The organism is Candidatus Dadabacteria bacterium (genome assembly GCA_026706695.1).
In the GTDB taxonomy this organism is placed as follows: Bacteria; Desulfobacterota_D; UBA1144; order Nemesobacterales; family Nemesobacteraceae; genus Nemesobacter.
Genome location: JAPOYE010000097.1, coordinates 1 through 53861, shown reverse-complemented (window position 1 = coordinate 53861; position 53861 = coordinate 1). Strand labels below are relative to the sequence as shown.

Here is a 53861-nt window from a genome sequence, read left to right as displayed (position 1 = left end):
CTAATTATCGCTATAATTCCCAAATGAATCAGGCGTTTTTGCCTTTTAGAGAGGGGTGAATTAGAATTTCTGCATACCCAAATCCTAAAAAGGGAATTACACACCATGCTCGCTTCGGCTCTTACGCAAGAGCAGCGTTTAATTAAAAATCTCATACGTAATCGCCATTGAGGAGATATCACGGGCGTGCGCTTCAACCGGGGCGATAGTTATGGCTCATAATTCCCTTGCGTGCGCTCCGATTATTGATTTCGGCACCGAGGAGCAGAAGGAAGAATATCTGCCGCGGATGTGCCGGGGCGCCGTAGGGTGCTTCGCTCTTAGCGAACCCGAGTCGGGTTCGGATGCGGCAGGCATAAAGACAGGCGCCGTGAAAAAAGGCGGGGCCTACATCCTTAACGGGACGAAAAGCATGGGTTACCAACGGTCGCGAGGCGGAAGTCGCCGTGGTTTTCGCAAAGACCGACAAGACGAAACGAAGCGGCGGGGTCACGGCATTTATCATTGATCTTGACGCTCCCGGAATCTCTCTTGGAAAATCGGAAAGCAAGCTCGGAATAAAGGGGACGAGCACCTCGCAGATTGTCTTTGAGAACTGCGAGGTGCCGGCGAGCCGGGTTCTTGGCAAAGAGGGAGGGGGCTTTAAGGTCGCCATGAAAACGCTTGATGCGGGAAGAATAGGGGTCGCGGCTCAGGCCGTGGGGATAGCTCAAGCGGTCCTTGACTCCTCGACGCGGTATTCCCTGGAGAGGGAGGCTTTCGGCAGGAAGATCTCAGATTTTCAGGGGATACAGTTCATGCTTGCCGACATGGCGACTAGGATCGAGGCCTCGAGGCTGCTTACCCACAAGGCGGCCTTGATGAAAGATCGCGGAGAAAAATACGCCAAACACTCCTCCATGGCCAAGCTCTACGCTTCTGAGACAGCGATGTGGGTGGCGACCAAGGGCATTCAGGTACACGGAGGAAACGGATATACGACCGATTATCCGGTGGAACGGCATTTCCGCGACGCCAAGATAACGGAGATATATGAAGGAACCTCTGAGATACAGAGGATCATTATCGCCAGGCAGATTCTTTCCGAGTCGCTCTAAGCTGTTATAATTCAGGGTTCATAATCAGTTATGAGTCAGGAGAAAAGCATGTCCGAGTCAAACATAAACACTGTAGGTATCGTGGGGGCTGGCACTATGGGTTCAGGCATAGCCGAGCTTGTCGCCTCAGCGGGAAAAACCGTCGTTCTTTTGGATATTGAAAAGGATATTGCGGAGGATGCGGTCGCAAAAATAGGAAAAAGTCTTGGCAGACTGGCCCGAAGAGGCAAAATTGACAAGGAGCAGGTCACCTTGATCGTCTCAAGGATTCACCCGACCGAAGACTACGGTGATTTCAAGGGTGCGGATATCGTGATTGAGGCCGCAAGCGAGGATATGGATCTTAAAAAGGCGGTTTTTGCCAAGATCGAGGAGAACGCCGGAGAAGACACCATTATTGCCACTAACACATCAACTCTCTCGGTTACGGAGCTTGCCATGAACACCTCTAGGCCCCAAAAAGTTGTCGGAATGCACTTTTTTAACCCCGCACCGATAATGAAACTGGTTGAAGTGATCAATACTGCCAAAACATCGCCTGAGACCCTTGAGGAGACGATGGAATTTGCGCGGAGTCTTGATAAGTATCCGATTATGGCAAAAGACAGAGCTGGATTCGTTGTAAACAGGATTCTGCTGCCGATGATAAACGAAGCGATTTTCACCCTTGATGAGGGCATTGCCGCGGCGGCAGAGATTGATAACGCCATGAAACTCGGGGCAAATCATCCCATAGGGCCGCTTGCGCTTGCGGACCTTATAGGGCTTGACGTCACCCTGAGCGTACTTGACGTTCTCTACACGGAATATGGAGACCAGAAGTTCAGACCCGCTCCCCTGCTTAAGGAAATGGTGAGGGCGGGGAATCTGGGGAGAAAGACAGGAAAAGGCTTTTTTGAATACGGCAGAAAGTAAGGGAGGCATAAATGTACAAGGATCTTTTGTTTGAAAGCACTGATGACGGCGTGGGAGTGCTGACGATTAACAAAGAGAGGTCTATGAATGTCCTTAACGGCGACAGACTACGACAGCTCAAGGACTTCGTGACCGAAAAGCTGCCCGCTGAGAATCTTAAGGTGCTGGTTGTGACCGGAGCCGGAGGAAAGGCTTTTGTCGCCGGGGCCGACGTAAGGCAGATGAGTCAGATGACGACGGACGACTTCAAGGATTACTGTGCCCTGGGAAGAGGGGCTTTTGACTATCTGGAGCAGGCATCTTTTCCGGTTATAGCCGCGATAAACGGATATGCCCTGGGAGGGGGACTTGAACTTGCGCTTGCATGCGATATAAGAGTCGCCTCCGAAAATGCCCGCGTGGGTTTTCCCGAAACCAAGCTCGGTCTTTTTCCCTGCTGGGGAGGAACCCAGAGATCAACCAAGCTTATAGGACCTGGAAAAACCAAGAAACTGATTTTTACCGGAGAGATGGTCACCGCCGCTGAAGCGCTTGCCCTCGGGCTTGTGGATAAGGTAGTGGAGCGGGAAGAGCTTATGGGTGAGGTTATGAAAATAGCCCAGCAGATCGCCCGCAACAGTCCGCTTGCCGTCAGTTACGCCAAAAAAGCGATAAATCAGGGATCCGAGACGGGACTTTCCGAAGGACTTGCGTACGAGATGGAAACGGGGTTTCAGTGTTTTGATTCCTATGACAGGGTTGAGGGAATGAGTGCGTTTGTTGAGAAGAGAACAGCTGAGTTCAAAGGAGAGTAGCAATGGAAAAGGTTGTGCTTTCAGAGCCCCTTAGAACCGCGATAGGGACGTTCGGAGGAAGGCTTAAGGATGTCTCCGCGGTTGATCTCGGGACGGCGGTCGTAAAGGAGATTATAAACAGGGCGTCCCTGCCGCCCGAACAGGTGAATGACTGCATAATGGGCAACATACTGGGAGCGGGACAAGGGCAGAATCCGGCGAGGCAGGTATCGATTAATTCCGGATTAAAAGCTGAGACCCCCGCGATTACCGTTAACAGGGTCTGTGGTTCGGGCCTTCAGTCCGTCGTGAATGCCGCCCAGGCTATAAAGTCCGGCGACTGCGAATGCATTGTGGCGGGAGGGATGGAAAGCATGAGCGTGGCTCCCTTCTATCTTCGGAAAGCCAGGTGGGGATACAAGATGTCAACGCCTTCCGATGAGCTTGTGGACGGAATTCTGTGCGACGGGCTAATGGATGCGTTTAACGATTACCACATGGGAGTTACGGCGGAGAACCTTGCGGAGAGATATGAAATATCAAGGGAGCGCCAGGACGAGTTCGCTTACTCAAGCCAGATGAAAGCCAAAGCCGCGATGGAGGGCGGGAAATTCACCTCCCAGATAGTTTCGGTGTCTGTTCCCGGGCGAAGGGGCAGTTCCGTTCAGTTTGACACTGACGAGCATCCGAGGCCGGACGTTACGCTTGAGAATATCTCGAAGCTAAGACCGGTTTTCAAGAAAGACGGCACGGTGACCGCGGCAAACTCATCGGGCATTAACGACGGAGCCGCCGCCCTGATCGTCACGTCTGAGAGCAAGGCGGAAAAACTGGGTCTGAATCCGCTTGGGTCGATTAAGTCCTACGCAATTTCCGGTGTTGACCCTGCGATCATGGGGATCGGTCCGGTTCCCGCAATGCGCATGGCTCTTGACAAAGCCGGGCTCGGAATCGACGATATCGATCTGGTTGAACTCAACGAAGCCTTCGCGGCGCAGTCCCTTGCCGTATTGAGCGATTTTCCCATTGCGGAGGAGAAACTGAACATAAACGGCGGAGCCATAGCGCTCGGGCACCCGGTGGGGGCCACGGGGGCGGTGCTGCTCGTAAAACTTCTTCATGAATTTGAAAACATCCGCCCCGGCGGGTACGGAATGGTTTCTCTGTGCATGGGAGGTGGCATGGGTATAGCAATGATTGTCGAAAAAATGTAAACTCAGACATAAACGGCGGCTGTCCGAGTGGGCGAATTACCTTAACCAATAGGTCCGATATGAGTGAAAAAATCAAAATAGAGATCATGGATGACGGTCCCCTGATTGTAAGCGACCTCGAGTTGCTTGAAGACGGGGAAGGGAACGGACTTGCGATAAAAAGGAAAACCGCTCTTTGCCGCTGCGGGACCTCTGGAAACAAGCCGTTTTGCGACGGTTCGCACAGGAAAGAGGGGTTTAAGAGCAGCCTTACGTCTGGCGAATCTTCTGCTCCCGACAAGGAAGGGGACGCGGTTATAAGGTCGCTTAAAAACGGTCCCTACGAGGTTTGCGGAGATATTGAACTTTGCGTTGAGGATGATTCGGGGCTCTCGGGGGATGATCCTTATTATCTCTGCCGCTGTGGGGCTTCTGAGAACAAGCCGTTTTGCGACGGTTCGCACAAGCGGATCGGTTTCACTGACAAATAACCTAAGAACTTAGGAGAAGATAAAAATGGTTAAGACTCTATCGACGATGATTCCCTTGGGGAGCGAGGCTCCTGACTTCCGATTGCCGGATGTTGTAAGCGGCGGCGAACTGTCGCTTGGCGATCTCAAGTCGGATGTTGCCACGGTTCTTATGTTTATATGCAACCACTGTCCTTACGTAAAGCACCTGCAGGATGGGCTGGTGGAAGTTGCCGATGAGTACATTTCCAAGGGAGTTTCCTTCATAGCGATAAATTCAAACGACGTTGAGAACTATCCTGACGATTCTCCCGAGAGGATGAAGGAAGTCGCAGAGGAAAAGGGATACTCGTTTCCCTATCTGTTCGATGAGACGCAGGAAATCGCCAAGGCCTATGACGCCGCCTGCACCCCCGACTTTTTCGTTTACGACCGCGACCTGAAGTGCATATACAGGGGGCAGTTTGACGACTCAAGACCCGGGAACGGAAAACCGGTTACCGGAAAGGATATGCGTATGGCACTCGACTCCATTATAGCGGGCCAGGCAATTGAATGGGAGCAGATTCCGAGCATCGGGTGCAACATAAAATGGAAATAGTGCGGTTTCCTCTGCCGCGTGGGACCGCCCGGAAGGAAAAAGAGGGTCACCTAGGGTCCGCAACTTGGAACTTCATCCTCTTGTCCTGTGGGCATTATCGCGCATAACCATGAAATCGAAGACGGACAAAGACGGATCTCCGGAATCCGAGGATTTCATAAGAGCCAGGATAAGAAGCGATCTTCAGGCCGGTATCGCAAAGCCCGTCACCCGTTTCCCCCCCGAGCCCAACGGCTATCTCCATATAGGCCATGCGAAATCCATATGTCTTAATTTCGGTATAGCCGAGGAATTCGGCGGAACATGCAACCTGCGCTTTGACGATACAAACCCCTCAAAGGAAGACGTAAGATATGAGGAGGCTATCAAGGAAGACGTCAGGTGGCTCGGGTTTGACTGGGAAGACAGGACCTATTACGCCTCTGATTATTTCGAGCAGCTCTATGAATACGCCCTTAGGCTGATAAGCGAGGGGAAGGCCTACGTGGACGATCTGAGCGCTGAGGAAATAAGAGAATACCGGGGAACGCTTTCGGAACCCGGCAGGGAGAGCCCTTCAAGGGAGAGATCTGTTGAGGAGAACCTTAAGCTTTTCCGGGCTATGAGAGACGGGGATTTCGACGATGGACAGTACGTGCTTCGGGCGAAAATAGACATGGCTTCGGGCAATATTAACATGCGCGACCCGGTCATGTACCGGATAATGAAGGAGTCCCATGCCCGTACCGAGGATTACTGGTCCATTTATCCGATGTATGACTGGGCCCACGGACAGAGCGACTCCATTGAGGGCATCACACATTCGCTCTGCACTCTTGAGTTTGAGGACCACCGGCCTCTTTACGACTGGTTTATCGCCCAGCTAGGCATATATCATTCCCAGCAGATTGAGTTCGCGAGGCTCAACCTCAGCTACACGGTTCTCAGCAAGAGAAACCTCATGAAGCTGGTTTCCGAGGGATACGTAAGCGGGTGGGACGATCCCAGGATGCCCACGATCTCGGGGTTGCGCAGAAGAGGGTACACGCCTGAGTCGATAAGGGATTTCTGCCGGAAAATAGGCATCACGAAGCAGGACAGCCTAATAGACGTGGAGCTTCTTGAGCACAGCGTAAGGGAGGATCTTAACAAGAGGGCGCAGAGGGTTATGGCGGTGCTTGACCCGCTGAAAGTGGTGATAATCAATTATCCCGAAGACGCAGAAGAGGAGCTCGAAGCGGTAAACAATCCGGAAGATCCCTCCATGGGAAAAAGAAAAGTCCCTTTCTCAAAAGAGCTTTTCATTGAAAGGGATGATTTCATGGAGGATCCTCCGAAAAAGTTCTACAGGCTCTCCCCCGGTTCCGAAGTGCGCCTGCGCTACGCCTACATAGTGAGGTGCGTGGGTTTTGAGCGCGACCCGACGACCGGAGAGGTAACTGAGGTTCACTGTGAATACGACCCCGAAACAAGAGGCGGGAGCGCGCCTGACGGAAGGAAGGTAAGAGGCACCATACACTGGGTTTGTGCGAAAAACGCCTCGAGGGTGACCGTAAGGCTCTACGACAGACTTTTTACCGTTCCCAATCCTATGGCCGACAAACAGAGGGAATTCACCGAATTTCTAAATCCCGATTCACTGCAGGTCCTTGAAGACTGCGTGGCCGAACCGGCTCTTGTGAATGTGAACAATCCGCGGGGGATTAACTACCAGTTTGAGAGGAAGGGATATTTCATCCTTGATTCCGTGGATTCGGCTTCTGGCGCGCCCGTTTTTAACAGGACGGTTTCTCTTAGGGATTCATGGAGCCGCCGCTCGGAGGGCAAAAGGGTCTGATTTCGGTGCTCGGGCGAATTGAGAAACATTATGAGCTGGGAAATTGAAAGAATTGGTGACGTCGCGGTCGTGCGCATGAACTCAAACCCGATGAACGTCATGGGCGAAGGCTTCTTCAGCGATCTTGAAGAGGCTTTCACGACGCTTGAGAGCGATCACACGGAAAGCCCGGTGGTGCTTACCTCTTCTCAGAGGGCTTTTTCCGCCGGTCTTGATCTTAAGTACCATCTTTCGCTTTTTACCGCTGGGGACGAAGAGGAAATCTGGCAGTGGTACGAGCGTTTTCGCGGCGCTTTGCTCCGGGTCTTTACTTATGAAAGACCTGTTGTGGCTGCGGTAAACGGTCACGCGATAGCGGGTGGACTTATACTGGCTCTCTGCTGCGATTACAGGGTATGCGTTGATTCAGGAGCAAGATTCGGTCTTAATGAAATCACCATAGGTTTTCCCATTCCTTCGGCGATAGCCCAGATCGTGCTTTACGTGCTGGGTACGGCAATTGCGCAGCAGGTCATGACAACAGGTTTTCTTTACGAACCCCGCGACGCCGTCAGACTCGGTTTTTTCGATGAAAGCCACGAAGCGGACAAGCTTTTTTCTCACTGCGTTGAGTTCGCGGGGCAGTACGGCCCGTCGCTTATTCCCGGTTACGCCTTCTCTAAAAAGGCTCTTCGCCGCGAGGTCGTGGCGAATATAGAAGGAGCTTGTACCGAAGTTGACAGGGAACTCCCCAAAATTCTGCGCAGCCCGGGGGTTTTGGAGAGCCTCGGGGCTCTGGTTGAAGCCTTGGGAAAAAAGAAAAAATGATACTGTTGCAGGAAGAACCTTGAAAGAAGTCACCGTAAGAAAAGCCACGGGCGACGATGCGGAGGCGATGGCCCTGATACTGAGAGAGATCGGCTGGTCCGAGAGAAGGAACTCCCTTTCACTTGAGGAAGTGTCGTCTCCGATCCGGGATCTCATACTTCAAGCAGACGGAGATCCGGAAGGACACACCATGTACGTCGCATGTGATTCCGGGGGAAGGGTCCTCGGGTTCACCACCGTTCACTGGGTACCGTTCGTTATGCTCGGAAGCTACGAGGGCTACGTCTCGGATCTGTTCGTAAGTCCTTCGGCAAGCGGAATGGGGGCGGGGAGCCGCCTTATCGAGGCAGTTATGGAAGAGGGTAAAAAAAGGGATGTCTACCGTCTGATGGTGACCAACGGCAAGGACAAGCCATCGTATCTGCGGGGCTTTTACAGAAAAAAAGGGTGGACGGAACGGCCGAAGGTTGCTAACTTTACCTACTACTACAAGGAGCCTTGGTCTTAATCTTATAGACGGAAGCCACCAAAAACCAGGAAACGGACCTTAATCGAAAATGCCGAAAAAACAGGAAGAAGCAATTCTGCTAGTGCACTCCCCGGATCGCCCTGGTCTTGTTCACGCGGTCACCAACTTTATATTCGAATACGGGGGTAATATCCACGCGTTGCAGCATTGTGTTGACACGAACGACATGGTGACCTTTATCCGGGCCAAGTGGGGGATGGACGGCTTTACTCTCTCCCGCGAGGAGACGGAGGAGGTTTTCCGCGAGAAAGTGGCGAAGAAACTCGACATGAAATTTGAGGTTTTCTTTACGGGAGACATCCCGCGCATGGCGGTTTTCGTTTCCAAGCTTCCCCACTGCCTCTCGGACATAATTTACAGACTCCGCGCCAGGGAATGGGACGTTGAGATGCCCCTTGTGATAAGCAATCATCCGGATCTCAGGGATGTGGCGGGTCTTCATGGAGCAGATTTCTACGTGTTCGAAGACGTAAAGGACAACAAGGAAGCAGTGGAGGCAGAGCAGCTTGAGCTTCTTCACCGCTACGATGTGGATTTCATAGTGCTTGCAAGATATATGCAGATTTTTACCGAGAATTTCGTATCGCATTACCCCAACAGAATAATGAATATCCATCATTCGTTTCTTCCGGCCTTTCCCGGTGCGCGTCCTTATCACTCCGCGTATGAAAGGGGGGTTAAGGTGGTCGGAGCAACCTGTCATTACGTAACCGAGGAGCTCGATTCGGGACCCATAATAGAGCAGGATGTCATAAAGGTTAACTATGATGATTCAATAGACGACCTCAAGAGAAAGGGGCAGGATCTTGAGAAGCTTGTTCTTTCAAACGCGATCTGGTCCCATATAAACCGGGAGATTTTGATTTACAAAAACAGGACAATCGTATTCAATAAGTAGGGGGAGTTCTTGAGATTCCCTGCGGGTGGGTGAAAAATGAAGTTCAAAGGCACAAACGATTACATAGCTACAAACGACTTAGCCGTGGCCGTTAACGCGGCCATTACGCTTGAGCGTCCGCTACTTGTTAAGGGCGAACCGGGAACGGGCAAGACCATGCTCGCGTTTGAGGTCGCAAAAGCCCTTGGAAAGCAACTTATAACCTGGCACATAAAGTCCACCACAACTGCGCAGCAAGGCCTCTACGAATACGACGCCGTCGCCAGGTTTCGCGACTCGCAACTCGGAGACGAGAGGGTAAACGATATCTCGAACTACATAAAGAAAGGAAAGCTCTGGGAGGCTTTCGAGAGTCCTGAACAGGTAGTGCTTCTGATTGACGAGATAGACAAGGCGGACATAGAGTTTCCAAACGATCTTCTTTTGGAGCTCGACAGGATGGAGTTTTACTGCTACGAGCTCAAAAAAACCGTAAAGGCGGTTAAGAGAGTCATAGTGATAATTACCTCGAATAACGAAAAGGAACTTCCGGATGCCTTTTTGAGAAGGTGCTTTTTTCACTACATAGCTTTTCCCGACCGCAAGACTCTTGAGAAAATAGTTAAGGTGCATTACCCCGATCTCGAGCGAAAACTCATGAATAACGCGCTCACCCTCTTTTATTCCGTAAGGGAGATTGACGGTCTCAAGAAAAAGCCCTCCACGAGCGAACTTATAGACTGGATAAAACTGCTTGCGGCCGACCGCGTGGCCGCTGGTGAGCTCCCGGGAGTGGATATTGAAGAGAGCCTTCCTCCTTACTCGGGTGCGCTTATCAAGAACGAGGCGGACTACGAGATGCTCGAGGCGATTAGGCGAAGATTCAGAAGGTAGGGGGTAAGTTCATGTTTCTTGATTTCTTCCTGCTGCTTAAAAACGACGGATTTCCCGTCACCCTAAAAGAGTATCTTACTTTTCTCGAAGCCCTTGACCGCGACGTGATCGGTTACGACCCGACTGATTTCTACTATCTAAGCCGCTGCGTAATGGTGAAAGATGAGCGGCATCTGGACAGGTTCGACAGGCTTTTTGCCGCTTACTTCAGGGGGGCTCAGCTCGCCGATACCGAGCAGTTCATGCAGATTCCGCTTGAGTGGCTGCGCAAAAACTTTGAGAACGTCCTCTCCGAAGAGGATAAGCAGATGATCCGTTCCATGGGCGGGCTTGAAGAATTGATGGAGAGATTGAGGGAGATTTTCGAGAAGCAGAAAAAACGCCACCAAGGCGGGAACAGATGGATAGGCACGGGCGGCACTTCTCCCTATGGTGCATACGGTTACAATCCCGCCGGCGTTCGAATAGGGCAGGACGGAGGCAGGCAGAGGCGGGCCGTCAAGGTGTGGGACAAAAGAGAGTTTCGCGATCTTGACGATTCGGTGGAATTAAACGTGAGGAACATGAAAATGGCCCTTAGAAAGCTCAGGGTTCTTACGAGAGAGGGGGTGGGGGAGGAGCTTGACATTGAAAAGACGATCGACAGGACTTCGAAAAACGCGGGGCTGCTTGACCTTGAGTTTGTTCCCTCACGCAAGAACAACGTCAAGGTTCTTATGTTCTTCGACGTCGGAGGTTCAATGGAAGATCATGTCGAGCTTTGCTCAAGGCTTTTCTCTGCCGCCAAGCATGAGTTCAAGCACCTTGAATTCTACTACTTCCACAACTGCATATACGAAGCCGTATGGAAAAATAACGCAAGACGCTTCAGCGAGAAGATTCCCACCTTTTCGGTACTCAACAAATACAACGGCGACTACAAGTGCGTTATAGTCGGTGACGCCTCCATGTCCCCGTGGGAGCTTGTGTATCCCAACGGAAGCGTTGAACACAATAACGATGAGCCGGGCCTTCTGTGGCTTAACAGGATAAAGGCGAAATATCCTTTTACAGTGTGGCTTAACCCCGTGCCACAAGATGAGTGGAGGTGGACTGAAAGCATAGGCATGCTAAACGATTTTTACGAAGGCAACATGTTTCCCCTAACGCTCTCGGGTATAAAAGACGCTATTCTGGCTCTCAAGCGGCGCCCCGGCCACCACGGTGCGTCGAGACTCCCGGCGTGATGAGGATATATACCGTTGATGCTTTTACCGACGGGCCGAATTCCGGGAATCCGGCCGCTGTGTGCATTCTCGAAAAAGAAGTGCCCGACCGGACAAAACAGGAGATCGCTTCCCGGGTAAACCTCTCAGAGACTGCTTTTTTACTCAAGAGAAAAGGTGTTTTTGAACTCAGATGGTTTACTCCCAAGATGGAAGTTGACCTTTGCGGGCACGCCACCCTTGCAAGCGCCCATATTCTTTTCACTCTCGGTATCCTTCCCGATACGGAAGACGCCGTGTTTTCCACAAAAAGCGGGATTCTTACCGCGAAGAGAAAAAGCGGTCTCATAGAAATGGATTTTCCCTCGGAGGACCCTTGGGAAGTTGAGATGCCGGAGGACCTGCTTATGGCGATTTCCAAGAGGCCTCTTTACGTGGGCAGAAACCGCTTTGATTACATAGCTCTTTACGAGGGCGAAGAGACTGTGAGAAGCGCTGTCCCGGAACTCGCCCACATCAGGAGGCTTGATTCCAGGGGACTTATAATAACGAGCGTCTCAAGTTCTCACCGCTACGATTTCGTATCGCGTTTTTTCGCTCCTAACGCCGGGATAGAAGAGGATCCGGTTACGGGCTCTGCTCACTGCTGCCTTTGTCCTTTCTGGAGCCGCCGGCTCGGGAAAAAAGAACTCACGGGCTATCAGGCGTCAGAAAGAGGAGGGCTCGTTAATACAAGACTTTCTGAGAAAGGAGTCTTTCTGTCGGGAAAAGCGATTATTGATGGAAGCTTCGAAATCAATCCGGAGTTATAAGGGAACTTGGATTTGTCGCTTGCCAAGATTCACAAAACTTTTTTTTTCGGTAAAATTTAAAGTTCCGTGTTGCAGGGGCGGCGTAGCCAAGAGGTAAGGCAACGGTCTGCAAAACCGTCATACCCCGGTTCGATTCCGGGCGCCGCCTCCAGTTCTGAACTCCGTTCAGCGTAATGCCCGGGTGGCGGAATTGGTAGACGCAAGGGACTTAAAATCCCTCGGGAGTATCTCCCGTGCCGGTTCGAGTCCGGCCCTGGGCATTTTTTTCTACCAAATTCCAAAACGAATGTTAAAATGTGAAATATTATGTAATAATGTAGAACTAGTTGGGACAAAGGGCTGATTTCAAGGAGGTTTTGGAGATGAATTTTAGGACTCGGCTTAACGTAGCCATTTTTGCATTTGTTTTCTCGTTTGCGCTGGTTCTTTCGCTGAATGCTGTTGCCCAAGATGGGCAGAAAAGCCAGAATGAGCAGAAAGAAAATCTCAGTGCGGTGGAAGAGAGCAGTTACACGCTCCGGAAAATGCTTGTAACCGCCACCAAGCGTGTTCAGCTTGCTCAGGACGTGCCTTTCTCCCTGAATGTTCAGTCAGAAGAGGATATAGAGCGCCTTAACACTACTAACTTGGAGGATCTTTCGCGCAACGTTGCCGGACTCTCCATACAGAACCTCGGGCCGGGCCAAAGCGTAGTCACAATCCGCGGCGTTTCTTCCGGGCAGATAGTGCGGGACCAGCCTGGCGTAAAGGAACAGGTTGGCGTGTATCTCGACGAAACCCCTATATCACTGTCGCTTTTCACTCCTGATATCGATCTTTTCGACCTTAACCGTGTGGAAACCTTGAGGGGACCGCAGGGCACGCTCTTCGGATCAGGCTCAATCGGCGGTACCGTTCGCTATATAACCAACCAGCCGCTTTTGGGTGTAAACGAGGTTAAAGTCGAGATTGACGGAAATTATCTTGACGAAGGTTCTGTTGGAGGTCATCTGAAAACAGCCCTCAATGTTCCTTTAGGCGAAGATGCGGCCTTTCGCTTGGTTGCTTACGGTACTAGATACGGCGGTTTCATCGATGCGCAAAAGGAAGGGGGTGCTGTGGATGAGGATGTAAACGACGGCACCCGTCACGGTGGGCGTATTTCCCTTTTATGGGAGCCAACCGAAAACCTGTCCATTACTCCGCGAGTTATATATCAGAACATTGATCTTGGAGGTTTTAACCGCGACGAGGTATTTAACCTTTTTGCAAACCCCTATACCGATCCCCCGACTCCGCTTGGTGATAGAGAGCAGCATCTGCTGCTTGACGAGGCTTTTGAAGATGAAACTCTGATTTTCGACACCGTGGTAAATTGGAGCATTGAAGACTTCTTTGACGTTACATACTCGGCAAGCTATATAAACCGCGATCTTCTTGTAAGTCGTGATGCGAGTGCCCTTACCGGTAGCGTGAGCGTGGACCTTGGATTTGCGGAGGATCAAGTAGCAAACCCATCCAATCTGCGTGACACTACCGACCTTGAACAGATGACCCATGAACTTCGCTTGAGTTCAAATGATGACGGCGCGTTTCAGTGGCTTGCGGGTGTCTTCTACTCCGACGTGGAGCGTGACTATTCTCAGCGTTTACCGACTCCGGGTTATGATGCGTTATTTATACCTTCGGCTGATACTAACTTCCCCGATGCAGTGGATTCGCCTTATAGTTCCGATCTGACATATGATTTAAGGCAGATTGCGCTTTTCGGCGAGGCGACCTACGCGTTGCTCGAACGTCTGGACGTAACGGCCGGTCTGCGCTGGTATGACTGGGAAGAGGATAAGACTTTCAGATCCGGTGGAGGTTTCTCGAATGCTGATGCCCAGAATCAGGACATTACGGTTTCCTCCGACGGATTTACACCTCGGTTTATGGTGAGCTACGATGCTAACGATAACGTTACTGTGAATGCTCAGATTTCCCGGGGCTTTCGTCTCGGCGGAGTTAATGACCCGCTTAACCAGCTGCTTTGCGGAGATGCCTATGATACTTTCCGGGGGTATCAGGAGTTTGAGGATGAGACTCTCTGGAACTACGAGGTCGGGTTTAAGTCCTCCTTTGAGAGTGTTACATTCAACGGCTCGGTTTTTTATACCGATATTGAGAATCTGGGTGTAAACGTTGATGCGGGACCCTGCTCTTCCAGGGTTACGATCAGCGTACCTGAATCTCACACTGCGGGAGCGGAGCTTGAACTGTCTATTCAACCGACAAGATCTTTGCTGCTCGCTTTTGCCGGAAGCTATTTAGAAGCAGAGTTTGATTCCACTATCAGGACGGCAGGTGGGGATGTGGTTGAGGGAATAGAGGAGGGTAACCGCATACCTTCTGTTCCAGACTGGCAGCTCTCAGGATCCGCCACTTATACTTTGCCGGGTATTCTGAGTGCCGGGGAAAGCTTTCTCTCGGCTTCATGGCAGTTTGTAGGCAACAGCATCACGCAGTCAGGCGATCAGATTCCCGGCAGGGGAGTTTTTGGACATGGATTGCCCTACAGGGGTGCCTCTGCCGATGAGGCAACGGAAGTTGATTTGCTGCTTGATTCATACCACCTGTTTAACCTTTCCGCGGGCTTGGTATATGACAATATCGAGTTCACGGCTTACGTGAAGAATATTACGGATGAAAACGTTAAGCTTTCGTTTGACCGCGAGCGGGGAGGACGGGCCCGTCTTGCCTACAGAGTGGGTCAGCCCCGTACTTTTGGTGTGGTTACGCGCATGCGCTTCTGATGAGATAATGGGGAAGGTGTATTAAGACTCATTCTTCCTTGTTAAAAATGAGACTTGTACCTTGCAATTGCGGTATTTAATACCGTAGTTGCAAGGATGGTTGCTGAGAATATACAAGCAGGTTTAGACCAACTTCCATATTTCCGGTTTGGAAATGTCACGCGAAATCTTAAATCCAAGCGTGGATTAGTTCTTAGTGAATCAGATTTTAAGGTCCCGGTTCAGGGATCCCCCCTGCCGAGGCAAGTCAGTTTTACGTTGCAGGTTCGGCTTTCACTCAGTGAAGTACTCTTTTTCTTTTCTCTTCCCCTGTAATATCCTCGGAATCGTCATCGTAATAAAGGTAATTCATTTCTTCAAAGAGTTCGTCGAACTCATCTGCGAATTCATCCTCAAGCCCATCATCTTCGTCAAACATGTCGGAGATGTCTAACGGGTAGTGAGAGTCTTCATCGTCTTTTTTGATAAATTTGAGCATGATTACCTCCGGCGGGAAAAATCTTCAACCAAAAGCTACACCCCGGTTATCAAAAGTCAACATCCCGAGATTAAGTTTCGGTTAAGTGACACAATTACTTTTACTCATGACCTTTCCATCACAGCGGTTTTAAAAGAAAAAAGACGTTTTCAAGGATGAAATCGGGCTTTATTGCCTTGCCCTCAAGATCGGTTTTTTTAGTAACTCCGGTCATTACAAGTGCCGTGCTGTACCCCGCTTTTTCCCCTCCGGCAATGTCGGTTCGGAGACTGTCTCCGACCAGAAGAGTTTTTTTCGTGGGTGCCACTCCACTTTTCTCCAGAATATCGAACATGTATTTTTCGGGTTTTCCAGATGTAACCGCTTTCTTCCCCGATGCAGCTTCCACCGATGCGAGGAGGGCTCCTGTAGCGGGGGCCCGGCCGTGTTCGCAAGGGTAGAAGAAGTCTCCGTTTGTGCCGATGAAGTCTGCGCCGTTTCCGATTGCTATGGAAGCGGTCTTTATTTCCTCAAGATTAAATCCCGGGTGACTTCCTATCACCACGAGGTCTGCGCCGAGAGAGTCATTTCCTGAGACTTCAACCAGTCCCGTTTCCCTGACCTCGTTCTTTAGGTAATCGCTTCCGGCTATGAAGACCGTTTTCCATTTCTCTGATGAAAGTTTTTCCCTTATCATAGAAGCGGTTGCCATGGGGGAGGTTACGAACTCGCTATCGTGCGAGCGAATTCCGAGCCCTCTGAGTTTTTCGGCATAGTCAGAAGGAGACCGCGAGGGGTTGTTGGTTATAAAGCGTATCTCCTTTTTATTCTTTCTTAGTGTCTCTAGCACCTCGGGGGAGTTGCCGATGGCTTTTTCGCCGGAATATATAACCCCGTCTAGGTCAAAGACGAAATGATCAAACGAATTTTGAAAATCCATAACAGGGGCCGGGAATTTTACGAGGGAGGCTGTTCTATCCCCAGATATTCTTTTTAAGTTCTTCCTGAAGCTGGGAGTCGTAGTCTGACTTCATTATCCTGATCAGTTTGTTCTCCCTGTCTTCAAAAAACTCAACTCCCATGAAGGAAAGCACGTCAAACGCAGCCCTTTTATACCCTTCGTAGAACTCTTCTATTTCTCCGGAAGCCCTGACGGTCTTTGAATCAAGGTAAAGGGCTATTGCTGCGATTTCATCCTTTATCTCGGGGGCTATCTCGATCTGAAACCCCTCAAGGTCGCCCTGAAGAAGATGATTCGTGTACATCTCGATTACGGCGTCAAGTGTGTGTACGTCCATTTAAGTGTCCTCTCCGGCGTATTCTAACCGTTTTTACTAAGAAGTTCACTCGCCACTATTATGTTGTCTCTTCCCGCCTTGGCTGCGAGCTGCACCGCTTCTTTGAGGGTGGTTTTTTCCTCAATGGTGCCGAGTTTTAAAAGCATTGGAAGGTTTACTCCTGAAATCACTTCCATTTCGCCGCTCTCAAGAAACATCAGGCTTATGTTGGAAGGAGTTCCCCCGAACATGTCCGTTACAAGCAGTATTCCGTCTCCCTCGTCAACGGTATCGACTGAGGCCCTTACCTTTTTTTCAAAATCCTTGGAATCTTTTGAGGCGTCTATTGAGACCGCGGTCATCTTGACTCTGGGTTTCTCAGGAAGAATAAAGTTTACGGCTGATATGAGTTCCTTTGCGAGCTCTCCGTGCGTGACCACTACTATGGAAAACATAGGATTTTTATAGCTTATTTATGTCTCTGTGTCTAATAATGGCGGAATATTCGGAAAGGCTTTCGCCGAGAGCATCGGCCATGACTACGGAGCGGTGCTTCCCTCCGGTGCAGCCTATCCCCAGAGTAAGATATGATTTTCCTTCCTCTGAATATTTCGGGATTAAAAAGCGCAGAAAAGAGCACAGCTTCTCCAGAAACTCCCGCGAAGCTTTATCCGACATGACAAAGTCCACGACTTCACCGCTGGTTCCGTCAAGATCCCTCAGGGATTCTGTGAAGTGGGGATTTTTCAGAAACCGAACGTCGAAAACCAGATCTGCGTCTTCGGGAATTCCGTACCTGTAGCCGAAAGAGAGAAGGGTAATCAGAGGGGTCTGCTTGTCGGTTGTCCCGGCAATCTTTGCTATGATCGCTTTCAGGTCGTGAACGCTGAGGGTGCTTGTGTCTATGCGCTTGTCCGAGAGCTCTCGTATATTTGCCAGGATTTGCTTTTCCTCTGATATTCCTTCTGCAAGCGTCTTCTCGCTTCCAAGCGGATGAATTCTCCTTGTCTCCTTGTATCTTTTAACGATTGTTTCTTCAGAGCATTCAAGAAACACAAGATCGACCCTTTCAGCTGACCCTCTTATCTTTTCCAGCACTTTTTCGAAATCGTAAAGCGTATCTTTTACCGGTATCCGTATATCAATGACTGCGACCGCTTTTTTTATCTGCGTAAGAGATTTCCCGCAAAGGTCGATAAAAGAGAAAAGAAGCTCGGGGGGCATGTTGTCGACGCAGAAGAAGCCCAGATCTTCAAGTGCTTTCGCCGCCGTACTTTTTCCCGAACCGGAAAGTCCGCTCAGTATTATTATCCGTTCCATTATTCTCGAGTGCCGGATGGAATCTCGATCTTCTTGCCAGTTTCCTTAAGTATCTGGTTTCGCACTGCCACGTCTATTACGGACGCCATGTTTCTTCCCGGACTCACTGGCAGCACCATGTACGGCAGTTCTATGTCGAGTATGGAGTAAGTTTTCGTGTCCAAGCCAAGGCGATCGTATTCCGTTTCGGAATTCCACTGGTGAAGTTCTATAACCATGTCAATTTCTCTTTTTTCCATAACGCAGGTGGTTCCGAAAAGGTCCTTTATGTTCACTATGCCTATTCCCCTTACTTCCACAAGGTACCTTATGTTCTCGGGACCCACTCCGACGAGTGTCTGGGAGCCTATCTTCCTTATTTCGACCACGTCGTCCGCGATAAGTTTGGAGCCCTGTATTATAAGGTCGATTGCGCATTCGCTTTTTCCGATTCCGCTTTTCCCGAGAATCAGGACTCCCGTATGATGCACGTCAAGAAGCACTCCGTGAACTGTTATACGGGTTGCGAATTCCTCGGCGAGCAGTTCATTGAGAATGGTTATGAATTTCCCCGTGCCTAGGGTTGTTGTAAAAAGCGGTATCCCTTTTTTCTCAAAATGCTCGATAAAGGATTTTTCTGGGCTAGCTCCCTTTGAGAGTATGAAGCAGGGAATATCGTTTGACAGAAGATTTGATATTATTTTTTTTTGGGTTCTGCCGGGAAACCCGTTTATATAGGAGATTTCCGTTCTGCCGAGCACTTGTATGTTTCCGTGCTCGAGTTCTATTTTCTTTTCTATCATCCTTAATCCCGGCTTCTTGGCACTTGGTGAAATAATGCGTCTTTCAAGCCCGTTCTCTCCGGAAATGGATTCAAGACCGAGCTTTTCTCCGAATTTTCCGTAAAAGTCTCCGACTGAGATAGAGTAGCTGTTTTCAGAGTTTTTCATCTTCTTCAATCAGCAGGTTGTAAATATCCGAAGCCCCCTTTGACGCAATTTTTGTCCGAATATCTTGGATATCCGCGCAAGCAGGGTTATCCGGGTTTCCGTGGGACAGTTCTCAGGAGTTATCAAGACGGCGAAAAGATAGGTTTTTTCTCCGTCTAGCGAGTCGAAGTCAACCCCTGTCTCGCTTCTGGCAAAAGCTATGGTTATATCCGGAATATCGAGGAGTTTTACGTGTGGAATCGCCACTCCGGAATCAATCGCTGTGCTGCACAGTCCCTCTCGTTCAACTAGGGTTTCGCTTAGCCTCTGCACGTTAAGCCTGGGCACGGCGTCTGCGACTTTTTCCGAAAGCTCCCGCAGCACGTCCGGTTTTGTTGTCGAAACGAGTTCGGGAAATACGGAATTCTTCTCCAGGCATTCAGAGATTTTCACTTTTCTTTTTCCGTGTTCAGGGTGTAAGAAGTCCTACCTTTTTCGAATCGGCTTTTTTGTAAACGACATTCATTTCAAGCGTTTCGCTGTTTCTGAAAGCCACGAAATCCTCTTCGGACGCGTCAAGCTGCAGCAGTGCTTCCCCAACGCTCATGGGCTTGGGACTTAGGTGCTGGTGATCTACTCTCAGGTTGTTTTCCGTCTCGGCCCTCTGCACACGTGCGGCGGAAGGAGTCTTCGAGACGTTTCTTCTTCTCAGGCTCAGCTGCTTATCTGTTCTTCTCCGCAGTTGTTTTATGATCGTGTCGAAAAGCTTGTCTATGGCTGAGTGCATTTCCTCCGTTTCTACCGAAGCGGCTGCTTTTAGGGGCCCCGAGCTGATTGTTATTTCCGCATTGTTTCTGAGTTTCTCCGCTGAAAGAATTATTTTCGCCTCTGACGGATGTCTATCTGGGTCTATGTACCTCTGGAGTTTTGGCATCTTCTTCATCGCGTAACGTTTGAAATGTTCCGACCTTCTTTTGTCGGGAATGTTTTTCGTGATGATATCGGTTTTCATGGTTCAAACCTCCTTTGAGAGTCTTTTTGATGAACTGGGTATGCCGAGTATTTTTCTGTATTTTGCAACCGTTCTTCTCGCAACCTTTACGTTTTTCATAGAAAGTATTCTGGATATATCTTCGTCCGAGAACGCACACTGAGCCGGTTCTTCATTAACTATTTCCCTGATCATTGATTTTATTTTCTCAAGCGAAATCTTTTGTCCGTTGGATGAGCGGACTCCTCTTGAGAAAAGCTTTTTAAGTTCTACGATTCCTTGGGGGCATTGTATGTATTTTCTGCTTGTTATACGGCTCACGGTTGATTCATGAATGCCCACGGTGTCAGCCACGTCCTTTAGCTTTAGTGGTTTTATGTGAGCACTGCCGTGATCGAAAAACTCCCTTTGCTCATCGACGATTTTCTCCATAACTTTGCGTATTGTAGTCTCGCGCTCTTCGATGCAGCGGACGATTCTCTGGGCCACTTCGATTTTTTCCCGCAGATAGTCCGTGGTTTCTCCCGTTAGGTTCGCACGGTCGGAGAGAATCTTTTTGCAGTAGGAACTTATTCTGAGTTTCGGAAAACTCCTATTTGACTGCATCTGCAAGTCATCTCCCACCTTGTACACGTAGAAGTCGGGAACGATGTTTCTAGTCGCATCTTTAATGTAATAAGGTCGTCCGGGTTTTGGCTCAAGGGAGGTTATTACGGTTTCAATTTCCAGTACCTCTTCCTTGTTTATGTCAAGTTCGGCGCAGATCTTCTCGTAGTCTTTTCTGCCGAGATCGTCGATATGGTTTTCTACCACCCGCACAAGAGCGCTTTCCCTTTCATAACCGAGATCCAGAGCCTGTGCGGCGAGACACTCGGAGAGGGAGCGGGAACCGACTCCGATGGGATCAAACGTGGTGCGTATCTTCTCTGCTACCCGTATTATCTCCCCCGCATGGTTACCGCCTGCCTCGGATGAGCCTTCTACGTCAAGCAGCCTTGCTATTTCTTCAAGTTCAATATCAAGGTATCCATCCTCGTTTATGTTACCGATGATAAGCGAAGCTATCTGCTTTTGCCGCTCGCTAAAATCGGTCATTGACAGCTGCCAGTGAAGGTGCTCAAACAAAGAATCCTGATTTGGAATCTGGTTCTCCCAGGTGGTCTCCTCGCTTATTTCCGCAGAAAACTCTTCGGGTGCCGGATAGTCGGTTTCCGTCGGGCCGAGTTCATTTAGAAGAGATTCTCCCGGATCTTCTTTTTCCGTTTCCAGAGATGAATCTGGATCTTCTTCCAAGGCGGGGTTTTCTATGAGCTGTTCCTCTAGGTACTCCCTGAGCTCAACCGTGTTCATCTGTACCAGGCTTAGAAAAAGCCTGAGATGCTGGGTGAGTATGAGCTTTTGCTTCTGTGCTACGTTGGGGGTCTGCGCAAGACCGAATCCGCTCATTTAAATGATTTTTCTCCTTTTCCTGTTTCCCAAACCCTGTAAAATCAACCCATTTAAATTATAACACCATTTGACCCGTTATTTAATTTTAAGCCTGTATGGTATTAGCTGGGAACAGTAGCGTCAGGGGTAATTGCTTAGAGCAGGCTGCCGACGGGGTACAGAAAATAGCAGGGGATTGGCAGCGGAGAACCCGGTTTATATGTAGAATCTAAATTCCGAGCCCGCTGTGTGACAGCGGATCGTGTTACTCCCGGTACCACTCGTGGATATTCCACAGTTCGGAGTCCCATCCGTTTACCCGTACTCCTTTTAGGCTGTTGCTGAAAGCCGAGACGAAAGCGCGGTCAACCAAGGGAATCACTACATGGTTCTGAATCAACATGTCATTCATTCGAATGACCAGGTTTTCACGGTCCGGGCCGATAGGGGTCCGCGTCAGTTCCTGATAGAGATCATCGTACTCCTGGTTGGACCAGCGAGATATGTTGCCGCCCAACCAGTCATTTTCGGAGCCGGGAATCTCAGTAGTTAGCCAGTTTGACAAATAGTTCTGCGGATCAATGGATGATGTTCCGTTGCCATACATTTCAACATCGGCATAAAATCTCCAGAGGTTGTCGGGGTTATCCGGATCACTGCTAAAGAAAACACCTGCGTTAATGCTCTTCAACTCGGCTTCCACCCCTATATCCCTCCACCATCCCTGAATCAGTTCCTGAGTACCTTGGCGAACCGAGTTAGTAGAGGTCTGGTAAAGAATTTCCAGGCGGACTCCGTCTTTTTCCCGGATACCGTCGGCGCCGGGTGTCCATCCGGCCTCTTCAAGCAGGGTTCTTGCTTGCTCGATATCCTGGGTCAGGCAGTCCTGGTTATTCGGTGAAACGTACTGGAGGGGTGCTGGAATAATGTTGCAGGCTGCCCTGCCCGCGGCACCGTAAAGTTGCTCGGCGATATGTCCGCGGTCAATGGCTAAGGACAAGGCCCTGCGCACTGCCGGGTCGGTCAGGAAGGGATGAGGATTATTGCCTTCTGACCACTCGGAGCGTCGGTTTCCCAGATCTGGGTCGGGATTGGAGAAGTTTACTACCAATTGTTCAACAAGTGAGGCAAAGGCCGGTCGAACTGTTCCCTCGCCGACTTCCTGCAAAGCCCCGAGAGTTTGAGGGTCTATTTGCAGATTCCAAGCGTAGTCAGCTTCACCCCTTTCCAGGACGGCCTGTGCAGCAGTGACGGCATCCCCGCCACCTTTTATTACCACTTTGGGGAATAGCCGGTCGGTTACGCGGAAATGTTCGTTGATTTCATAAGTAAGAATTGAGTTAGTTTCTGTATCTGATTCACTGATTGAGAAATCGGTGATTTTATAGGCCCCTGTCCCAACTGGATATAGATTTTCCGTAACACATTCCTGAGCTGCCTCACCGACGCAGTTTGCAAACTGCGCCTTTTGCAGAATAGGGGAAGAGGCTCCCACAAAGAGGGCATATGGATAGATTACAGGGGCAGTGAAGGTAATTTTGATGCTAAGCGGGGAATCCTCGACAGGGTCCACATTCCCTATGGGTACGAGCTCACACATATCTTCTGTTCCTGGCAGAGAACACAAGTACCTGTGGGTAAATATAATATCTTCGACCGTTAGGGGAGTGCCGTCGGACCAAAGGATTCCTTCTTTAAGCTTCCAGGTAATCGTGGTCATATCTTCTGATACGCCGCCACTATCCACGGTCGGAATTTCCTCGGCTAGTCGAGGTACTAGCCTTCCTTCCTCATCATAGTTCGCCAGGGGCTCTAGGATCAAAGCGCTAGCATCAACATCCTTAGTCCCGCCGGCAAGATAGGGATTGGCTATAGTAGGGGCCTGCCAGTAAAGTATGGTCAGGGTCTCATCATCATCGTCATCTCCACAGGAAGCTATGAAGAGTCCCGCAACTATCATTGCCAAGACTAAAAAGGTTTTTTTGTATTTCATCTGAATTTCTCCTGAGAAGTTATTAATACTAAGGTTTTAGAATTTTCCTATTATTACCAAGAAACATTTGGAACGCAATCGTTGTCGGAGACCATCAATTGCGAGTGCTCGGAAAAACTTTAAAACCGCGGAGAATTTTCTCAATTTTTTTTGTACGGGTATCTTTTTTTGCGTGAACGTAAGCGAAGCCGCAAGAATCATAATCATTCTCGGTGCGATGCTAATAGCGCTCGGAGTCATACTGCCTTATGCGGCGAAACTTGATTTCTTCGGGAAACTTCCTGGAGATATAAGAATCAAAAGAGAAAATTTCAGTTTTTATTTTCCGATCGCAACCTGCATAGTGCTGAGCATCCTGCTCACGCTTCTGGGCAATCTTTTCTTCAGAAAATAAAAACGGGGAGGATGGACGGGGATTAAGAGCTTTTCCGCTCGTCAGGAAGAACCCAATCTCTTTCGTTCATGAAAAGCTTTTCATACTTTTCTATGCTGTTTTCTAACTCAAGGGTCTGCGATATGTCATCAAGCCCTTCAAGAAGCACTTTTCTTTTGAAATCGTCTATCTCGAATGAAAAGCTTATCCCTTCCCCCGTTACGGATTTCTCAACCAGATCAACCTCAAGGGAATAACCTTCATTCTCCAATACAATGCGGAACAACTCATCCGTTCTGTCCTTGGAGAGGGCTATGGGGAGTATCGAGTTCTTAAAACAGTTGTTATAGAAAATATCCGCAAAGGATGGAGCCAGAATTACCCTGAACCCCGCTTCCCTTATCGCCCAAGGAGCATGTTCCCTGGAGCTTCCGCTTCCGAAATTTTCCCGGGTCAGAAGTATGCACGCATCCGCGTACCTCGTCTGGTTGAGTTCGAAATCCTCGTTTAAGGTCCCGTCGTCGTTATATTTCCAGTCGAAAAACAGAAAGTCTCCGAATCCCGTTCTCTCGATGCGTTTTAGGAACTGCTTGGGGATTATCTGGTCGGTGTCGACGTTCATTCTGTCAAGAGCCGCTACTTTTCCCGATACCTTTTGAAGTTTCTCCATGTTTCAAGTCCCCTTCTCTATTTCCCAGCCGCGCACGTCCACAAAATGTCCCGTGATTGCTGCTGCGGCAGCCATTATGGGGCTTACCAGATGGGTTCTTCCCCCTTTTCCCTGGCGACCCTCGAAATTTCTGTTGGATGTACTGGCGCATCTTTCCCCTGGGGCCAATATGTCTGGGTTCATTCCAAGACACATGCTGCATCCCGACTCGCGCCACTCAAATCCGGCCTCGGTAAATATCCTGTGAAGTTCCATTTCCTCTGCCTTTTTCTTTACAAGCTGGGAACCTGGAACCACCATTGCGTTTACTCCATCGGCTACTTTCCTGCCTTTTACGAGCTTCGCAACCGCCAGCAGATCTTCCATTCTGGAATTCGTGCAGGAACCTATAAACACCCTGTCAACGTGTATGTCCGTTATCGGGGTGTTTGCCTTGAGGTCCATGTATTCAAGGGCCTGTTCCATTGATTTTCTCTTGCTTGAGTCTTCGCACTCCCTTGGATCGGGTACTTTTGAAGTTATGTCCGTTACCATCCCTGGGTTGGTTCCCCAGCTTACCTGTGGAGCTATCTTGCGGGCGTCAAGGGTGACTGATTTGTCGAAAACGGCGTCGGGGTCCGTGCGGAGAGTCTGCCAGTGTTCGAGGGCCTTTTCGTAATTGCCATCTTTCGGTGCGTACCGGCGGCCCTCTACGTACTCGAAGGTCTTTTGATCGGGCGCTATCATTCCGGCTCTTGCTCCTCCCTCTATCGACATGTTGCATACCGTCATCCTCTCTTCCATGGAAAGTGCCTCTATCGCTTCTCCTCGGTATTCGACCACGGTCCCGGTGGCCCCCGCGGTTCCTATATGTCCGATTATGCCCAGGATTATGTCCTTTGCGGTAACCCCGTACTGGCGTTCGCCCTCGACCCTTATTTCAAACACCTTCGGGCGGTTCTGTCTTAAGCACTGCGTCGCCAGAACATGCTCCACTTCGCTTGTTCCTATACCGAAGGCGAGTGCTCCGAACGCTCCGTGGGTGGAAGTGTGGCTGTCTCCGCACACTATGGTCATCCCGGGTTTTGTAAGGCCGAGTTCGGGCCCGATAACGTGCACTATGCCTTGGGAGTGGTTGTTTATTCTTATTCCGAAGAGCGTTATTTCGAAATCCTTGCAGTTTTGCCGCAGGGCTTCTATCTGTTTTGCGGATATGGGATCCGAAATTGGTCCGCTACGGTCGGTGGTCGGTACGTTATGATCCATGGTGGCGAAAGTAAGGTCCGGTCTCCTTACTTCTCGTCCCGTAATTCTCAGCCCTTCAAACGCCTGGGGAGAGGTAACTTCGTGAACTAGGTGAAGATCTATGTAGAGAAGGGACGGTTTACCTTCCTCTTCGTGCACGAGGTGGGATTCCCAGATTTTGTCAAAAAGAGTTTTTCCTGCCATCGTTAACTGCTCCAGAGCGCCGTCTTTTCGTTCCCGAACCGCGCTTTTTCCCCAAGCTCCTCCTCTATGCGCAGAAGCTGGTTGTATTTTGCTATTCTGTCGCTTCGGGATGCCGACCCGGTTTTTATCTGACCGGCGTTTGTGGCAACTGCAATATCCGCTATCGTCGAGTCTTCTGTTTCTCCCGAGCGATGGGATATTATGTAACTATAACCCGCCTGCTTGGCCATCTCAATAGCTTCGAGGGTTTCGGTAAGCGTTCCTATTTGGTTTACCTTTATGAGTATGGAGTTTGCCAAGCCCGAATCTATTCCGTCTGAGAGTCTCTTTGTGTTCGTTACAAAAAGATCGTCTCCGACAAGCTGTACGTCGGAGCCTATTTTTTTCGTAAGCGTCTTCCAGCCTTCCCAATCGTTTTCATCCAGGGGATCTTCTATCGAAACGATAGGGTATTTTTTTATCCACTTCTCGTATATTTCCATTAAACCGGCGACCGGTACGGTTTTTCGCTCCACATGGTAACTTCCCTCGCGGAAGAACTCGCTTGAAGCTACGTCAAGCGCTATTGATATCTGCTCCGAGGGGCTGTATCCGGCTTTCCATATGGCTTCTATTATGCATTCGAGCGCCTCTTCGTTCGATCCCAGGGAAGGTGCAAAACCTCCTTCGTCTCCGACGGCTGTCGAGAGGTTCTTGGCGCTGAGTATGGATTTGAGTGTGTGGAAGGTTTCCACTCCCGCCCGAAGGGCTTCCCGGAAAGTGGAGAAACCATGGGGAACTATCATGAATTCCTGAAAATCAAGGTTGTTGTCCGCATGAGCGCCGCCGTTGATTATGTTCATAAGCGGTACGGGGAGGGTATCGGCATTTTCACCTCCTAGATAGCTGAAAAAAGAGGTTCCCCTGGAATTCGCAGCCGCCCTCGCCGAGGCAAGTGACACGCCCAGAATGGAGTTCGCTCCGAGACGGGACTTTGTTTCCGTCGAGTCAAGCTCTATCATGGTGCTGTCTATCAGCTCTTGGTTGTGCACCTCAAGGCCCTCAAGGCGCGGAGCTATTATGTCGTGGACATTCTCTACTGCCTTCAAAACCCCCTTTCCCATATACCTGTGCTTCTCCCCGTCCCGAAGCTCAAGTGCTTCGTGCTCTCCGGTCGATGCTCCCGAGGGAACCATCGCCCGACCGAAGGCTCCGTCTGAGCAGTTCACCTCCACCTCTATCGTTGGATTTCCCCTTGAATCCAGTATTTCTCTTGCTCTTATTTCGTTTATCTTTGACATTTTGATTTCCTCTTGAGTTGCCTGTTCAACTATGAAGCGCAAACCCTGATTTGGGTTTGATTGTACGGAATTGGAAGTATTTTTCAAACATGTCGTAGAACCAGCATCACAAAGGTGACAATTTCCAACACGGAACAAGGACCTTCTGTTACGTCTGGAAGTTGCAGGCATCTGGATTTCATAATAAAACCGGCAGAATTGCTTGTTCACTGCGGTGTAGAATCAGCTTGGGGTCCTTACATGGTTTCGAGTCATTATGATTTGACAGTTCCGCTGTTTTCTATTGAGGTGCTACTCAAAGCGTGTTTTAATAGGAGGTAGAAAAATATTTTTTCGGCGATCGCGCAATCAGGCATTATTTTAAGTTTGATCTCAACACGAACACCGGAAAGCACTATGCTCTCTACTAAAACCGCGTCTTTGTCTTGTCGCTCGTTGTGTGATCGCTGTCCATCGTAGAAGGAGGTAGAAACCAGCTATGATCATCCAGGACTTTCGGTTATTTAAGGGCTGTCGGAATTCTGCCACTTGGGTTGTGACTAGATTCGGCATTGTCGCGATGCTAGTGGTCTTGGTCTTGTCGCCCGTGTCCGCATGGGCCGCCATCGAGGGCGAGGCGCAGTTCGTCTTCAACACGTTTGGGTTTCTTGTGTGGGGTGCCCTCGTGATGTGGATGGCAGCAGGCTTTACAATGCTCGAGGCGGGTTCGGTACGGACGAAGAACGCTTCGGTCATTTGCCTGAAGAACATTGGTCTCTACTCCATTGCCGGACTGGCGTACTACCTGATCGGTTTCAACATCATGTATGTTGGTGTCGAGCCGGGCGGATGGTTTGGTTCGTTCGAATTCCTGTACGGCACGACCGCAGATGAAGTGGCGTTGCTGGGTGGCGAGGAAACAGCCACCGCGGCCGTCGTCGAGAGCGGTTACTCGGCGATGTCGTACTGGTTCTTCCAGATGGTGTTCGTGGCGACCACGGCTTCGATTGTCTCGGGCACTCTGGCCGAGCGCGTGAAGCTGTGGCCTTTCTTTGTCTTCATCGCTGTACTGACCTCGATCATCTACCCAATCGTTGGCGCATGGACTTGGGCCGGGGGCTGGTTGGCTGAATTGGGGTTCAAGGACTTCGCCGGTTCCACCGTGGTCCACTCCACGGGAGGCTGGGCAGCACTCGCGGGGGCCATAATGCTTGGGCCGCGCTCGGGCAAGTTCCGGGCTGATGGCAGTGTCAAACCGACCCCTCCATCCAATGTTCCGGTCGTCACTCTTGGCGTCTTTATCCTGTGGTTGGGCTGGTTCGGCTTCAACGGCGGTTCGCAGCTGGCTCTTAGCGGCGCACTCGATGCCGTGGCGGTGAGCAACATCTTCTCCAACACTAACCTAGCGGCGGGGGCTGGGGTTTTGGCAGCTCTGAGCCTCTCCCGGCCCGTACTGGGCCGTGTCGACCTGTTCGCCGGACTTAATGGCGCTCTGGCCGGTCTCGTCGCGATCACAGCGGCGCCGGATATCGTCCAGCATCACTGGGCAGTAGTGATCGGAGCAATCGGGGGCATGGTTTGCCTGTTGTCCATGAAGTCTTTGGAAATAATAAAGATCGACGACGTCGTGGGTGCTGTCCCCGTTCATCTCTGCACTGGCATCTGGGGGACGTTGGCGGTCTGCATTGCCGCCGGTGGAAGTCTTTTTGCTCAGATCATCGGCATTTTGGCCATCGGCGTGTTCGTGTTTGGGTCATCAATGCTGTTGTGGTTTGTCATCGACCGCACCTTGGGGTTACGGGTCTCAAAGGATGTCGAGGCCATCGGCCAGGATGTGGGCAATCTGGGCATCGAAGCTTATCCAGAATTCGTGATAATGCCGGAAGAGGACTGATTAGAGCACTAGGGCAATCCTCCAGTTCCAGAGACAGGTTGCAACCCAGTTGCGTTCTCAATCGGGACCCCTCGAGCCTTGGAATCACGGTTTGTGAGGGTCGACAGAGTTAAATCGGGCCGCTCGGTCTGTCCTCGATGATCTCCCCGTCCTTCAGGCTTATTATTCTCTTTGAGCGGGAAGCTATGTCTTCTTCGTGCGTTATCATTACTATCGTTTTTCCCTGTTCGTTCAGTTCTTTGAATATCTTCATTATTTCGTAACTCGTTGCCGTATCCAGGTTTCCGGTTGGTTCATCTGCCAGTATCATCCTCGGGTTGTTTACGACCGCCCTGGCTATTGCCACCCTCTGCTGCTGTCCCCCAGAGAGTTGGTTGGGAAGATGATCCGCTCTGTCTGCGAGTCCCACGAGAGAAAGTGCGGCCGAGGCAAGATTTTTTCTCTGGGTTCCCGGCATGCCTGAGTAGACCAGCGGCAGTTCCACGTTTTCAAGTGCAGTGGTTCGCGGCAGCAGGTTAAAGCTCTGGAAGACAAAGCCAATCTTCGTGCTCCGTATTTCCGCCTTCTCATCGCTTTCGAGTTCCATTATGTCGGCACCGTCAAGCATGTAGTCTCCGCTGCTCTGCGTGTCGAGGCAGCCGAGAATGTTCATAAGGGTGCTTTTGCCGGATCCCGAAGATCCCATGACGGCGACGAATTCTCCTTGTGCTATCTCAAGGTTTATGGATCGAAGTGCTTCAACCTCGACCTTTCCGTTCGAGTAGGTTTTACCGATGTTCTTGAGCTTGATTACGGGCGGTGTCATCAGAATCTTTTCGGCTGGGGAAGCGCAAAGCCCGGTCCTTTGTTGTTTCCGCCGGAAACCGTGTACTCAACCACTATCGGGTCTCCTTCGGAAAGCGGACCGCTTAGAATTTCTGTGTGGAAGTCGTCGCTAATCCCGGTCTCTATTACTACTGGAGAGAGTTTTCCCTGCTTGAGGACCCAGACGTTTTCGCCTGCCTCAGTAGCGACGGCTGAAGATTTCGGGGGAATGAAGCGAAGTGCGGCGGTGGGAACTTTAAGCACGTCTTTTTTGGTTGATATGACTTTCTTTACTTCGGCGGTCATCCCGGGTTTAAGCTCGAGTTCCGGGTTCTCTACAAGACACGTTACGTCGTAGGTGACGACATCGTTTTTTATGCTCGGAGAGTTTGCCACCTGTTTTATCTTCGCGCTGAAATTCTTGCCCGGAAATGCGTCAACCCTGAAGAGGACGTCCTGACCCTCTTTTATCTTTCCTATGTCTGCTTCGCTTACGTTTGAGACTAGGTGAAGGGTTCGAGGATTTTCAGCCAGTACGTACAGGGGTTCGGATTTGTTCGGGTGTATCTGTTCGCCGATTATAATGTTCTTTTCAAGCACCATGCCGTCGAGCATGGAAGTGATTCGGGTCGCGTCAAGTTTTCTCTGCGCCGTTTCTAGGTCGGCTTGGGCTTTCTCACGTGCGGCAACTGCCGCGCTGTGTTCAGAGAGAGATAAGTTGAACTCCTCCCGGGAAATAAGCTCTTTTTCGTAGAGTCTCTCGTTTGCCCCGTGCGAGTTGGTTGAAATCTCAAGGTCGGTTGTGGTCTTCTTAAGTATCTCCTTGAAGTATTCGACGTCTCCTGAGAGCCCTTCCGGTTCTTCCATAAGGGCCAGCACTTGGCCCTTTTTGACCTCGTCGTTCACCTCGGAGCGGACTTCCTTTATCGTTCCGTTTATTTGTGAATATATTCTTGCTTCTTTAGTCGGTTTTAAGGTTCCCGAAGCTCTTACGAGGGAAGTTATGTCTCCTCTCTCGATTTTCTGCGTTACGTACTCTACCTTGCCTTCCTTTCCTCCGAAAAAGATGAAGTATCCTGCGATGACTACTACGGCGGCGACGGCGTAGAGAAGGTTTGAGCGGGGGAAATTTTTCATTGTATCTCTTTTCCGCAGAGGCTTAACAGCCTTAACCTTACCATTTTATAGCCGTATATGGAGTTTTTGTAGTCCGCTACCGCCTCCTCATAAAGCGCCTGCGCTTGGGCAAATTCTATTTTCGAAGCGCTTCGCGACTTGTACCTTTCCTTGACCAGAAGCAGGTTTTTCTCCGATATCGATTCCGAGTCCTCAAGTATTTTTATTTTTTTCTCGAGGTGCTTGAGTTCGAGATAGAGTTCCCCAACCGAGAGGATTATTCTGTTCTTGAGCAGCTCGGTCTGCGCCTCGTTTCTTGTGAGTTCAGCCTTTGACTGCGCCATCTGGCCAAACCTTGAGAATCCCTCAAAGATGGGAATCTTAACGCCGAGTCCGGCTATAAAAGCTGGCGTCTCGGCGCCTTCTCCTTCAAATCTGTACGCTGCCCTGCCGAATATCGACGGAAGAAATTTCCCCCTGTTCTCCGCAATCGAGGCCCTTATTCCATCATGGTCCGCCAGAAGACTCTTTATCTCTGCGTTTTCAGAAAGGGCGAAGCTTACAAGATCTTCTCTGGTTTCGTATACCTTCTCATAGGCAAGATCCTCACGGATGTCGAACTGTCCGAGCGAGGGGTCATTCATCAGGTGCCTTAGACTAAGCATGGCGAGTTCGTAGGAGTTTTCTCTTGAGACCAGTTCGAGTTTTGCCTGCTGCAGGTCGATTTCCGCCTGGCTTAGCTGCTGGGCGGACTTTTTCCCGACGGCGAAAAGCTCTTCTGTTTTCTCAAGGAGCCATTCCCTGCGTTTGGTCTCTGTAGCTGCTCCATCGAGCCGGTTTTTCTCGGAGAGCGCCTGATAGTAGGCGATGCGCGTGTCGCGCACGAGCATCGTTTCTGAGCCCGTAAGCAAGTATCTTGCGGATTCCACATGATGTTCTCTTGCCCTTATCCTGGCTTTTGTCTTTCCGAAGTCCCATATCATCTGGTCGACGTAAAAACCGGACTCTCTTCCCACAAACGGTACTACGAGTTTTCCGCTGAGCTGGGGATAAAGGGGAGCTTTTGCCTGCCTGAGTATTGACTTCGAGATGTCGACCTCGGAACGGGAAATCCGGAGTTCCGGGCTGTTAAGCAGTGCTATCTCGACGGCCCGTTCAATTGGGATTACTTGCTGCGCCCACGCGGTCTGGGAAAGCAGCAGTAGTGAACTGAGAAGAAGGAGGAAATTTTTCGGTATACTCATCATGTGGCAACCGCGGTGTGTCGCTTGAGTGCGGATGAAAGAGAATATCGATAAATACCAAGTGCCCCTTGGCGTATATGTCCATATTCCGTATTGTCTTACCAAATGTCCTTATTGTGATTTTAACTCTTATGGGACTAATGGCAACTTTCCGGAAGGTGATTACGTCCGTGCTCTGGAACGAGAAATTGAAAACTTCCGGGGCATTATTGAAGGCAGAGAGATAAGCACGGTGTTTTTCGGGGGAGGGACCCCGTCGCTTTTAAAGCCCAGAAGCATAGGGATGGTAATGGAGAAACTCGCCTCGATTGCTTCCTTTTCGCCCAAGGTAGAAGTGAGCCTTGAGGTAAACCCGAGAACTGCCGACAGGGAAAAGCTCGTTTCACTGATGCGCGTCGGGGTAAACAGAATAAGCGTCGGCGTGCAGTCTTTTTCGCAGAGAAAGCTTGATTTCTACGGGAGATTCACCACTCCAGATGATTGTGTCCGCGCGCTTGTTGACGTCCGGGACGCCGGTTTTCATAACTATAACCTTGATCTTATATACGGAAGCTCTCGAGAAAGCCGGGAAGAGTTTGAAGAAGATATCCGCACTGCCCTGAGATTCTCTCCGACCCATATATCCGCCTACTGCCTTACAATTGAGCCCGGAACCGAGTTTGCGACGCTTTGGCGCAAAGGGAAACTCTCTCTTCCCGATGACTCAGTTCTGGTCGAGTTCATGCGGAGCGCGCGGGAGATTCTCGAGGCAGAGGGGTACGGAAATTACGAAGTATCGAATTTTGCCCGGCCCGGCTACGAGTGCAGGCATAACCTTATTTACTGGAACTGTCATGATTACCTAGGCGTGGGTGCCGGAGCCCATTCCCACATTAGCTGCGGTGGAGAAGAGGGCTGGGGAATAAGATGGTCAAACGTAAGGAATCCCGAGCTTTACATGAAGCGAGTTACGGGCGACGGAAATGCCGTCTGTGCCTCTTATGATCTCTCGCGGACTACAGCCCTTGAAGATAAGCTTCTTATGGGACTTCGGCTAAGCGACGGGGTAGGAATTGAAGGTCTAAAGAAGCGCTTCGGCTGCGAACCTGATGCCTCTGGCCTCGAATACCTTGAATCTGACGGTTTTATTCTCACCGACGGCGACCGTCTCAGGCTCACCGCCAAGGGAAGGGTATTCACCGATGAGTTGGTTGCAAGGGTGTGCGGGGTTTTTCACTGAAGCTACGAAGATACAATCAGCAGACGGTCGTTGCACTTTTGTAACGGACGTGCATTGTGTCCGAACATCCGCTCAAAGTTTGCGACCTGTTCTGCACTCACCTCAATTGCGTCCGGAAAAATGAACCAGTGTACTCCCTCACTGCAGGGAGGAGTGGTGAGTGACCCCTTGTAATGGAAGTATCCGGTGGTTGCCGTCGGCAGTATCGAAGATGCATCCACTGTCGCGCCCGCAACATCAATTTCTATTCCTGCCTCGGTCGGTACGTTGTCAAACACCGCAGCCAGAGCATGGTTTCGTGTGCCTATTTCCATCATAACACCAACCACTGCCAGTACGCCTGCTGGGTTTTTGTGTACGAAATGTGCCTCCATCGCCGCGTGCGAACCATCAAAGGCGTGCTCGCTCGGAACGTGAAAGTGAAACTGCAACAGTTCGTAAATTTCACCTGCTGCAGTCAGTGTGCTGCCGGGTGCGTAATTTACCTGGAGGGTGTGTCCGGTGTTTAGAATCTTCAGAGAAGAGGGCCTGTAATCAAATTTCAGTGCCGATCCCTTAACGGGAAAGGCGCCGGTGATGTCAATCGGTGACTGCATGCGTCCGATAGCGCAGGTCGCGTAATCCGGCGAGAGCGAGCCCCAGTTATCGGGACCCTCGGCCCCGGTATAACCCCAGCAAGTCAACTCAGTCCTCCATGACGCATTCCCGTATGGGTTTTCGTGAGTGCGGATATCACTAGCATAATACGCATAGCCGTTGCCGAGACTGCAGGCCGTAAAGACCTCGATTGTCTCGATTGCGACGAAACCGTAATAATTTCAATTTGCGGCATTTTTCCTCCAATCGCATTGCCAAGGCTGATGGCGATTTCAATACACGGTTTTATGACCTGCACTGCAAAATCTGTTTTCTGAGCAGATGAAGCCGATAATTTGCAAAGACAGTGTAACCTATGCCCCAACAGGTTTCACACAAATCTAGTTAGACGGTTCTTAGATCTGGTTCAAAAAAAGTCCCTGAAGTCTATAAGTTTATAAAAAATGTTTCCGCAATAAACTTACTTGTAGTTTTTTACGGTTCTTGAGTTGTGGTGCAGATAGGATCTGCTCCGTCCGGATTCCAGGTAAAAGCCTTTCTCGTCTTTTCCTGCGTATTTCATTAGTTCGTAGTAGGCCGCGCTAAGCAGCCTGGCCTCGAATTTCCCGTTCTTTACTCTTACGTAAGGTATGTTCTGCTCGGCTATGGTGAGAGTCGTCAAATCCAGTTCTTCCCCGGATTCGTCGTTTAACCTTATGGAAAAACCGTTCTCCGTTTTGGTGACCATAGTAACAACAAAAGGGGTGTCCTCGCACTCGACGTAAACCCTGCTCCCTTGTTCTTGAACAAAAAGCTTTCCGTCTGTGTCTATGTCGAGGTTTTTGTTGTTCTCAAGGTATGTCCACCTGTGGGTTATTCTGATCCCGTCGTGAAACCACCTGCCACGGCTGTCTATGAATATTCTGGGCTCTTTGCTCTCTCGTCGGTTTTTCATATCCCGGTAGCCTTCACGACCACCCTTTTTCTTCTCTTGCCGTCAAACTCCCCGTAGAAGATTTCTTGCCAGGGGCCGAGATCAAGTTCTCCTTCTGTCACGGGAACCACCACTTGGTGGTGCATGAGGAGATTTTTCAGGTGAGCATCGCCGTTATCTTCCCCCGTGCGGTGATGTTTGTAATCTTCCCTGAAGGGGGAGAGGCCTTCAAGCCATTCCCATATGTCCTCGAAAAGCCCCTGCTCGAGATCGTTTACGAAGACAGAAGCCGTTATGTGCATTGCGGACACGAGGACAAAACCCTCGGTTATGCCGCTTTGCTGCACGGTCTGTCTTACCGTCGGAGTTATATGAACGAACTCTCTTTTTTTGTCCGTGTTAAACCAAAGATACTCGGTATGAGATTTCAAGATGCGCCTCCTTAGCTTTTTCCCTGTAACTATACTTTTGTCCATCGCGGATTTTCCTCTGCGGGAACTGTATACGCAAGTAGCCTGACTGTAATCGGACGGTTGTCATTAAAGATATCACCTTCAAGGTTCTCGGATTTTACAATGGCAAGGAGAAAGAATGGAGTGCTGCAACGTTGGAAACGGATGTTTGAGGACGCGGCGAGGCTCTTCAAGAGGTTTATAATGCAGGTTAGAAATTTTATGAAATCTGGATTATAATCTATACACTATAAGAGTGTTTGGTAATCATGTCAGTTCCTATGGTTATCTTAAATAATTTCGCGGGGAAAAAGCTGTCAGTTTATCACGAAGATTGTGTTCGTAAAAGAGCACAGACGAGGCAGGTTGAGTTAGCCTACAAGACTCTGTTTATAAGTTTCGGAGTATGCGAAGTTGTTCAGATTATTTAATTAGACAAGTATGGGAAAAAGCACTGGACAGTCTTTCAAACGGAAAACTGATTTAGATGAGTTTTTTGGCCAGAAGCAGCTCAGAGGTAAGATTCTAGAGTTGCCCCAACAAGAAACTTTCTCACCCCAAGTTTACTACATTCACCCGAATGGAAAGTTTTATTTAGGGGACTGCGTGAATGTAATGAAAGACCTTGACGACGAATCTGTTGATCTGGTTTTTGCCGACCCGCCATATAATATCAAGAAAGCTGACTGGGACTACTTCAATTCACAGAAAGAGTACATTGACTGGTCATGCGTCTGGATAGAACAGGCGGCCCGAATCCTCAAGCCAACAGGTTCACTCTACATTTGTGGTTTTTCGGAAATAGTGGCTGATATTAAATCTCCGGCGATGGACTTTTTTCACAAATGCCGTTGGATAATCTGGCATTATAAAAACAAAGCGAGCCTGGCGAATGACTGGGGGAGGTCACATGAGAGCATTTTGCATTTTCGAAAAACAAAAAAGCATAAGATCAATGTTGATGCTGTGAGAATACCTTACTCGGAGCACACATTGAAGTATCCCTCGCACCCACAGGCAGCTACAAGTCAATACGGAAACGGCAAACAGCACCACTGGGAACCCAATCCTGAAGGAGCCAAACCGAAAGATGTTCTGGAAATCCCGACGACTTGCAACGGAATGCACGAAAAAACCCCGCATCCTACGCAAAAGCCGGAGGAACTTCTACGTAAAATCATTCTTGCTTCGTCTAAAGAAGACGATGTAATATTCGACCCGTTCCTCGGTTCTGGAACTACAACCGTTTGTGCGGAGCAACTCAAACGGAAATGGATAGGATGTGATTTGTCTCAGGAATATCTCGATTGGGCAGTAAAACGTATTGAACTGATTGAAGATTGGCCTATACAAAAATGGAGGCAATATGATTTCGAGAATCTTAAACGCAGAAATTCAATACGATGAAAATTACCCAACTCGCTGATATCGCAACAGACAAAACAAAATTTAGCTCGATTTCTGATTTCTTGGACTTCACGGAAAGATATCTAGAATATGTCGCTACTAAACTGCAAGCAGTCATAGTTTCCCAGAACGAGAATCACTACCAGTTTTATCAATACGGTTCAGACGGCGACTATCAGATTACTCGTCCCATAAATTCAAAACTTATGTACGATGCCTCTGATTTCCCTGTTGCCAAAGAGTCTTTTGCTAAAATACTGAACAATGCTAAAGATATAAGATCCAAGAAAAAAAGAGAGTCTATCAATAAGACAGTTTATACTTTGCAAATGGCTATCGGTTCAACCCTTGACGCTTTACCGGCAGGAGCTTCTAATAAAGCAAGAAAGATCAACGGAGACCTTTTTGAACGCTTAATTCATCTCGTCATCAAGGAGGTCGGTGTTGAGTGTAAGTCTGGTGTAGTAAAAATCCCATTTATGCTTCAGGGAGAAAAGCAGTTCCAAATGAGCTACCAGCACGATTTGATTATTGAACGTGATGAAGAGGTAAAACTTATTGGTTCAATAAAAACTTCCAGCAAAGATAGAATAGACAAAATTTTCATCGATAAGTTTTTGTACAGCAAGTTAACCGATACGAATGTTCCACACGTTGCTGTGTTTCTAAATGATGTTCAGCGAAAGAAAACCAATAAGAAGAACAAGTACGGTATCAGTTCAACTTTCCTGCCAGGACATTTCCGCGGTTACTCGGTCAAGCTTAACCCCCTTGATGGTGTTTATTACTGCGATATTCGCCCAAATATGCTCACAGAAGACATATTGAAAGACCACATCCAGAGTTTAGACCACCTGCTCTGCAAGGATATTTGGGAATTTATATGATATGGCAATGCCAGAATCACAATTAGAAACATGGGCAAATCTGGGAAATATTATTGAAGCCAAATCAACGGCGGACTCTGTTAAAAACAAACTTAAATCATCTTTTTTATCCGGCTTACTCATCTTTATTTTTATAGTGACTGATAATATCAACTACCTGCTCAGTCTGTTTATTTTTTGAGGATTTGTTGTACCCTATCTTGTCTTTTAATTGGTCAACGGGCGGGTTGAAGATTCCAGCGCGGGATTGTCCGCGTATTTATCTGAGGAAACTTATCAGATGAAAATAGCAGTTATAGGAACGGGTTACGTGGGGCTTGTAACGGGGGCGTGTTTAGCGGGAAGCGGGAACAGCGTTGTGTGCGTTGACATAGATGAAAGCAAAATCGAGAGCCTTCGGCGCGCTGAAGTTCCCTTTTTCGAGCCGGGTCTTGATGAGATGGTGCGCACCAATATAGATGAGAGAAGGCTCTCATTTACAACCGATATAGCTTCGGCCGTCAGGGAATCCTTTCTTGTATTTATTGCGGTTGGAACTCCTCAGGCGCAAGACGGCGAGGCGGATATCTCTTCTGTTCTCGAAGTTGCGCGGTCGATAGGGAGCAACCTTAACGGATACAAGATAGTGGTAACCAAAAGTACGGTTCCCGTTGGCACTACCGAGAGGGTGCGCGACACTATAAAATCCCTCACGGATCAGGAATTCGGTGTGGCGTCGAATCCTGAATTTCTCAAGGAAGGAGCAGCGATTGAGGACTTCCTTAAGCCCGACAGGGTGGTAATAGGAGTTGAGAATGAATCGGTAGGCTCGGTTCTAAGGGAGCTTTACTCTCCCTTTATGCGGTCTGCCGACAGGACGATAGTGGTTTCCATCCGATCTTCCGAAATGTCAAAGTATGCTTCAAACGCAATGCTTGCCACCAGGATATCGTTTATGAACGATATAGCCAATCTGTGCGAACTTCTGGGTGCGAACGTGTCCGAGGTGCGCTCGGTGGTAGGTTCTGATGCGAGGATAGGCAGATATTATCTCTATCCGGGAATCGGATACGGAGGGTCGTGTTTCCCGAAGGACGTAAAAGCTCTTGAGAAAATGGCGCACGGTGTAGGTTATGAACCTAGGGTTGTAGCCGCGATTGACCGCGTGAATGCCGCTCAGAGGGAGAGATTCTTCGATAAAATAGCCGGGTTTTTCTCTGATCTTGGAGGAAAAAGAGTTGCCGTGTGGGGAATTTCGTTTAAGCCCAACACGGATGATATAAGAGAGGCCCCATCGCTGTACGTGATAGAGAGGCTTCTTGATGCGGGATGTTCTGTTGCCGTCCACGACCCCGCCGCCATGGAAAACGCGAGAACCGTATTAGGAGACAGAGTGGATTACTTCGAATCCTACTACGATGCCTGCAGGGGGGCGGACGCCCTTGTGATTCACACCGAGTGGAGTCAGTACAGACAGCCCAATTTCGAGATGATAAAGGAGCTGATGAAGACCCCTGTGATATTTGATGGAAGGAATATCTATGACCACATGAAACTTGAGGCCATGGGTATCAAGTATTTCGGAATCGGCAGGTGATGAGATGGACTGGGAGTTGTCTTTACTGTCATGAATGTAATTGTTTCGGGTTGCGCGGGATTTATAGGCGCCAAAGTCTGCGAGCTTCTTCTTGAGCGTGGAGATATGGTTTTCGGGCTCGACAACATGTCCGACGCTTATGACGTGAGGCTCAAGCATCACAGGCTTGAGACTCTCAGAGGGTTTGAGAGATTCAGTTTTTTCGAATGCGACATATCGGACAATCCCAAACTTCTTTCTGTGTGCGAGGAAATAAAGGCTTTTTGCGGGGACGGCCGAATTGGCTGCGTTATTAACCTCGCGGCCCGTGCAGGGGTTCGCCAGAGCATTGAGAATCCCTGGATATATTATTCTACCAACGTGACTGGGACCCTTAATCTCCTTGAGTTCTGCCGCTCAGAAGGAATAGGCAAGTTCGTGCTCGCTTCGACTTCGAGCGTTTACGGGGAAAACGAAATCCCCTTCAGGGAGGATATGAAGACCGATTATCAGCTTTCTCAATACGCATCCTCGAAGAAATCGGCCGAAGGCCTTTGCTCGGTTTACAACTCTCTTTACGGAATAGATATCTCGGTGCTTCGCTACTTTACGGTTTACGGTCCCGCAGGAAGGCCAGACATGAGCGTTTTTCGGTTCATAAAGTGGATAAATGAGGGAGAGGAAATAGTAATACTCGGCGACGGAGAACAGAAAAGGGACTTTACCTACGTTGACGATATCGCGGCGGGCACTGTCCTGGCGATAAAGAATCTGGGCTTTGAGGTAATAAATCTCGGAAGCGCAGCCTCCGTATCCCTAAACGAAATCATAGACGTGATAGAACGCGGAACCGGCAAAAGAGCTAAAGTTACTTGCAGCGCCCCGCATCCTTCCGATATCAGGGTTACCTTGGCAAGTATAGACAAGGCGAAAAAGATTTTGGACTGGGAGCCTTGCTTTGATATCGAGACCGGTATTGAAAACTCGCTTAGGTGGTATAATGCCAACGAGGCCCTTGTACGGAGTATAGAAGTTTGATACGCTGTGGATGCTTTGGGGAATGGTTTACATCGGTATTGACAGATTCCGTGGGTTTTTTATAAGATTTAGACAGATTTTGCGGAACAACTATTCTTATGGCTAAATCCCTTGTCATAGTCGAATCTCCTTCAAAGGCGAGAACAATAAAGAAATATCTCGGTCGGGATTTCCGCGTGGAAGCCTCTTCAGGACATCTCGTAGATCTTCCGAGCAGCAGTCTCGGGGTGGATATCCAAAACGATTTCAAGCCCAAATATACCGTTATAAAGGGCAAAACCAAGTATCTTGAGAATCTGAAAAAAGCGTCGCGGGACGCGGAAAAAGTCTATCTTGCCTCCGACCCGGACAGAGAAGGGGAAGCGATCGCGTGGCACATCGCAAACCGCCTTAATCTCTGGGACAAGGTCCACAGGGTTCTTATACACGAAATAACAGAAGCGGGCGTCAGGGAATCAATGAGCAGACCCCTTGCTATTAACACAGACCGCTTCGAATCTCAGCAGGCAAGAAGAATTCTTGACAGGATCGTCGGCTACAAAGTGAGTCCTGTTCTCTGGAAGAAGGTTAAAAAGGGGCTGAGCGCCGGAAGGGTGCAGAGCGTTGCTCTCAGATTCGTCGTTGACAGGGAAAGGGAGATTCAGAATTTCAAGCCGCGGGAATACTGGACCCTTGACGCGCTTGTTAAGAAGACCGTGGATCCCGATGCGGATGCTTTCACGGCTTCGCTCCACATGTTCCGGGGGAAAAAAGCCAAAATTGAAAATGCTCAGCAGTCAGAAGAAATAGTTTCTGCGCTTTCAGGAAGGGATTTTGTCGTAGGGAAGATCGAAAAGAAAGAACGTAAAAGAAACCCTCTTCCCCCTTTCATAACAAGCACCCTTCAGCAGGATTCCTCGAAGAAATACCGCTTCTCCGTGAAAAAAACTATGCTGGTTGCCCAAGGGCTCTACGAGGGGGTTGAACTTGGAAGTAAGGGGCCCGTAGGACTTATAACTTACATGAGGACCGATTCGGTGAGGGCTTCTGATAACGCCATAGCAGAAGCAAGGGGATTCATATCCGAGAACTACGGAGGGGATTACGTGCCAAGGCGTCCAAACACCTTTAAGGTAAAAAAATCTGCGCAGGACGCCCACGAATGCATAAGGCCCACTTTTCCTTCAAGGCGTCCCGAAGACCTCAAGAAGTTTCTCACCGAAGACCAGTATAAGCTTTATTCCCTTATATGGAAAAGGTTCATTGCTTCGCAGATGTCTCCGGCTGTATACGACCAGACTCGTGTTGACATCACAGCGGGTGAAGCCGTTTTTAGGGCCACTGGCAACGTGATGAAGTTTCCGGGTTTTACAGCCGCCTACGAGGAGGCAACTGAAAAAGAAGAAACCAGCGATACTGATAAGAACTCGAAAAGAGACCAGAACAAACGGCTTCCCGAGCTTTCTGAAAAAGATATTCTTTCTCTTCTGAAGCTTGACCCCAAGCAGCATTTCACTCAGCCGCCGCCCAGGTATTCGGAGAGTTCGCTCGTGAAAGAGCTTGAGGAAAAAGGTATCGGACGACCCTCGACCTACGCTTCCATCCTTTCGACAATACAGGACAGGGGATACGCCGAACGGCAGAAGGCAAGGTTCGTTCCGACTCCCTTGGGCTTCTCCGTGAACGATTTTCTGGTGGAGGGTTTCCCGGGAATAATGAACGAGGAGTTTACGGCCCGGATGGAAAGCGATCTTGACAGGGTGGAAGAAGGCGAAGTTCACTGGGTTGAACTCCTACGGGGTTTTTACGACGGGTTTTCAAAGAGCGTGACCAGGGCCGAGGAGGAAATCGAGGGGCGCAAGTTGGAGATTCCGACCGATATAGAATGCGACAAGTGCGGAGCCCCCATGGTTATCAGGGAGGGGCGCTACGGGCAGTTTCTTTCCTGCTCCGCGTATCCTGAATGCAAGAACGCGAAGGACTTCACAAGAGCGGAAGACGGCGAGATCGTCGTGGGCAAGAAAACCGACCCCGAGATCTGCGATGATATAGAATGCGACAAGTGCGGAGCCCCCATGGTTATAAGGGAGGGGCGCTACGGGCAGTTTCTTTCCTGCTCAAGGTACCCCGATTGTAAAAACCCCAAGGAATTCACTAGGCAGGACGGCAAGATCGTCATAAAGCAGAAGGAACCTCCCGAGGTCCGTGAAGATATAAAATGCGAGAAATGTGGTAAACCCATGGTTGTTCGCCGCAGCCGCCGCGGGCGCTTTCTCGGCTGCAGCGGTTATCCAAAGTGCAAAAGCACCCTTAATCTCGATAAAGACGGCAATATAGTCGGAAAAGCCGCTAAAGCGGAAAAAGCCTGATTCATTATGCGGGGCGAGCTGGAAAAAATCCTGCGTTCTCTGGAGACTCCACTTCTTTTTGCCTCAAGGAATAATTTTTCGAATCTTGACAAGGTTCCGGAACTCGGAGAGGACGTGAGAAAAATCTCGACGAGGTTCCTCACGGGGAATTTCCCCGGCCAGATAAAAAGCCAGATAATGGCACTCAGGAATTCCTTTTCTGATTTCAATGACCTTGAGCGTCGTGACAAGATCAAAAGGATATCTTCAGCCCTCGCAGTCATCCGCGGGATAAAAGGCACTTCGGTCCGGCTGCCGGAACCGGATGTCCCCGCGCGTCCTGCCGTCACGCGCCGCCGTTCTGAAAAAAAGCCCGGAGGAGTTCTTGAGGACGTAGCGGATATTCCCGGCGTCGGGCGCAGGGCCGCCGCCTTGCTTGAGAAAAGATCCGTCCGTACGGTCTATGATCTTCTGTTCTACTGCCCGAAAAAATATGATGACAGAAGAAACATAACCGAGATGTGCGAGCTGCTTCCCGGAGGAGAATACACGGTGCGCGGCCGCGTCGTTTCCCTGGGAGAGATAAGAAACAGGAAGAGAAGTTTTTTCCGGGTCACGCTCTCCGACGGAACGCAGAGACTCGGACTGCTGTGGTTTAACTACAACCCCCGCTACCTGAGGGGGCTTTTCCGCCAGGGAAGGCATTTTATAGTTCACGGCAAGGCCTCATCTGCTTCCGGCAAAAAGTCTCTTCAGATAATCCATCCTCTTCCTCAGGACATAGAGATAATAGAGAATGAAGATGATATAGGAAACCCTCTTCAGTTCGGAAGGATAGTGCCCGTCTACCCGCTTACAGAAGGCCTCACTCAGAAAAAACTGAGAGAGATCGTGAGAAAAGCTCTTGACAGCTGCGCCCGGAATTTCGAGGGACTTATTCCACAGGAGATACGCGGGAAACACGATCTTATGGATCTTCCCAACGCGCTTGAACAGGTGCATTTTCCCCCCGGCGACCTCCCTCCGGTTGATTTTGACGATCCGGGGTCCGTTACTGGCTCGCCTGCACACAGGACCGTCGTGTTTTTCGAGTTCTTCGTGCTTCAGCTGGGGCTTCTGCTTAAAAAACGTAACGTTGAGGCAAGCCGCGGCATATCCTTTGATTCTGACTCCCCCCTTGCGCGCAGGCTCCTTGATTCGCTTCCTTTCAGCCTTACGGGGGCGCAGGAGACGGTAATTTCCCAGATTGCCGACGACATGATCTCACCCCGCCCGATGAACAGGCTTCTTCAAGGTGATGTGGGAAGCGGCAAGACCCTTGTAGCCCTTGTCTCCATGCTGCGCGCCGTTTCTTCCGGCTACCAGGCGGCCATAATGGTCCCGACCGAGATACTGGCCGAGCAGCATTCCAGAAACATAAGAAGGATGACCGGGGCAATGGGAGTCAGGACGGTGCTTCTCAAAAGCAAACTTTCGAGGACCGATAGGGCTGCCATAGAGAAAGACATAAGCTCCGGGCGCGCCGATATAGTGGTGGGAACCCACGCGCTTATATCCGAAGCGGTGGATTTCAAGGCGCTTGGGTTTGTGGTGATAGACGAGCAGCACCGCTTCGGAGTGCTTCAGAGGGCGAGGCTCATGCGCAAGGCCGCGGCTCCCGACGTGCTCGTAATGACGGCTACGCCCATTCCAAGGAGTCTGGCTATCACTGTCTACGGAGACCTCGAACTCTCGGTGATAGATGAGCTTCCTCCTTCAAGAAAAAGAGTAACCACTTTTGTTCTCAGCGATACGCAGAAAAACAGAAAGTGGCTTTACGAGAGGGTAAAAAAAGAGCTGGCCGAAGGGTTTCAGGCCTATTTTATCTACCCGTTCATAGAAGAATCGGAAAACGAGGATTTCAAGTGGGTAAGGGATGTGAACAGGATGGTGGAGGAACTTCGCGAGGAGTTCTCGGAGTTCTGTGTTTCGTTAATACACGGCAGAATGAAAAGCGGGGAAAGGGAGACCGTGATGAACGATTTTCTCGCGGGGCGCTCCGACATTCTTGTTTCCACAACCGTTATAGAGGTTGGGGTTGACGTTCCAAACGCGACTGTGATCGTTATAGAAAACGCCGAGCGCTTCGGACTTTCCCAGCTTCATCAGATGAGAGGCAGGGTGGGCCGGGGGGAGCGCGAGTCAACCTGTTGCGTGGTATATTCATTTGCCTCGGGAGAGGATTCCGCGCAGAGGCTTGAAATAATGGGTCGTACGTCCGACGGGTTCAGAATTTCCGAGTTTGATCTTTCCCGAAGAGGTCCCGGGGAATTTATGGGCACAAAACAGTCGGGAGTTCCAGGTTTCAGCTTCGCGAGTCTGATCAGGGATTCCGCCGTGCTCAATGAATCAAGAGAATCTGCCCGTGAATTGATGCTTGAAGGGAGAAGTCTCGGAGATTACGAAAAACTCCTTAAGCATGTGAGGATGAAGTGGGGAGAGATGCTTGAACTTGACACAAGTTCGTAGTCATGCTGTCCGCTAGAACGTGGCAGGTGTGACAGTTTTACCCTTCAACAAGAAGAGCTTCTGGATCTTCTATGAGTTCTTTTACTCTGACCAGAAACTGCACCGCATCTCTTCCGTCAACTATCCTGTGATCGTAGCTAAGAGCCGTGTACATCATCGGCCTTATCACTATGTCCCCGTTAACTGCCACGGGTCTTTTCTCTATCTTGTGAAGTCCAAGTATTGCGACCTGAGGCGGATTCAGTATAGGGGTACTCATGAGGGAACCGTACACTCCTCCGTTTGTTATGGTGAAAGTCCCGCCGAAAATTTCATCAAGTGAGAGTGTATTCGCGTTTGCCTTCTCGGCGAGTTCCCTGACTTCTTTCTCTATCTGCGCGAAGGTTTTTCTGTCGGCCTCCCTTATGACGGGAACGACAAGTCCTCCCTCGGCTCCTACGGCCACTCCGATGTCGTAGTAGTCCTTGTAGACTATCTCGTCGTCCTGGATCTCGGCGTTTATCTCTGGAAACTGCTTTAGCGCTCCGATGGCGGCTTTTATGAAAAAGGAGGAAAACCCGAGTTTCACTCCGTATTTTTCTTGGAAGGCGTCTTTTTTTCTGGATCGAAGCTCCATTACGTTTGACATGTCGGTCTCGTTGAAAGTGGAGAGTATGGCGGCTGTCTGCTGAGCTTCCACGAGACGTCTTGCAATGGTCCTGCGACGTCTCGACATTTTCATCCTCCTCTCCCTGTTAGTGGTAAGCTGCGAGAGGGACGGGAAGACATCCGGCGACACCGGGGTTTCGGAAACTTTCTCCCCCGGGGGGACCCCTTGCGGGATTTCTTTTCCGGTTCTTTGTGACTCAAGATGCTTTTCCACATCATCTTTTGTGATTCTGTTTCCCTCGGGTACGACCTGGGAGAGGTCGACTTCGTTCTGCTCGGCGATATTTCTCGCGACGGGAGTCACTCGGGTCTTGGGTCCTTCTTCAGGCTGCTTTTCCTGCGGGATTTCTTCGGTTTGGGGTTGGGGTGAGGCTTCAGTTTTCTTAGGAGATCCTTCTGCACCGCTTTTTGTATCCTTTTTGCTTTCGGATACCTCGATGGTTCCCAAGATGTCTCCTACTTCAACATCCTCATCGGCTTTTTTCGCTATTGACGCCAAGGTTCCCGTTGCTTCGGCGGCGACTTCGAAGTTAGCTTTCTCGGTTTCAAGCTCAACAACGGTTTCCCCGAGTCTTACCGTGTCTCCCTGCTGCTTGGTCCACTTGATTATTGTTGCTTCTATTACGGAATCCCCCAAGTGGGGAACGACGATGTTCTTGGCCATTTTCTCCCTCGCTTGCGCCTTTGTTTCAGATGTCTCTGTGCCAGGTTATCCCGCTTTCCTCATTTCCTTCCACTACTTTGTCTATGCTGAACGCCTGCTTTATAAGCAACTCCTGATTGTATCTGTGCATGGAGGAAAGTCCTTCGGAGGGACTTGAGTAGCGCTTTCTTCCTATATAGCTGAACGGAAACCGTTTCTTGATGATTTTTCTTCTGAAAAAAGGCAGCATGTATTTCCAGGCTCCCGCGTTCTGGGGTTCTTCCTGTACCCAGACCACCTCTTCAAGTTTACCATACCTCTCCAAAACGGCGCTTACCTCTTCCTTGGGTCTCGGGTAAAGCTGCTCGATTCTGGCTATTGCAACATCAGGCGATTTGGCTCTGAGTTCACTTGAGATGAGGTCAACGTATACCTTGCCGCTGCAGAATATGAGCCTCCTCACTTTTTTCGCCCGTCTGGCGCTCATCGGATCGTCGATTACGGGAAGCCATTTCCCCTCGGATAGATCCTTAAGGGACGAGTTTATCATCGGGCTTCGTAGAAGTCCCTTGGGCGTCATGACGATCAGGGGGAGAGGATCTTTTTCAAGCAGCAGGGCCTGGCGGCGAAGCACGTGGAAAAACTGCGCTGAAGTGGTGCAGTTTACTATCCTTATATTGTATTCGGCGGCCGACATGAGAAACCTTTCAAGCCTCCCGCTCGAGTGATCAGGGCCCTGTCCCTCGTAGGCGTGGGGAAGCAGGAGAACCAGGGAAGGGGTCTGTCCCCATTTTGCTCTTGCCGATACAAGATATTCATCCACTATGGTCTGAGCCCCGTTTATGAAATCTCCGTACTGAGCTTCCCATATTACGAGGCAGTTTGTTCTCTCGATACAGTATCCGTACTCAAAACCCAGGCAGGCGTTTTCGCTGAGCGGGCTGTTTTTTATCTCGAATGCAGCTTTTGCCTGCGGGATCCTCTGTAGAGGAGTATGGATTGCGCCGTTCTCAGAGTCGTGGAGCACCGCGTGACGATGGCTGAAAGTCCCTCTCTCGCAATCCTGTCCGGTTATCCTGACGGGAATGCCTTGTGCGACTATGGAGGCGTAGGCGAGCTCTTCCGCCATGGCCCAGTCAATTGTCTTTTCTTTCGGGTCGTCGAGAGTGTTTTTTCTTCTGTCGCGTATTCTGGCGATTTTCGAATTTACCGTGAATCCTTCGGGAACCGAGAGAAGGGAGTCATTTAGTTCGCGCAGGGTTTCGTCGGGAACCTTGGTAACCGTTCTTTTCGTTATCCCGCGTTCCGGGGAGGGCGCCGTTGATTCCTCGGGGGAGTCGTCAGGGGATATCGATTCGAATTCCTCGGCAATCTTCTTGATATGTTCTTCCTGTAGCTGTTCTACCTGTTTTTCCGAAACGGTGCCTTTTTCTATCAGTTTCTTTGCCCAGATGCCCATCACCCGGGGATGACTGTCTATCTTCTTGTATATCATGGGCTGGGTGAATCCCGGTTCGTCCGCCTCATTGTGTCCGTACCTTCTGTAGCCGACGAGGTCTATTAGGAAATGTTTTTCAAATCTCGATGTGTAGCCGAAGGCCAGGCGTATTGACTCTATGCAGGCCACCGGGTCGTCCGCGTTTACGTGGACAATCGGTATCTCGAACCCCTTGGCGAGATCGCTTGCGTAAAGTGTGCTTCTGCTGTCGGAGGGAAGCGTGGTGTAGCCGAGCTGGTTATTGGTGATTATGTGTATCGTTCCGCCGGTATGGTAGCCCGGAAGGGCGGAGAGATTAAGCGTTTCCGCGTTTATTCCCTGCCCCATGAATGCCGAATCTCCATGAATCTGCACCGGTATTACCGCTGATGGGTCAAATTGCGGAGAACCCGGCGCATCGTCGCTTATCCCGCACGCCCTCGACATTCCCTGCACTACGGGATTTACCGATTCCAAGTGGCTGGGATTGGGAACCATGGTGATCCTCATGTTGCGATCAAGCATGTCTCCCATCGGGATATCGCGTTTTACGGCCTCGTGGTACTTCACGTCCCCGGTCCATCCCATGTCATCGGCGAAGTCCCTTACCAGAACAGGATCCTTGAACTTAAGCAGCGTATACTTGTAGTTTTTCTCCATCACGTGGTGCATAACGTTCAGTCTTCCACGATGGGCCATTCCCAGAATTATCTGGTGTATGTCGGCTTTGATGGCGAGGAGTATGAGTTCATTCAGCATCGGCACCAGCATGTCGACGCCTTCTATTGAGAACCTGAATTTTCCGGGAAAGATTCTGTGAAGGAAATTTTCGAATACCTCTACCCTAGTTAGAGTATCCAGAAGTTCCACTTCGTTCACGGGATTTAGGGGAGGGCGGTAAACTCCCGACTCTATGGCGCCCCTCATCCATCTTCTCTCTTCGGCTTCGTAGATGTGGTCGTAGTTATATCCCGTGGTGGACGAGTAGATTTTCCTCAGCTTCCTTATTCCGTCAAGCGCGTCAAGCGAGTTCTGCGAAAGAGGCCATCCTACAAGAGTTGAGGGAAAGTCTCTTAGCTCCTCCTCGTCAAGCCCAAATGTTTCGGCGTGCAGGGTGAGGTCTCCGTGGACGGGACCCCCGAGGGGATCTATTCTGCTTGCCAGGTGACCGTGCCTCCTGATTGCCTGCGCCATATTGGCGATCGCAACGGCCTTGTTTACATCTCTTACAGATGATTGCTTGAAACCGTTTTTCTCGATCTCGGGTTCTATCTCGACCCTGAGAGACGAGTATTTACTGTCGGGTTTCCATCCCTTAAAGATGGTTTTTGTGGCGGGATCGACTGAAGAAGAATCTCTTACGTAACGTTCGTAGAGATCCATTACGTAACCTGAATTGAGCCCGTGAAAGTTTTTCCAGATGTCCATGCACCTTCCTCGGAATCACGCAATAGAGGATTTTAACTGACTGAAAGTCCTAAATCCGCTATTCACAACTATTCACAACACAACCGCCTGCTCTGAGCGGTAGCCGCATAGAATCATAGCATAAAAAAATATAAAGCAAACAAGGATTCTTGAGACCTTGTCAAAATGACGCAATAATGGTCCTAAACGGCGCACGAAGCAGTTTCATGCAGTGTTGAAGGTCAGTCTTCTGACTTTTTGGCGATAGAGCTTATTCCCGCTTCAAGAAGTTGCTCGGGAGAAACCTCAGAAGGTGCCTCTGTCAGGGGACAGGACCCCTTCTGCGTCTTGGGGAAAGCTATTACGTCTCTTATCGATTCTTCACCGGAGAGAAGCATCAAAAGCCTGTCAAGACCGAGCGCTATGCCTCCGTGGGGAGGAGCCCCGAATTCGAGAGCTTCAAGCAGAAAACCGAATTTTTCCCTTGCCTCGTCCTCGCCGATTCCTATAACTTCAAACACTTTCTGCTGTATGTCTTTTCTGTGAATCCTTATGCTTCCTCCGCCTATCTCCACTCCGTTTAAGACTATGTCGTAAGATTTTGAAGCCGCGTCGCCCGGGGAATCCTCAATTTTCTCCATGTCCTCATCCTTGGGGGCGGTAAAAGGGTGGTGGACGGCGACGTATCTTTTGTCTCTGGGGCTGTACTTAAGAAGCGGGAAATCCACTACCCAGAGAAATTCAAGTTTTTCTTCGTCAATGAGAGAGAGGGTTTGACCGAGACTGAGCCTTACGTTTGACATCACCTGGTTTACCATATCAACCGAGTCGGCGCCGAAAAACACTATGTCTCCTTTTTCCATCGAAAGGGTCTCGGCCAGAAGCTTGCGTTCCCCATCGCCCAGGAACTTGACTATGGGAGAGTTCCACCCGTCCTCGCCGACCCTTATCCACGCAAGCCCTTTTGCTCCGAGCGAGATTGCGTACTCGGTAAGATCGTCTATTTCCTTTCTTGTAAACTTCTCGGCTCCTTCCTTGAGGTTAAGTGCCTTTATCGCTCCGCCTTTCTCAAGAGCTCCGCGAAAAACTTTGAACTGCGAGTCCTCGAATATGGATGAAATGTCCTTTAATTCAAGGCCGAACCTCGTATCGGGGCAGTCGGTCCCGTACCTCTCCATGGCTTCTTCGTAAGGCATTCTCGAAAAAGGAATGCTTACGTCAATTCCTTTTGTTTCCCGGAGAACTGTTTTTATCATGCCTTCGACGATTGAGATCACGTCGTCTTCTGAGACAAACGACATCTCCAGGTCTATCTGGGTGAACTCGGGCTGGCGGTCCGCTCTTAAGTCCTCGTCCCTGAAGCATTTAACTATCTGGTAGTATCTGTCAAAACCCGAGATCATGAGGGTCTGTTTCAATGTCTGGGGCGACTGGGGAAGCGCGTAGAACTGACCTTCGTTAAGCCGGCTCGGAACGAGAAAGTCTCTTGCCCCTTCAGGCGTCGATTTCGTGAAACAGGGAGTTTCGATCTCGAGAAATCCGTTTTCATTAAAGTAGTTTCGAACCGCTGCGGCGACTTTGTGGCGAAAGATTATGTTGTCCCGCATTGGGGGTCTTCTGAGGTCAAGGTAGCGGTACTTGAGCCTGAGAAGCTCATCGGCGTTCACTTCGTTTTCTATTAGAAACGGTATTACCTTTGATGTGTTAAGGACTCTTACCTGCTCGGCTACCACCTCGATCTCGCCGGTTTTGAGGTTCGGGTTTACAGTTTCCTCGGTCCGGGGAGTTACCGTTCCTTTTACTGCGATTACCCATTCATCCCGCAGCTGTTCAGCGGTCTGATGGATCTTCGGGTCGCGTTGCGGGTTAAAAACAATTTGGCAAAGCCCTTCCTTGTCGCGCAGATCAACAAAAATTACCCCGCCATGGTCTCTTCGTGACTGTACCCAGCCCATGAGGGTAACGGAGCGGTCAACGTGTTTTTTCTCAAGCTCTCCGCAGAAATTCGATCTTTTCCACTCTCCCATAAGTTCAAGCATTAAAACGTGGTTCTCCCGGTAAAGAAGGATTGGCTAATCATACTAGATTGATTTACGTTGGCAAGGTTATGGCGACGTTTAGAGAGGAGCATAAGGCGTGATTTTTTCTTCCGTATTTTGTGGAAGAAAGTTCTTGCCTGCGCACGTTTTTCACGTTTTTTCTTCTATTTGTTTTTTTCTTTTTTTTCACATACGATTTTAGTTCGGAAGGCGGAGATTTTCCCTCCGACACTAAAATTCTAAGGGAGGCCTGATTTAATGAGAAAAAGGCTTGTGTGTAAAAGGAACCTGTTTTTTGCTGTATCCATATGTCTTCTTTTTATTGTGAACGGTTGCGCGGCGACCAGAACCCTTATCGAGAAAAGGGACCTCAGAGTTGAGACCAAGATGTCGGAGACGATTTTTCTTGAGCCCGTGCCGCCCGAGCAGAGGGTTGTTTACGTCGACATAAAGAATACGACCGATAAGGATTTGCCCGGAATTGAATATGGAATCAAGGGCAGGATAGCTTCTAACGGTTACAGGATCACGGAAGATCCGGCCGGGGCGACTTTCATTCTTCAGGCAAATATTCTCAAAGTTGGAAGATCCGATCTTGAGGAGGCTAACGCCATGTTCGGAGAGGGTTACCAGGGCGTGGTTGAGGGGGCGGTTATCGGCGGAGTTATAGGAGGAGCCATAGGCGGGGACGTTGACGAAATCAACAAGGGCACCGTTGCGGGTGCTATCGCGGGCGGAGTGGCGGGCTTTCTTTTTGATGCCCTTGTGACCGATGATCTTTTCACGATGGTCACCGACATTCAAATAAGGGAGCGTGCTCGACAAGGGGAGCTTATTTACGAGACTCAGGACACAGATGCACCTCAAGGCACTGCAACGCGGACCACACAGACTTCCCATGTTGACGACGTAAAATGGAAAATATACAGAACCAGAGTTGTTAGCGTTGCCAACAAGGCTAATCTTGACTTTGAAGAGGCAAAACCACATCTTCAGGCAGGTCTTGAAAGATCCATAGGCGGGATTTTCTGACGTGTTAAGTACAAATTTGGATGACCAGTGCAATAGCGAACTAAAAGGCTTAAACAGTTTTCGGCATGCTGATGTAATTACGAGAGAAATAATATTGATATAGTTCAGAAGGTTGGAGATGGGAATACGTATTTCAATACCCAGAGAAGAGATCGTTGCTTTTTGCGAGCGCTGGAATATTGCAGAGCTTGCGTTTTTCGGTTCTGTCTTGCGGGATGACTTTAGTCCGGAAAGCGATATAGACGTGCTTGTAGACCCGCATCCCGGAACTAGTCACAGTATTTCCAATATATTACGCATGGAGAGGGAGTTGAGGGACATTTTGGGGAGAGAGGTGGATTTAGTCTTTCGACCCGATGTTGAGCGTAGCCGGAATTACATCCGGCGAGAAGCCGTTCTGAAGTCCGCCGAGGTTTTTTATGAAGCGTGATGAATCCGCTTATTTGCTTGACATGCTGCTGGCTGCTCAAGATGTTCTGGAATTCTCATCCAGTCTAACTTTTCAGCAGTTTGCCCGAGACCGGTTGCGTCAAAATGCTATTTTCAAGTCGATTGAAATCATAGGAGAGGCTGCAACTCATGTTGGAGAGAAAACTAAGCAAGAAACCCCCAAGATTCCATGGCAAGATATTATAGGCACCCGAAATCGTCTTGCACATGGTTATTTTCAGACAGGTCTGGAAGTTGTATGGGATATTGTAAAGAATGATATTCCTCTGCTAATCAACCTTCTTAAAACACTTGTACCTCCGGAAGCAAAATGATATTCTGAGCCCATTTACGTAGGTAATCTCCAAGGAGAACCAAGCCCTCGCATTCGGAGGCTTTTTTTTGCTCTTTTGTTGTAGGAAATATCGCGTCAACGGGAATACCGGCCGTCTCTCCCGCGCTTCAATGAGGCCGAGGCAAGTTTGCCTCGGAAATGCCGCGCTGGCGGGATCCCCAAGCACATCTACATAGAGCTTCAATGAGGCCGAGGCAAGTTTGCCTCGGAAATCCCTCCAGCCCCTGGGGATCGGGACCCTCCTGCCCTCGGCTTCAATGAGGCCGAGGCAAGTTTGCCTCGGAAATGTCGCTTGAGGGCGAGAAAAACGAGTTCGAGGAGCAGCTTCAATGAGGCCGAGGCAAGTTTGCCTCGGAAATCAGTGGCTGCGAAGCGAAGCCCGCGTGAAGATCTGGGAGCTTCAATGAGGCCGAGGCAAGTTTGCCTCGGAAATTCGGAAACAGAACAGGATCGACAATGGAGATAGAGTCGCTTCAATGAGGCCGAGGCAAGTTTGCCTCGGAAATGGCGGTCACAGAAGACTGGGGGCCCTGTGCTATTACATTGCTTCAATGAGGCCGAGGCAAGTTTGCCTCGGAAATGGCTTTCCCGCAGGTCCGCTTTCTCCCTCGGTTCGATGCTTCAATGAGGCCGAGGCAAGTTTGCCTCGGAAATCGCGCACTACTTGCCTTTAGGAGGGCACTATGAAATTGCTTCAATGAGGCCGAGGCAAGTTTGCCTCGGAAATGCTTCACGCTGACGAGGCTGGTATTCCTCAACTTCTAGCTTCAATGAGGCCGAGGCAAGTTTGCCTCGGAAATAATCCCAATTTGTCAAATAGCAGTATCTAGACTATATGCTTCAATGAGGCCGAGGCAAGTTTGCCTCGGAAATTCGAGCAAACTCATAGTTTACCCCTCCTGCTAATTTGCTTCAATGAGGCCGAGGCAAGTTTGCCTCGGAAATAGGCCCTTTCATAACTTGCTCTGGAGATTAAATTATTTTTGTTTACTGCGAGTGCTGT

At 49.7% G+C, this 53861-nt stretch carries 49 protein-coding genes, 2 tRNA genes and 1 CRISPR repeat array; of the genes, 29 read left to right on the top strand and 22 right to left on the bottom strand.

Translation table 11 applies throughout. The features are described 5' to 3' along the window. Positions 1-160: 160 nt before the first annotated feature. From OXG10_07505 to OXG10_07425, 17 genes are all read left to right on the top strand, one after another. Positions 161-508, top strand: coding sequence for an acyl-CoA dehydrogenase family protein (locus OXG10_07505; GenBank protein ID MCY3827201.1), 348 nt, complete (start codon positions 161-163; stop codon positions 506-508). Next, positions 447-1097, top strand: a complete 651-nt coding sequence (locus OXG10_07500; GenBank protein ID MCY3827200.1) for an acyl-CoA dehydrogenase family protein — start codon at positions 447-449, stop codon at positions 1095-1097. The genes OXG10_07505 and OXG10_07500 overlap by 62 nt, the downstream gene beginning before the upstream one ends. A gap of 63 nt (positions 1098-1160) precedes the next feature. Next, positions 1161-2012: a 3-hydroxyacyl-CoA dehydrogenase NAD-binding domain-containing protein gene (locus OXG10_07495; protein ID MCY3827199.1), complete on the top strand. Its 852-nt coding sequence runs from the start codon at positions 1161-1163 to the stop codon at positions 2010-2012. A gap of 11 nt (positions 2013-2023) precedes the next feature. Then, a complete protein-coding gene (locus tag OXG10_07490; protein MCY3827198.1) occupies positions 2024-2806 on the top strand; it encodes an enoyl-CoA hydratase-related protein in 783 nt (260 codons plus the stop codon). Positions 2807-2808: 2 nt separating this feature from the next. Continuing rightward, a complete protein-coding gene (locus OXG10_07485) occupies positions 2809-3999 on the top strand; it encodes an acetyl-CoA C-acetyltransferase (GenBank protein MCY3827197.1) in 1191 nt (396 codons plus the stop codon). 59 nt (positions 4000-4058) lie between these two features. Next, a complete protein-coding gene (locus OXG10_07480) occupies positions 4059-4469 on the top strand; it encodes a CDGSH iron-sulfur domain-containing protein (GenBank protein ID MCY3827196.1) in 411 nt (136 codons plus the stop codon). 25 nt (positions 4470-4494) lie between these two features. Then, on the top strand, positions 4495-5049 hold the full coding sequence (locus OXG10_07475; GenBank protein MCY3827195.1) for a thioredoxin family protein: 555 nt from the start codon (positions 4495-4497) through the stop codon (positions 5047-5049). 109 nt (positions 5050-5158) lie between these two features. Next, the gene (locus OXG10_07470) at positions 5159-6865 is read left to right on the top strand and encodes a glutamine--tRNA ligase/YqeY domain fusion protein (GenBank protein MCY3827194.1); all 1707 of its coding nucleotides are present in this window, start codon (positions 5159-5161) and stop codon (positions 6863-6865) included. A 30-nt stretch (positions 6866-6895) separates the two neighbouring features. Continuing rightward, positions 6896-7672 (top strand): enoyl-CoA hydratase/isomerase family protein, encoded by a 777-nt coding sequence (locus OXG10_07465; protein MCY3827193.1) that lies wholly within the window; start codon positions 6896-6898, stop codon positions 7670-7672. 19 nt (positions 7673-7691) lie between these two features. Beyond that, on the top strand, positions 7692-8180 hold the full coding sequence (locus OXG10_07460) for a GNAT family N-acetyltransferase (GenBank protein ID MCY3827192.1): 489 nt from the start codon (positions 7692-7694) through the stop codon (positions 8178-8180). A gap of 49 nt (positions 8181-8229) precedes the next feature. Next, complete coding sequence (gene purU, locus OXG10_07455; protein MCY3827191.1) at positions 8230-9099, top strand: formyltetrahydrofolate deformylase; 870 nt, start codon at positions 8230-8232, stop codon at positions 9097-9099. 36 nt (positions 9100-9135) lie between these two features. Further along, positions 9136-9972: a MoxR family ATPase gene (locus OXG10_07450; protein MCY3827190.1), complete on the top strand. Its 837-nt coding sequence runs from the start codon at positions 9136-9138 to the stop codon at positions 9970-9972. An 11-nt stretch (positions 9973-9983) separates the two neighbouring features. Further along, positions 9984-11198 (top strand): VWA domain-containing protein, encoded by a 1215-nt coding sequence (locus OXG10_07445; GenBank protein ID MCY3827189.1) that lies wholly within the window; start codon positions 9984-9986, stop codon positions 11196-11198. Continuing rightward, positions 11198-11989: a PhzF family phenazine biosynthesis protein gene (locus OXG10_07440; GenBank protein MCY3827188.1), complete on the top strand. Its 792-nt coding sequence runs from the start codon at positions 11198-11200 to the stop codon at positions 11987-11989. Before OXG10_07445 ends, OXG10_07440 begins: the two co-directional genes overlap by 1 nt. A gap of 76 nt (positions 11990-12065) precedes the next feature. Continuing rightward, positions 12066-12140, top strand: a tRNA-Cys gene (locus OXG10_07435). Between the two features lie 24 nt (positions 12141-12164). After that, a tRNA-Leu gene (locus OXG10_07430) sits at positions 12165-12249 on the top strand. 102 nt (positions 12250-12351) lie between these two features. Beyond that, positions 12352-14763 carry a TonB-dependent receptor gene (locus OXG10_07425; protein MCY3827187.1) on the top strand — a complete coding sequence of 804 codons (2412 nt, stop codon included), beginning with the start codon at positions 12352-12354 and terminating at the stop codon, positions 14761-14763. 277 nt (positions 14764-15040) lie between these two features. Here OXG10_07425 and OXG10_07420 read toward each other — a convergent pair whose 3' ends face one another. The 10 genes from OXG10_07420 to OXG10_07375 all read right to left on the bottom strand — a co-directional run bounded on the left by OXG10_07420 (position 15041) and on the right by OXG10_07375 (position 23137). Further along, complete coding sequence (locus OXG10_07420) at positions 15041-15241, bottom strand: hypothetical protein (protein ID MCY3827186.1); 201 nt, start codon at positions 15239-15241, stop codon at positions 15041-15043. A 118-nt stretch (positions 15242-15359) separates the two neighbouring features. Then, the gene (locus OXG10_07415; GenBank protein ID MCY3827185.1) at positions 15360-16160 is read right to left on the bottom strand and encodes an HAD-IIA family hydrolase; all 801 of its coding nucleotides are present in this window, start codon (positions 16158-16160) and stop codon (positions 15360-15362) included. A 34-nt stretch (positions 16161-16194) separates the two neighbouring features. Then, entirely contained in the window at positions 16195-16518 is a 324-nt protein-coding gene (locus tag OXG10_07410; GenBank protein MCY3827184.1) for a hypothetical protein, read from the bottom strand. 23 nt (positions 16519-16541) lie between these two features. Continuing rightward, the gene (locus OXG10_07405; protein MCY3827183.1) at positions 16542-16952 is read right to left on the bottom strand and encodes a PTS fructose transporter subunit IIA; all 411 of its coding nucleotides are present in this window, start codon (positions 16950-16952) and stop codon (positions 16542-16544) included. A gap of 7 nt (positions 16953-16959) precedes the next feature. After that, positions 16960-17817, bottom strand: a complete 858-nt coding sequence (rapZ, locus tag OXG10_07400; GenBank protein ID MCY3827182.1) for an RNase adapter RapZ — start codon at positions 17815-17817, stop codon at positions 16960-16962. Then, positions 17817-18746 carry an HPr(Ser) kinase/phosphatase gene (gene hprK / locus OXG10_07395; protein MCY3827181.1) on the bottom strand — a complete coding sequence of 310 codons (930 nt, stop codon included), beginning with the start codon at positions 18744-18746 and terminating at the stop codon, positions 17817-17819. The genes rapZ and hprK overlap by 1 nt, the downstream gene beginning before the upstream one ends. A 9-nt stretch (positions 18747-18755) precedes the next feature. Further along, positions 18756-19178 (bottom strand): PTS sugar transporter subunit IIA, encoded by a 423-nt coding sequence (locus OXG10_07390; GenBank protein ID MCY3827180.1) that lies wholly within the window; start codon positions 19176-19178, stop codon positions 18756-18758. A gap of 16 nt (positions 19179-19194) precedes the next feature. After that, on the bottom strand, positions 19195-19737 hold the full coding sequence (locus OXG10_07385; GenBank protein ID MCY3827179.1) for an HPF/RaiA family ribosome-associated protein: 543 nt from the start codon (positions 19735-19737) through the stop codon (positions 19195-19197). 3 nt (positions 19738-19740) lie between these two features. Then, positions 19741-21162, bottom strand: coding sequence for an RNA polymerase factor sigma-54 (gene rpoN, locus OXG10_07380; GenBank protein MCY3827178.1), 1422 nt, complete (start codon positions 21160-21162; stop codon positions 19741-19743). A 247-nt stretch (positions 21163-21409) separates the two neighbouring features. Next, on the bottom strand, positions 21410-23137 hold the full coding sequence (locus OXG10_07375; protein ID MCY3827177.1) for a peptide ABC transporter substrate-binding protein: 1728 nt from the start codon (positions 23135-23137) through the stop codon (positions 21410-21412). A gap of 172 nt (positions 23138-23309) precedes the next feature. Here OXG10_07375 and OXG10_07370 point away from each other — a divergent pair, with 172 nt between their 5' ends. Next, positions 23310-23531, top strand: a complete 222-nt coding sequence (locus tag OXG10_07370) for a DUF2905 domain-containing protein (GenBank protein MCY3827176.1) — start codon at positions 23310-23312, stop codon at positions 23529-23531. A gap of 22 nt (positions 23532-23553) precedes the next feature. Here the strand turns inward: OXG10_07370 and leuD are convergent, their stop codons facing one another. Genes leuD through eno form a run of 3 tightly spaced genes read right to left on the bottom strand, consistent with a single transcriptional unit; the run spans position 23554 to position 26888 of the window. After that, positions 23554-24180: a 3-isopropylmalate dehydratase small subunit gene (gene leuD, locus OXG10_07365; GenBank protein MCY3827175.1), complete on the bottom strand. Its 627-nt coding sequence runs from the start codon at positions 24178-24180 to the stop codon at positions 23554-23556. A gap of 3 nt (positions 24181-24183) precedes the next feature. Beyond that, entirely contained in the window at positions 24184-25608 is a 1425-nt protein-coding gene (gene leuC / locus OXG10_07360) for a 3-isopropylmalate dehydratase large subunit (protein ID MCY3827174.1), read from the bottom strand. Positions 25609-25610: 2 nt separating this feature from the next. After that, positions 25611-26888, bottom strand: coding sequence for a phosphopyruvate hydratase (gene eno, locus OXG10_07355; GenBank protein MCY3827173.1), 1278 nt, complete (start codon positions 26886-26888; stop codon positions 25611-25613). Between the two features lie 478 nt (positions 26889-27366). Between eno and OXG10_07350 the strand changes: the two genes are divergently transcribed. After that, positions 27367-28761: an ammonium transporter gene (locus OXG10_07350; GenBank protein ID MCY3827172.1), complete on the top strand. Its 1395-nt coding sequence runs from the start codon at positions 27367-27369 to the stop codon at positions 28759-28761. 109 nt (positions 28762-28870) lie between these two features. On the opposite strand, the gene OXG10_07345 is transcribed toward OXG10_07350, so the two are convergent. From OXG10_07345 to OXG10_07335, 3 genes are read right to left on the bottom strand one after another with little or no spacing between them, the layout of a single operon-like run. Then, the gene (locus tag OXG10_07345; protein MCY3827171.1) at positions 28871-29566 is read right to left on the bottom strand and encodes an ABC transporter ATP-binding protein; all 696 of its coding nucleotides are present in this window, start codon (positions 29564-29566) and stop codon (positions 28871-28873) included. Next, a complete protein-coding gene (locus OXG10_07340) occupies positions 29566-30702 on the bottom strand; it encodes an efflux RND transporter periplasmic adaptor subunit (GenBank protein MCY3827170.1) in 1137 nt (378 codons plus the stop codon). Before OXG10_07340 ends, OXG10_07345 begins: the two co-directional genes overlap by 1 nt. Next, complete coding sequence (locus tag OXG10_07335) at positions 30699-31925, bottom strand: TolC family protein (protein ID MCY3827169.1); 1227 nt, start codon at positions 31923-31925, stop codon at positions 30699-30701. The genes OXG10_07340 and OXG10_07335 overlap by 4 nt, the downstream gene beginning before the upstream one ends. Positions 31926-31959: 34 nt before the next feature. Here OXG10_07335 and hemW point away from each other — a divergent pair, with 34 nt between their 5' ends. After that, positions 31960-33144: a radical SAM family heme chaperone HemW gene (gene hemW, locus OXG10_07330; protein ID MCY3827168.1), complete on the top strand. Its 1185-nt coding sequence runs from the start codon at positions 31960-31962 to the stop codon at positions 33142-33144. A gap of 2 nt (positions 33145-33146) precedes the next feature. On the opposite strand, the gene OXG10_07325 is transcribed toward hemW, so the two are convergent. The 3 genes from OXG10_07325 to OXG10_07315 form a co-directional block, all read right to left on the bottom strand. After that, complete coding sequence (locus OXG10_07325; GenBank protein MCY3827167.1) at positions 33147-33827, bottom strand: carbonic anhydrase family protein; 681 nt, start codon at positions 33825-33827, stop codon at positions 33147-33149. A 374-nt stretch (positions 33828-34201) separates the two neighbouring features. Continuing rightward, positions 34202-34675, bottom strand: coding sequence for a DUF1285 domain-containing protein (locus OXG10_07320; GenBank protein ID MCY3827166.1), 474 nt, complete (start codon positions 34673-34675; stop codon positions 34202-34204). Then, a complete protein-coding gene (locus OXG10_07315) occupies positions 34672-35085 on the bottom strand; it encodes a secondary thiamine-phosphate synthase enzyme YjbQ (protein MCY3827165.1) in 414 nt (137 codons plus the stop codon). The genes OXG10_07320 and OXG10_07315 overlap by 4 nt, the downstream gene beginning before the upstream one ends. Positions 35086-35547: 462 nt before the next feature. Here OXG10_07315 and OXG10_07310 point away from each other — a divergent pair, with 462 nt between their 5' ends. The 6 genes from OXG10_07310 (at position 35548) to recG (ending at position 44828) form a co-directional block, all read left to right on the top strand. After that, positions 35548-36513: a site-specific DNA-methyltransferase gene (locus OXG10_07310; GenBank protein ID MCY3827164.1), complete on the top strand. Its 966-nt coding sequence runs from the start codon at positions 35548-35550 to the stop codon at positions 36511-36513. Then, positions 36510-37400: a hypothetical protein gene (locus OXG10_07305; protein ID MCY3827163.1), complete on the top strand. Its 891-nt coding sequence runs from the start codon at positions 36510-36512 to the stop codon at positions 37398-37400. The genes OXG10_07310 and OXG10_07305 overlap by 4 nt, the downstream gene beginning before the upstream one ends. A 280-nt stretch (positions 37401-37680) precedes the next feature. Then, positions 37681-38976 (top strand): UDP-glucose/GDP-mannose dehydrogenase family protein, encoded by a 1296-nt coding sequence (locus OXG10_07300; GenBank protein ID MCY3827162.1) that lies wholly within the window; start codon positions 37681-37683, stop codon positions 38974-38976. A 30-nt stretch (positions 38977-39006) separates the two neighbouring features. Beyond that, entirely contained in the window at positions 39007-39993 is a 987-nt protein-coding gene (locus OXG10_07295) for a GDP-mannose 4,6-dehydratase (GenBank protein MCY3827161.1), read from the top strand. Positions 39994-40091: 98 nt separating this feature from the next. Further along, positions 40092-42341, top strand: a complete 2250-nt coding sequence (topA, locus tag OXG10_07290) for a type I DNA topoisomerase (GenBank protein MCY3827160.1) — start codon at positions 40092-40094, stop codon at positions 42339-42341. Positions 42342-42347: 6 nt separating this feature from the next. Further along, positions 42348-44828: an ATP-dependent DNA helicase RecG gene (recG, locus tag OXG10_07285; GenBank protein MCY3827159.1), complete on the top strand. Its 2481-nt coding sequence runs from the start codon at positions 42348-42350 to the stop codon at positions 44826-44828. 37 nt (positions 44829-44865) lie between these two features. Here the strand turns inward: recG and odhB are convergent, their stop codons facing one another. The 3 genes from odhB to aspS all read right to left on the bottom strand — a co-directional run bounded on the left by odhB (position 44866) and on the right by aspS (position 51042). Continuing rightward, positions 44866-46140, bottom strand: coding sequence for a 2-oxoglutarate dehydrogenase complex dihydrolipoyllysine-residue succinyltransferase (gene odhB / locus OXG10_07280; protein MCY3827158.1), 1275 nt, complete (start codon positions 46138-46140; stop codon positions 44866-44868). 25 nt (positions 46141-46165) lie between these two features. Then, entirely contained in the window at positions 46166-49024 is a 2859-nt protein-coding gene (locus OXG10_07275; GenBank protein ID MCY3827157.1) for a 2-oxoglutarate dehydrogenase E1 component, read from the bottom strand. Between the two features lie 221 nt (positions 49025-49245). Continuing rightward, on the bottom strand, positions 49246-51042 hold the full coding sequence (gene aspS, locus OXG10_07270; protein MCY3827156.1) for an aspartate--tRNA ligase: 1797 nt from the start codon (positions 51040-51042) through the stop codon (positions 49246-49248). 258 nt (positions 51043-51300) lie between these two features. Between aspS and OXG10_07265 the strand changes: the two genes are divergently transcribed. The 3 genes from OXG10_07265 to OXG10_07255 all read left to right on the top strand — a co-directional run bounded on the left by OXG10_07265 (position 51301) and on the right by OXG10_07255 (position 52838). Then, a complete protein-coding gene (locus tag OXG10_07265) occupies positions 51301-52074 on the top strand; it encodes a complement resistance protein TraT (protein ID MCY3827155.1) in 774 nt (257 codons plus the stop codon). A 118-nt stretch (positions 52075-52192) separates the two neighbouring features. Beyond that, complete coding sequence (locus OXG10_07260; protein ID MCY3827154.1) at positions 52193-52504, top strand: nucleotidyltransferase domain-containing protein; 312 nt, start codon at positions 52193-52195, stop codon at positions 52502-52504. Next, positions 52494-52838: a DUF86 domain-containing protein gene (locus tag OXG10_07255; protein ID MCY3827153.1), complete on the top strand. Its 345-nt coding sequence runs from the start codon at positions 52494-52496 to the stop codon at positions 52836-52838. The genes OXG10_07260 and OXG10_07255 overlap by 11 nt, the downstream gene beginning before the upstream one ends. A gap of 124 nt (positions 52839-52962) precedes the next feature. Further along, a CRISPR array of direct repeats spans positions 52963-53803; the repeat unit is 36 nt; unit sequence GCTTCAATGAGGCCGAGGCAAGTTTGCCTCGGAAAT. Positions 53804-53861: the final 58 nt, after the last annotated feature.

Coding starts and splice junctions, on each gene's coding strand:
- OXG10_07255 (MCY3827153.1), top strand. CDS start 52,494: ATGAAGCGTGATGAATCCGCTTATTTGCTTGACATGCTGCTGGCTGCT.
- eno (MCY3827173.1), bottom strand. CDS start 26,888: ATGTCAAAGATAAACGAAATAAGAGCAAGAGAAATACTGGATTCAAGG.
- OXG10_07440 (MCY3827188.1), top strand. CDS start 11,198: ATGAGGATATATACCGTTGATGCTTTTACCGACGGGCCGAATTCCGGG.
- OXG10_07350 (MCY3827172.1), top strand. CDS start 27,367: ATGATCATCCAGGACTTTCGGTTATTTAAGGGCTGTCGGAATTCTGCC.
- topA (MCY3827160.1), top strand. CDS start 40,092: ATGGCTAAATCCCTTGTCATAGTCGAATCTCCTTCAAAGGCGAGAACA.
- OXG10_07485 (MCY3827197.1), top strand. CDS start 2,809: ATGGAAAAGGTTGTGCTTTCAGAGCCCCTTAGAACCGCGATAGGGACG.
- OXG10_07335 (MCY3827169.1), bottom strand. CDS start 31,925: ATGAGTATACCGAAAAATTTCCTCCTTCTTCTCAGTTCACTACTGCTG.
- OXG10_07480 (MCY3827196.1), top strand. CDS start 4,059: ATGAGTGAAAAAATCAAAATAGAGATCATGGATGACGGTCCCCTGATT.
- hprK (MCY3827181.1), bottom strand. CDS start 18,746: ATGAAAAACTCTGAAAACAGCTACTCTATCTCAGTCGGAGACTTTTAC.
- rpoN (MCY3827178.1), bottom strand. CDS start 21,162: ATGAGCGGATTCGGTCTTGCGCAGACCCCCAACGTAGCACAGAAGCAA.
- rapZ (MCY3827182.1), bottom strand. CDS start 17,817: ATGGAACGGATAATAATACTGAGCGGACTTTCCGGTTCGGGAAAAAGT.
- OXG10_07465 (MCY3827193.1), top strand. CDS start 6,896: ATGAGCTGGGAAATTGAAAGAATTGGTGACGTCGCGGTCGTGCGCATG.
- OXG10_07490 (MCY3827198.1), top strand. CDS start 2,024: ATGTACAAGGATCTTTTGTTTGAAAGCACTGATGACGGCGTGGGAGTG.
- OXG10_07375 (MCY3827177.1), bottom strand. CDS start 23,137: ATGAAATACAAAAAAACCTTTTTAGTCTTGGCAATGATAGTTGCGGGA.
- OXG10_07265 (MCY3827155.1), top strand. CDS start 51,301: ATGAGAAAAAGGCTTGTGTGTAAAAGGAACCTGTTTTTTGCTGTATCC.
- odhB (MCY3827158.1), bottom strand. CDS start 46,140: ATGGCCAAGAACATCGTCGTTCCCCACTTGGGGGATTCCGTAATAGAA.
- OXG10_07300 (MCY3827162.1), top strand. CDS start 37,681: ATGAAAATAGCAGTTATAGGAACGGGTTACGTGGGGCTTGTAACGGGG.
- leuC (MCY3827174.1), bottom strand. CDS start 25,608: ATGGCAGGAAAAACTCTTTTTGACAAAATCTGGGAATCCCACCTCGTG.
- OXG10_07385 (MCY3827179.1), bottom strand. CDS start 19,737: ATGAAAACCGATATCATCACGAAAAACATTCCCGACAAAAGAAGGTCG.
- OXG10_07475 (MCY3827195.1), top strand. CDS start 4,495: ATGGTTAAGACTCTATCGACGATGATTCCCTTGGGGAGCGAGGCTCCT.
- OXG10_07295 (MCY3827161.1), top strand. CDS start 39,007: ATGAATGTAATTGTTTCGGGTTGCGCGGGATTTATAGGCGCCAAAGTC.
- OXG10_07470 (MCY3827194.1), top strand. CDS start 5,159: ATGAAATCGAAGACGGACAAAGACGGATCTCCGGAATCCGAGGATTTC.
- purU (MCY3827191.1), top strand. CDS start 8,230: ATGCCGAAAAAACAGGAAGAAGCAATTCTGCTAGTGCACTCCCCGGAT.
- OXG10_07425 (MCY3827187.1), top strand. CDS start 12,352: ATGAATTTTAGGACTCGGCTTAACGTAGCCATTTTTGCATTTGTTTTC.
- OXG10_07445 (MCY3827189.1), top strand. CDS start 9,984: ATGTTTCTTGATTTCTTCCTGCTGCTTAAAAACGACGGATTTCCCGTC.
- OXG10_07275 (MCY3827157.1), bottom strand. CDS start 49,024: ATGGACATCTGGAAAAACTTTCACGGGCTCAATTCAGGTTACGTAATG.
- OXG10_07310 (MCY3827164.1), top strand. CDS start 35,548: ATGGGAAAAAGCACTGGACAGTCTTTCAAACGGAAAACTGATTTAGAT.
- leuD (MCY3827175.1), bottom strand. CDS start 24,180: ATGGAGAAACTTCAAAAGGTATCGGGAAAAGTAGCGGCTCTTGACAGA.
- aspS (MCY3827156.1), bottom strand. CDS start 51,042: ATGCTTGAACTTATGGGAGAGTGGAAAAGATCGAATTTCTGCGGAGAG.
- OXG10_07320 (MCY3827166.1), bottom strand. CDS start 34,675: ATGAAAAACCGACGAGAGAGCAAAGAGCCCAGAATATTCATAGACAGC.
- OXG10_07405 (MCY3827183.1), bottom strand. CDS start 16,952: ATGTTTTCCATAGTAGTGGTCACGCACGGAGAGCTCGCAAAGGAACTC.
- recG (MCY3827159.1), top strand. CDS start 42,348: ATGCGGGGCGAGCTGGAAAAAATCCTGCGTTCTCTGGAGACTCCACTT.
- hemW (MCY3827168.1), top strand. CDS start 31,960: ATGAAAGAGAATATCGATAAATACCAAGTGCCCCTTGGCGTATATGTC.
- OXG10_07410 (MCY3827184.1), bottom strand. CDS start 16,518: ATGGACGTACACACACTTGACGCCGTAATCGAGATGTACACGAATCAT.
- OXG10_07260 (MCY3827154.1), top strand. CDS start 52,193: ATGGGAATACGTATTTCAATACCCAGAGAAGAGATCGTTGCTTTTTGC.
- OXG10_07345 (MCY3827171.1), bottom strand. CDS start 29,566: ATGACACCGCCCGTAATCAAGCTCAAGAACATCGGTAAAACCTACTCG.
- OXG10_07420 (MCY3827186.1), bottom strand. CDS start 15,241: ATGCTCAAATTTATCAAAAAAGACGATGAAGACTCTCACTACCCGTTA.
- OXG10_07450 (MCY3827190.1), top strand. CDS start 9,136: ATGAAGTTCAAAGGCACAAACGATTACATAGCTACAAACGACTTAGCC.
- OXG10_07305 (MCY3827163.1), top strand. CDS start 36,510: ATGAAAATTACCCAACTCGCTGATATCGCAACAGACAAAACAAAATTT.
- OXG10_07340 (MCY3827170.1), bottom strand. CDS start 30,702: ATGAAAAATTTCCCCCGCTCAAACCTTCTCTACGCCGTCGCCGCCGTA.
- OXG10_07415 (MCY3827185.1), bottom strand. CDS start 16,160: ATGGATTTTCAAAATTCGTTTGATCATTTCGTCTTTGACCTAGACGGG.